Below are 57,671 nucleotides of genomic sequence, written 5' to 3'. Positions count from 1 at the left end.
GTTTTCAGTAAATCCGCTCTTCTTGAGCTCTGCCTTGAGCGGCCCAATGATATAGCGCGAATCTGCCAGGGCAATCAGGTCGTACTGCAGCAGCTGCTCAATCTCGATCGCGTCCGGAATCCCGAAGCTCTTCGACGCCACCAGCACCACCTTTTCGCGACCGATCTTCCTGATTTCAAGATCCTCCGCCACCGGCCGCTCATTCGTCACGCCCATATCACACAAATCATTGCGAACTTCCTTCACAATGTCATCCGTCGTGCTCGAATACAGCTCATACTTATTGTTGGGAAACCGCCGCTTAATCTTATACAGCGCGCAGGGCAGCGAATAATTCACCAGCGACTTGTCCGCGTTGATGCGGATCGTGTGCGTGCGCTTCTCCAAATCCCGCATTTCCCTCTGCATCTTCTCAAAGGACTTGATGATGTTATTCGAGTATTTCAAAACAATCCTGCCCATTTCTGTTGGCTCTACCCCCCGGTTGCTGCGTTCCAGCAGCTTGTAGCCCAGAGAATCCTCCATCTTCTGAATCATCTGACTGAGGGCGGATTGAGAAATATGCGTCTCATTCGCCACCTTCGAGATACTTTTAGCGTCCACCACTTGCTGAAAATGCTGAAGCATTTCAATATGCAAAGCCCATCGTCTCCTTATGACAGCTTGTATTTTATTTGACATCAGACCCGTCTGGCAGTGCCAGTGACAGCTGCCGATGGTCATGCCCACAAAACTTTGACAAACAATACACGATCTTCATCCTCATATTAACATCAGTGTTGCTAATAACGCTATAAGTTTTTTCAATGTAGCATCATTTTTCTATATGCACGGAACCCACGCACACTGTGATACAATTTTGTCAAGGGAGATTGTTAAACACGTCACAAACAACACAGGAGGAATGCTCATGTCTGAAGGGACCAGCATCCGCCGCAGTTCATCCAGGGCAGGCACCACACGCAAGCCCAAGAAGAATCAGCTGCCCATTGCACTCGCAGTCGTGGTACTGATAATAGCGGTCGGAATCTTCGCTTCAACTCGCTCTGCCAACGCCGCGATCTTCTGGATCACCGGCATCGCTTTCGGATTTGTTCTTCAGAAAGCAAGATTTTGTTTCACCGCCTCCATGCGGGATCCATATCTGACAGGCGGCACTTCAATAACGCGCGCTGTACTGATTGCATTTGCACTCACGACCATAGGCTTCACTGCCATTAAATATGGTTATGCCGTCAAAGGCCTTGCCATTCCGGGAATGAGCTACGTTGTCCCTATCAGCGGCGCGACCGCTGTTGGCGCGATCATGTTCGGTACGGGCATGGTTATCGCAGGCGGCTGTGCGTCAGGTACTCTGATGCGCGTCGGCGAAATGTTCCATATGAACATGATTTCACTTGTCTTCTTTATCGTTGGCTCCTTGCTCGGCGCCAATCATTTTGGCTGGTGGAAGCTCAACTTCATCAGCAATGGACCAAAAGTATTCCTTCCGGATTACTTAGGCTGGTTCGGCGCAGTGGCAGCACAGCTGACCCTGATTGCCATCATTTACATCATCGCGGCGGTTTATGAAAAACGGCGCGGCGGTGGCGGCGCAGCGCACTAACGCGGCGCTCTCATTTCGAACCTCATAAACAAAAGCGCAATCATTCACACCGTTAAATCACAAAGTCATTTTAAAATCTTTACTAAAAACGAAATCACAAAAAAACTAAAATAAAATTTCAGGAGGTTATACATATGAAAGAAGTTATTCTCGACTGCATGGGCGAAGCGTGTCCGGTACCTCTCATCAAATGCCAGAACAAAATCGCGGAACTTGAAATTGGCGATGTCATGATCGTCCAGATCGACCACTCATGCGCTATGAAAAACGTTCCGGAATGGGCCAACAAAGAAGGCTACAACTGCGAGCTCGAAGAAGTGGATGACGGCGAGTGGGAAGTCATCATCGAAAAATCGAGATAAAGATAGTTGAATGTTGGCAGGCAGCCAAAAAAGCGCTGCCCGTCATTCCTCCAGGAGGTGTAGTCTTTGGAAGGTTCCAAAAAGTTTTTCGATAAAATTACCCAAACTGAATTTTATCAAATGTGGTTCAAAAATGCCTATTCCTATGTTACCGGCGCAGTCCTGCTGTCCATCCTTCAGATTGCGACGCTGGCATCCACCGGCGAGCCATGGGGTGTCTCAGGCGTCTTTGCTAACTGGGGCGCATGGATCTACGAAGCCTTCGGCGGAAGTGTCGACAAGTGGTACTATTTCAGCAGCCAAGGCGCGCAGAATACGCTTAACAGCGGTATTCTGAATGATCCGGGCTCTTACAGAAATATGGGTATCATCGTGGGTGCATTGCTTGCTACGTTGTTCGCGTCACAATTTAAAATCAAGAAGATCAAGAATAAAAAGCAGATTGTTGCAGCGACCATCGGCGGACTCCTTATGGGCTACGGCGCAAGACTTTCTTTTGGCTGCAACATAGGCGCACTTTACGGCGGGATCGCCTCGTTGTCCCTGTCCGGCTGGGTCTTCGCAGTCTTTATGTTCGTTGGCGCAGTCGCCGGCAGCAAGCTTCTCGTCAAATACTTTATGTAGGGGTGAAACACGTTGGCTAGAGAAAAAGCAGTAGAGCATTATGACGTCGTCATTATAGGTGCAGGTCCTGCGGGTCTGACAGCCGCCATTTACGCGGGCCGCGCACGTTTGAATACACTGTTGATCGAGAAGAGTCTCGTCGGTGGTCTTGCAACTTATACCAACGAAATTGAGAACTACCCAGGTTTCCCTGATAAGCCAAAAGGCGAAGAGATCACCAACCTCATGAAAAAACAGGCGCAGAATCTTGGCGTCAAGTTCAAAGGTGTTCTCGTTCAGAGTGTCGATCTCGAAGGCGAAGAAAAAGTCGTCGAGACTTTCAGAAACAAATTTATCGCGAAATCTGTCATCATCTCAACCGGCGGCCGTCCACGTACGACCGGCGGAAGAGATGAAGAAAAATATCTTTATGACAAAGGCATCTCCTTCTGCGCCACTTGCGACGCGGCTGCCAACGAAAACAAGCACGTGGTCGTCATAGGTTCCGGCGACGCAGCTATTGAAGAAGGCATGTTCCTGACTAAGTTTGCCCGAAAAGTGACGGTCTCCGTCATGCACGACAAGGGCATCATGGACTGTAACGAGATCGCTAAAGAAGCAGCGCTCAAAAACCCTAAGATGGATTTCGTCTGGAATTCAGTTGTCGAAGGTTTTGAAGGCGAAGACCACCTGGAGCGCGTCGTCCTCAAAAACGTCAAGACGAATGAGCTCATTCCGGTAGAATGCGACAACTGCTTCGAGTTTATTGGCTATATTCCAAACACGGAAATTTTCAAAGGTCAGATCAATTTGACCCCGCGTGGTTACATCCCAACAAATGAAATGATGGAGACCAACATTGAAGGTGTCTTCGCCTGCGGCGACGTCAGAGACAAATGGCTCCGTCAAGTCGCGACTTCTGTGGGTGATGGCGCAGTCGCGGCCGTCGCAGCAGAGAAATATATAGCGGAGTCCGAGACGTTTGAAAACTACATCATGCAAAAGGAAAAGCCAAGCCTGATCTACGTTTACAATGCCGTTGACCAGGAATCCAGAGCGCTTCTTCCGGTCGTTGAGCGCGTCGAGCAAGAGCTTGGCGGCGCGATCCAGCTGGTCAAAGTCGACTGCTACAAGTCCCAGGGCATTGCAAAGCGCCTTGGCATTGAGACTTTCCCAAGCGTCGTCTGCACCCAGGATGGCAAGATCGCCAGCGTATTGAACGAAAACTTGAATTACGACGCTATCAGAGCGTTATACTAGAAATACAAGACAAGTCCCCGCTTGTTTAGAGTTCAGAAAACCGTGGAAGCTGGCGTCAAAATCGCCACACTTCCACGGTTTTGTTTTTTTTGCCGATGGTGACCCAATCCCGCCAGTGTCCACCACCCTTCTCCCCCGTCGCATCCATCACACCAGGGAGACGCGCCCGTCCCGCCCCTTGCCAAATTCGTCTGCTTTTGACATACTTATACCAGTGACACCGTGAAATTTACTCAAACCCTCAGGAGGTTCCTCCATGACCTTAAAGAAACCCGTTATCTTCGTCGCCGCCGCTGCCTTTCTTTGGGGTCTGATTGGCCTGTTTGGCACCTTCCTCAACCGAGCCGGCGTCACCGCCCTGGAAATTGTCTCCCTGCGCGCAGTCTTTTCAGGCGTGTTCCTGACCCTTTACTGGCTCATTAAAGACCGGTCTGTCCTGCGCGTCAGATTCAAGGATCTGAAGTACTTCGCCGGCACCGGCCTCCTGAGTTTTCTGGTCTTCAACTATTTCTTCTTCACCACCATGCAGCTCACCAATATTTCCGTCAGCGTGACCCTGCTCTATACCTGCCCCATTTTTGTCGTCCTGCTCTCCAGGCTGTTTTTCAAGGAACCTCTGACAACCTCGAAATGGACTGCGCTGCTCCTGACCCTGTCCGGCTGTGCATTGGTCACCGGCCTGATAGGCCAGCCACTGGACAAAGTCCCCTTCACCGGCATCCTCACAGGACTCTGTTCCGGCCTGACCTTTGCCCTCTACAGTATTTTCAGCAAGCTAGCCCTCGCCAAGTATTCTTCAGCGACGGTTACCACTTACACCTTTATAGTTGCTTCCATAGGCATCCTGTTTATAGTTCCGCCGGTATTCTTCGCAGAGATTTCTGTTCAACCGGCAGTCCTGCTTCCCGGTCTGTCCCTCGCGCTTCTCTGCACGGTGGTCCCGTTTCTCCTCTATACCCGGGCCGTCCAGTCCCTGGAAGCCGGCCGCGCCGCTCTGATCACCACTCTGGAACCGGTTGTCGCAGCACTTCTGGGTTATTTTGTCTTTGGTGAAGCCCTTGGAATTTTGAAAGTCGTCGGCATTCTCCTGGTGGCCACTGGCGTCCTTCTCGTACAGCGCCCGGGCGCATCCGGTACGCTCACCGAAAACGCCTCCTAAATCACAAAAAAGCAGAGCCTCTATCAGCCTGCGCTAATCCATGCGCGTGCGAGCTAAAGAGACCCTGCTATTTATTTTTTTGCCGATGGTTTCATTCCTCAACAAAACACAAAGCTGCAACGTCATCCAAGACCACAGCCACATTGTCCTGTATGACCAAATCCGCCTTGTTGTCCAGCGGAGTCGTACTCTTGTTGACGAGCACCAGCCGTCCGCCTGAGTAGCCCCTGACGAGTCCCGCCGCCGGATAAACTACCAGGGAGGTTCCGCCTACAATCAGCAGATCCGCCTGATCCACCGCCTCTGCGGCTGCCTGGATCACTTCACCCTTTAACGGTTCTTCATACAGCACCACATCCGGCCGAACGGTGCCATGACATTTCAGGCATTTAGGAATGGCGCCCTGAGCTGCAAGGATAAAGCCGAGGTCATACCGCTCTCCACAGCGCACACAGTAGTTCTCGTGCACTGTTCCGTGAAGCTCGATCACGGCTTTGCTGCCTCCAAGCTGATGGAGTCCGTCTATGTTCTGGGTGACGACCGTGACATCCAAACCGCGGCTTTCCAGCTCTGCCAACGCCGTATGGGCCCGGTTAGGCAGGGCGTCCGGGTAGAGAATCTGTTCAAAGTAATATTTAAAGAACACCTCAGGATGCTGTAAAAAAAACGAGCGGCTTAAAATTGTTTCTGGGGGATACCCATAAGCTTCCACCGCTTGATACAGGCCTTTTTCACTTCTGAAGTCCGGCACGCCGCTCTCTGTGGACACCCCCGCGCCTCCAAAAAAGACGATATGGCGGGCTTCTTTAATCCACTGTGCGAGCTTGGCGGCATCCCCGGACAAATGACTGCTGTCCCGAATGATTTTCATGGGCTGATCCTCCAAACTGAAACTGGGTGTCTGACACCAAGTTTCTCATCTTTGAGTCTCGCGAGAAGAAACTCGGTGTCTGCGGCTTTAACCTATCGACTCCGAGTTTCTTCCTTTTTTCGTTCCATTAGAAATTACTTCGTCATATCCCTCAAAACCTTCTGCAAGATTCCGCCGTTGCGATAGTAGTCAATTTCCACCAAACTGTCTATTCTGCTTTGAACCTTGAAGGTCTTAGACGTTCCATCCTTGGCAACCGCTGTCACATCGACCAGCGCCCTAGGCTTAAGATCATTGGAAAGACCCGCAATAGAGAAGGTCTCTTCCCCGGTAAGTCCGAGGCTTTCACGGCTTTCACCCTCAACAAATTGGAGCGGGAGCACACCCATGCCAATCAGATTGCTTCTGTGGATTCTTTCATAGCTTTCAGCAATAACTGCCTTCACACCTAGGAGATAAACCCCTTTTGCCGCCCAGTCACGGGAGCTGCCGGTGCCGTATTCCTTACCAGCAAGAATGATCAGGTTTCTGCCATCCGCTTGGTAAATCATAGCTGCATCGTAGATTGGCATGACTTCATTGTTCATGAAGCAAGTTGTATAGCCGCCCTCTTTCCCATTCGCCAAAACGTTTCGGATTCGAATATTGGCAAGCGTACCGCGCATCATGACTTCATGATTGCCTCGGCGGGCGCCGTAGGAGTTAAAGTCTGCTTTCTCAACACCGTTTGCAATCAGATACTGCCCCGCTGGGCTGTTGACTCCAATATTGCCAGCCGGTGATAAGTGGTCTGTGGTGATGGAGTCGCCAAAGACACCGAGCACTGTAGCATTATCAATAGGCTTGATATCATCCACTTCAGGTTTCATGCCTTCAAAATAAGGCGGCTCCTGAACATAAGTGGATTTTGGATCCCAGCTGTAAAGCGCTTTCTCTTCAACTTCAACCGCATCCCATTGTGGATTCGCGCTGTAAATCTTTTCGTAGCTGGATTTAAACATTTCAGACGTGACAGTTTTCTTAACCAGGTCATGAATCTCAGCATTGGTTGGCCAGAGATCCTTGAAGTAGACCGGTTCATTCTTATCATTATAAGCCACCGGCTCAGTCGCGAAATCCAGATCTACGCGTCCAGCCAGCGCATAAACGACGACCAGCATAGGAGACGCCAGGAAGTTGGCTTTAACTTGAGCATGGACACGGCCTTCAAAGTTTCTGTTGGCACTGACGACCGCAGCGACCGTCATGTCATGCTCGTCGACTGCCTTGGCGACAGGTGCCGGAAGCGGCCCGGAGTTGCCAATACAAGTTCCGCAGCCATAGCCTGTGACGTGGAAGCCAATCTTTTTCAAATCCTCCATGACGCCACCGGCAATCAGATATTCGGTAACGACGCGTGAACCCGGCGTCAGGCTGGTTTTTACATATTTAGGAGGCTTAAGACCCATAGCGACAGCTTTTTTTGCCACAAGTCCGGCACCCAGCATGACACTTGGATTCGATGTATTCGTACAGCTTGTAATGGACGCAATGGCAACAGAGCCCGCACGCAGCGTTTCAACTGTACCATCTTCCCAATTTATGTCCACAGTTTTAGAAGCAGCTGCCTCATCCAGGGCAAAACCCCTCTCTGCAACCGGTGCTGACAACGCCTTTTTGAAAGTCTCTTTCATGGCGCTGAGCGGCACGCGGTCCTGAGGACGCTTTGGTCCTGCAAGAGAAGGCTCCACCTTTGAAAGGTCCAGCTCAAGCTTTGTAGTATAAACTTTCTCAGCCTCGCCGGGAACACTGTACATTCCCTGAGCTTTGTAATAAGCGCGGCACAGTTCCACCAGTTTCTCATCTCTGCCCGTCTGAAGCATATAATTCATGGTTTCATCATCTACAGGGAAATAGCCCATGGTTGCGCCATATTCCGGAGACATGTTGGCCACTGTTGCACGGTCCGGCAAACTCATGCCATGGACGCCTTCGCCATAGAATTCGACGAATTTATCTACAACTTTATGTTTTCTAAGCATCTCTGTCACAGTCAAGGCAAGATCCGTTGCGTTGACGCCTTCAGGAAGTTTCCCGGTCAGTTTGACACCGACCACTTCAGGTGTAACAAAGAAGAGCGGCTGACCGAGCATGCAGGCTTCCGCCTCAATGCCGCCAACACCCCAGCCCACAACCCCAAGGCCGTTGATCTGAGTAGTGTGTGAGTCCGTACCAACCAGAGAGTCAGGATAGACGACCACACCTTCAGCCGTTTCCTTCTTAAACACCCCAGTCGCGAGGTACTCAAGATTGACCTGGTGAATGATACCGGAAGCAGGCGGTACCGCCTTAAAGTTCTTAAATGATTTTTGTGCCCATTTCAAGAACTTGTAGCGCTCGTCATTGCGCTGGAATTCAAGCTCCGTGTTTAAGTCCATGGCCTCATCCGAACCAAAATAGTCTACCATTACAGAGTGGTCAATGACTAAGTCGACCGGAATAAGCGGATTAACCACAGTAGGATCCTGCCCCATTCTTGCGACGAAGGATCTCATAGCCGCAAGATCGACGACAACAGGAACACCTGTAAAATCCTGTAGAACAATTCGAGCCGGCTGGAAAGGAATTTCCTGGCCTTTGCCATAGCCTTCCGCCCATTTCGCTATTTGCATCACATGCTCTTTAGTCGTTGCAAATTCATCATAATTGCGAATCGCTGCTTCGAGAAGTACCTTAATGGAATAGGGGAGCTGGCTGACCTTGCCCATTCCCATGGCTTCCAGTTCGTTGATGTCATAGTATAAAAACTTCTCATCAGCAACTTCTAAGGTTTTTGCCTGAACCATTGGTTGAAATTTGGACACAATATTTCCTCCTTTTCAACTGCAGCTTAAAATTGAACCTCTGCAGTACATTGAATCAGTGCAATAGATGTTATGACTTTGGCGTTATTTGACCATCGGCAGAAAACATCTCTGCCATGCGGTGAAGAAACCAGGTCACAGCGAGAAGATCCGCAGAGCCCCCCGGGCTGATCCTGGCACTTGTGTAATGCCGGTCCAGCGCCTCCGTCATTTGGCGCCCCTCAGGTGTCAGATAGCCGCCTGAGCTGAGAATCTCAGCAGCCTCAGACTGAACGTGCTTTAACGTTTCCAGGTCGTGCCGGTGCAAAATAGTGGTGTCTTCGGTATGGGTCATTAAACCGAGGAGCGCGTGTACCAGCGCATCGTTGTCCGAGGCGCCCTGGTTCAAAGCCTCTCTAAGTCTTGGCAGACCCGCCTCAAAAACCGATGGCAGCCCCGCCTCAATTTCGCCTCTGACCCCGGTAAATCCATGGGCCAAATAATAATGCTCACCGGCAGTCAGCTGCCTGTCCGGCCTTTTGTGATGCAGCACCTCAAGCTCGCGTTCAATCAGTCCCGCACAAATTTCAGCAGCCCGCTGGGCGATCACTTCAGGATTTAATGGACCGTTTTCAACCAGGGCTTTTGCCGATGGTCGCAGGACAACCCCCGCCGCCGCCGTCAAAATCCCCAGCAGGAACAGCAGTCCCTTTTGTGTATTCACACCGAGGGTAGCACTATACATCTCGTGTTCAGCGCGAATGCCAATCCTTCGGATTTTCGACAGAAGCTCCGGCAATGGACCTTCGTGCTCAATCCCCGCCAGGGCCAAGTCGGTCATAGCACTTGACAAAGCGCTGCTGCTTCTTAAAAAGGTCGTGATATCCATGTCATCATGGGCCCCTGAATTGAACCTGTCCACCAAGCCCGGCGCAGGGGTTGCCGCAACCTCCATGAGCATGGCTTCCAGAGACAGCTGGCCAATTTTTCTGGCGATCTCCAACTGGGGTATGTCAGGCTCTTCAGTCACTGAAACACGATCCGAGAATCGCTTCGCAAGCTGCATAGCCGCAGCAATGACTTCTTCTCTGTCATGACGCATGGCCCGCACACACACCGCCGCCACTTCTTCACATACCAGACACTTTCTTGAGGACAGGCCCAACGAAGAACGGTTGATCTGTTCACCGGAAGCACTGAAGACATCCAGGTCGAGAAGGCGTCCCCAAGGTTTTAAATCTTCAAGGGCAACTGCAATGCCTTTTATTTCATTAGGGTCGCCATGCAGTGCCATAAGAAGTGTCGCGCCGGCAGGATCGTGAAGCATCCGCTCTTCAAGGATGACCATGTTGTGACACAGGCAGGTGCGTCTGACTTCTGCCGCCGCGTCATAAAGCATACCAATCCACTCTGGCCTGTACTTGACGGACCCAGGCATATTTAGAGTCATACTGACTACAACAGCACTATATTCCATTCTGAGCTGTTCCTGCACTCCAGCCCGGCGCTCCTTGGCGTTTAAGACCATTTCCAGGGTCAGAGCAGATTGGCTATGATTTGTCATGTCACTATTTCTCCTTTAAGAACCACTAACCTAGGTCAAATTTACATTTCATTTCTAATGAAAGCGTTGTGAATCTGACAGGCGGTTTAGAGCATGCTCTCCAAAGTCCCTCGGATGGCAGCGATCAGTCCGGCTGTTGTCACTTCCTGCTTATCAGGATTTGAAGAAAGCGGGATCAAATCTTTTGTCATGATGCCTTTTTTAAGCGTCTCAATGGAAGCCACTTCAAGCTGCTCCGCGAAATGAACCAGTTCCGGGATCTCATCCAGTTCACCGCGTTTTTTCAATCCGCCTGTCCATGCGAACAGCGTCGCGATTGGATTGGTAGAAGTTTGAACCCCTTTGAGATATTGATAGTAGTGGCGCGTTACAGTGCCGTGGGCTGCTTCGTATTCAAATTCTCCCGTAGGAGAAACGAGTACTGAGGTCATCATGGCAAGACTGCCAAACGCGGCTGCCACCATGTCGGACATAACATCGCCATCATAGTTCTTACAAGCCCAGATCAGGCCGCCTTCAGAGCGCATGATCCTTGCGACAGCATCATCAATTAAGGTGTAGGTGTATTGAATGCCGCCCTCTTCAAACGCTGTTTTGAACTCTGCGTCAAAGATCTCGTTGAAAAGATCTTTGAAGGTGTGGTCATATTTCTTGGAAATGGTATCTTTTGCTGAGAACAGAAGATCCTGCTTCTGATCCAGTGCGAACTGGAAGCAGGCTTTAGCAAAACTGCTGATGGATTCGTTGGTATTGTGAATGCCCTGAACCACACCAGCGCCTTTAAACTTGTGAATCGTTTGAGTTTCCGTTGTGCCATCCGGCTTTTTGATGACCAATTCCGCTTCACATGGACCCTCTACCTTGAATTCGACGCCCTTGTAGAGATCGCCATAGGCGTGACGGGCGATTGTAATAGGCTCTTTCCAGGTCGGCACGAAGGAAGTGAATCCATCCACCAGGATGGGCTTTCTGAAGACAGTCCCATCAAGAATAGCTCTAATTGTTCCATTTGGGCTCTTCCACATTTCTGTCAAATTGTACTCTTTGACACGATCTGCATTTGGTGTGATCGTAGCGCACTTAACGCCGACGCCCAGACGCTTGATGGCGTTGGCCGCATCTACGGTGACTTGGTCTTTCGTGTTTTCGCGATACTCCAGACCAAGATCGAAGTACTCCGTTTTCAAATCAATAAACGGCTCGAGCAGTTCCTCTTTTACCATTTTCCAGATCATTCTGGTCATTTCGTCCCCATCAATTTCAACGAGGGGCGTCTTCATTTGGATCTTTGCCATTCTCTTCACCTCTTCTTCATGATAACTCAGATTTCTATATGGCTTCTGTCAACGTTTCGTGACGCTGTCTTCCACATAGCCTTGAGCGGATTTATCGCCACTTCTCAGTTTTTTTACAACGTCGAAGGCTCGATTCGAAATTAGATACTCGTAGGTTGTGTGTGGTACATGATCCTTAAGGTCCTCAATGCGTCCTTCCGCAATGTAACGTCTGACCCGTGAGGCGCTGATCGCGTGGTCCTCTTCACCACTTTTCAGGCGTTTACGCTCTATGACTTCAAGCTTGACACCCGCAGGGATTAAAATGGATTTCATGGCCTGGTTGTAGGCCTCTGTGACTTCCGAGTATGGTTCTGTGCCGACAAAGCGTTTGGTGATGCCAAGAGCAGGCACTATGTAGTTTAAGAACAGCGCAACGTCCATAGCACTGTGGGCTGCTGCAAATTCGCTGTCCCGAGTGAAATAGGAAGGGAACGTCAGCGAAGAAACCACATAGCGTCCGCCTGCGATCACTGTGACGTTCTTAAGGTGCGCCGTGCCTTTGCGGACCAGCTCTATTCGATCCTCAAACGGGAACACGGACTGGTCTTCCTCAACCACGATCACATAGACCTTACGGCTGCGCGACGCGGCAGTTTCAATCAAATATTGATGTCCTAAAGTAAAGGGATTGCAGTTGACAACGACGGCAGACGCTTCACCGGGATCAGCCTCAGCCAGTTTTTTCAGCTTTTCGACATAATGTTGGATGCCAATTGTCCCCCACTCCATTAAAGCTGCATAGGGTCTGGCTTCTGCAATGATTCTAAAGCCTACTGCCGATAGTTTTTGCGCGCTCTCCGGTTTAGTAAACAAATAAAGTGTGTGGCGCCCTGCGTCGATGGCATGATTAATCAAATGCGTCAGCACTTTGGCAGAAAGATCTTCTCCCTGGGTCTCCGGATCAACCGCCAAACCCTGAATCATGTCACCTTTTAAGGAACCTGTTGCGATGAGTTTTCCCTCTGAAGATGAGAATATGCCTACGGTGTAATCAACGCCGGCCGGAACTTTAAGACCACAGCGCTTCAGCAGCGGTTCAGCCGCATCTATGCTGCGAAGCTTACGTTCTTCAAACATATTCTTACCTCCCAGCTAAGAGCACAATCAGATTAATGACTTGAGGAAAAATTAAGACAACAAATAGCATTCTGATGATCTGAAGGACGACCACATCTGTACCCTCAATCCCTAAATCAGAAGCTATCAAGGCCATGTCCGAGGCACCGGCGGGTGTTGCTGCGAGCATAGATTCCTTCAGCGTCATTCCAAACTTGTTATGTATGAACCAGCCAATCAGCAAACACGCACAAAAATATCCAAAAAGAAGGATTATTGCAGGGATCGCCAAAAATCGAATCTCCAAGACGTCTGCCATAAAGATGCCGCTTCCTATATAAGCCCCGGAAAGAACTTGAGCCAATCGCTTGATCCACTTCGGAAGCCAAGCTTTATGCTTTGTCATTTTCAAAATAATCACACTGATGAGCGCAAACAGCAATGCGCCTGCCGGAATTCCGACTGCTTTTCCAACAAGGCCAGCGACAATTGCCACTGCCATTGTCGTCAAAAATATAAGTGTTGGGTCTTCAGTGACTGCAGATTTTCTAGTGTTGACCTTGACAGGCCTGACGTCCTCATGCCTGCGCTTGGCAATAAATGCTATCATGCCCGGGAACACGCCAATGCCTGCCACTAATCTTATAAACTGCATGACGGCAACCTTTGACGCATCTGCGCCCATGTCAGCGCTTATAATGGGGATATCGCTCATTCCGCCGGGGACGGCGCACATCAAAGAAGTCACTAAATCAAGGGGACTAAATTTGTATATTAAATAACCGGAGATCAGATTCAAAATCATCATGCCGCTCACCAATGTGATCGCAGGTCTCCAGATTTTTTTTAGTCTTATTAAATCTTCCTTTTCTACACTGACGCCAATAAAGGCGCCCGCTATGATTTGCGCAGACAATTTCGCAGCTGCGGGCATCAGAGCATGGCCAGTCAAAATATTGAGTGCCGATACACCAACGATGCTGCCTACCATCATACCGCCTGGTACCTTAAGTTTAAAAAACATATAGCCAATCACTGCACCGATGCAAAGCGTCAGCATAAAATCTATCATATCTGCACCTCGTTTGAATTCTGTCTCGTGAGCAAACAGAATCTTATGTAACATATTAATTGATAATTTTAAAAAATGCCAGTAGAGTTTGTATAAAAAATTAAAAATACTTATAAAGATAGATTTCGGATGGAAAATTTGAACCTAATCTGCTTCAGAATCGAATTGCGCAGCGGTGATTCCCGTTATTTAGAAAATGAGACAGTAGAAATATTCTACTGTCTCAAAAGGCTAAAGGGGATTAAGCCGTTTTCTTCGCAAATAATTTAGATACTATTGGGAACAGCAGCATCGCGCCGCAAAGAACCAGAAGAACTGTTGTGATTGGATGTCCTGATGGAGAGATAACATTCATCAGGCTGCCATTCTCAAGCTGAACCGCTCTGCGAAGATTCGCTTCGATCATTGGTCCAAGTACGAGGCCGAGAATCAGCGCCGCAGAGGAGAACTTGTACTTGTTGAGAATGAAGCCAAAGACACCGGCAATAGCCATGAGCATAACGTCGTTGGTGTTGCCTTTAAGTGCAAAGCTGCCCACTGTAGCGAGGACAATAATTGTCGTTCCGAGGATGCTGTACGGCACTTTCAGGATTTTACTGAAGACTTTTGCAATCCAAATGGAAATGATAACCATGATAACATTGGTGACCATCATGGATGCAAATACGCTGGAGAGGTATTGAGGCTGCGTCTTGATGAGAAGCGGGCCAACCTGGACACCTTTCAGAACGAGGGCAGACATCATGATAGCTGCAGCATTACCACCCGGAATACCAAGTGCAAGCATCGGTACCATCGCGCCGCCTGTAGCAGCGTTGTTCGCTGTCTCAGAAGCCGCTATGCCTTCCGGAGCGCCTGTACCATAAATTTCAGGTGTTTTGGACAACTTAACTTCAGTCGTGTAAGCAAGGAAAGAAGCAATGGTTGCGCCTGCACCTGGAAGAATGCCAACCAATGTACCAAGAATGGCGGAACGGGTAATAACCCCTTTCATTGCCCAGCCTTCTTTAAAGCCCATCAGTTTAGTTTTAACCTTGTCGCCAGAGCCAGTATTCTCAAGTTTGGAAGGCTTATGTGTTTGCTTGAGAACTTCGGTGATTGCAAACATACCGATCATAAGAGGGATCATCTCAATCCCGCTGAGGAGAATTTGTGATCCGAAAGTCAAACGCGGCATTGCAAGAAGCGGGTCCATACCTATGGTAGCGAGGAAGAGACCAATTAAACCAGCAATCATTGTTTTAACGACATTGTCACTGTCAAGGGCTGTCAGAACTGAAAGACCGAGGAATGAGACTGCAAAGAGCTCCGCTGGTCCAAATTTGATGGCTGCGGCCGCAAGCTGTGGCGATAACAAGAACATTGCAATTGCAGCGACAATACCGCCAATAGCAGAGGTGACAAGGGAAATACCAAGCGCTCTGCCGGCTTCACCGCGCTGAGCCATTGGGAATCCGTCAAAAGTCGTAGGTGCGTTGGAAGGTGTTCCAGGGATTTTAAAGAGAATTGCAGTGATACCGCCACCGGTGATAGAAGCGCAATACACGGCTGTCAGAAATGCAATGGCTACAAGCGGCTCCATACCATAAGCGAAAGGAAGCGCGAGGGCGACCGCCATTGAGGCGCTGACGCCCGGCATGGCACCAAAGATGACACCCAGAACTGTACCTGCTACGATAAACGCAAAGGTCACCGGAGCCAGAACAATTTGAAACCCTGAGATTAATAGTTCAAGCATGATTCACACTCCTTATTTACTATAGTGACTCGAGGAACAAAGCGATATCGCGGAGGAATCCAAGACCACGCGGGAGCATGATGCCGAGGCCTCTCTGGAAGACAAAGTAAATGCCTATGGTTATTAAAAGTGCATTAAGTGCAACAACAGACGGTTTTTTCTGGCCGGTAAGAACCGCATAAAAAGCAAACATGACAATTGTTGCGAGAATGAATCCAAAGGGTTCCAGAGCAAAAGCATAGGCGAAGATGATGACAATGCCCCAAAACAGCTTGCTTTTTGTGATTGCAGGAATGCTGATTCCGGTGATGGATTTAAAATGCCTTTTTTCAGCAGGCGTATTCTTATAGATATTGTAGATGTTGACGAATAAAAGAATAATAAGTGCAGTAATCAGCAATTGCGGCCATTGCTCGGCGCCAAGTTCAAGATCAGAAGATTTTGGCATTGTAGCGCCAACGTAGACGTAGGAAATTGCGAAAAACACTATCAACACTATGTTGAATAATAATTCCATTGCCAAGCGAACTCATCTCACTTTCTTATATTGGATAGAATCGGGGCAACTGAACGTTGCCCCGACGATGAATGCTCACTAATTCAATTCAGTGTGCGTATAATTATTTAGCGACGTATTTGTCATAAAGTCCTTGAACTGTTGTGACCTGCTCTGCCCAGATGCCTTGGAACTCATCATATGGTGCGAAAGCTGGACGCTGATCAAGTGCGTTGTTCTTGAGGAAGTCTTGGAATTCTTGGCTGGCAGCAGCTTTTACAGCAGCTTCAGAGAATGCTTTGATTGCTTCTTCAGGAGTACCTTTTTTCGCGAAGATGCCTCTCATTGGGCCGAGGAGGGAATCGATGCCATTTTCAGTTGTGGTTTCAACGTCAGGAAGAATGCTGAGTCTGTTTTCAGCGCCTGCAACAATGCCTTTCATGTCGCCGGACTCAATCAGACCTTTTGTTTCAGCAGGACCTGCAACCGCTAAGCTGATGTGTCCGCCAAGGATAGCAGCATTAAGTTCTGCGCCGTTGTTGAATGCGACAAGTGGAATTTCTACGCCAGCAAGTTCAAACGTTTGAGCGACCATCAGCGCGTCAACACCAGTAATCGTAAGAACGCCTGCTTTAACTGTGCCCGGGTTTGCTTTAGCATACTCGACAAGTTCTTTCAAATTATTGAATGGCGCATCTTTTGCAGCAACAATAATATTTGTATCGTGAACGAGTTTAACAACTGGTACTGTTTCTGCTGCCCAGTCAAAAGACATGAGCTTCTGAAGGTTGACAACGAGGAGGGACTGTGTACCAATCTGGTAGGAATAGCCATCAGCTGGCTGCTTTTGGAGGTACTCAGAACCTTGAACACCGCCGCCGCCTTCAACGTTATTGACGACTACAGGAACACCAATTTCTTTTTCAAGGGCAGAAGCAAATGCTCTAAGCGTCGTATCCGCGCCGCCGCCTGAACCCCAAGGGCACACGAGCTCGATTTTTCTTTCGAAGACAAAGCCTTCAGCTGCAGCAGGTGTTTCTCCGCCTGCGGCAGGTGCTTCTGGCTCAGCAGGTTTGGAACAACCGGTGAATGCGAGGACTGCGACCATTGCGAGGCTAAGTATTAATGCTAATCTTTTTTTCAATTGTATTTCCCCCTTTTAATGATTATATTTAACCGTATGTCTCCGAACAATTACGGGACAGATCGGCCAATACCATGATAAGATGATCCTTTTACCTGGAAACCTGGCGGATGACGTCGATGACACTGCCATCTCTGAAAGTGACAATCCCGACGATTTTGTCGCCATACTCAATTGGATTTGGGTGACCAACAATTTTCTCCGCTTTTGCTTTTAATGCTTCAATCGTCTCAGTTTTTATTCCAGCAGTATTCAATCGCTCGATCAAATCCTGTCTTGCCGGATTAACCGCTATGCCCTGCTCAGTGACGAGAACGTCTACTGTCATTCCCGGCGTACAAATAGTGTTGACGCGATCGAGAATGCTCGGAATTCTGCCTCTTACAAGTGGGGCCACAATAATGGCAAGCTTGGCGCCTGCAGATGTGTCCGGATGACCGCCAACAGCGCCGCGGATAACGCCGTCTGAACCCGTCAGGACGTTAACATTGAAGTTGACGTCAATTTCGAGCGCACTCAGAACGACCATGTCCAGCTGATCCACCGCAGCACCTTCCACACCAGGACCTGCATAGAAGTGAGCGTCCACTATATGATGAAACTCATTTTTCAATGTGCTGTCTACTGCGTCCTGGTCAAAACTCTGGACATCCAGCAGCTTTCTGATGAAACCTTCCTCATGCAGCTTAACGATTTGGCTGGTAATGCCGCCAAGGGCGAAGTTAGCTTTGATTCCTTTTCGGATCATCTTTTCTTTCAGAAAACGTGTTACAGCCAGTGATGATCCACCCGTTCCGGTTTGGAAAGAAAATCCATCTTCGAAATATCCGGAAGCTTCCATAACATCTGCAGCTGCTTTCGCGATCATCAGTTCCTTTGGATTGGTGCTGTAACGCGTAGCGCCTGACATGATGCCCTTTGGATCTCCAATGGCGTCGATCTCAACTATGTAGTCAACATCTGTCTGAGGGATGGCGCAAGGTGTATTAGGATACGGCACGATATTGTTTGAAAGCAGAACAACTTTTTCTGCATATTTGGCATCTACCATAGCATACCCCAATGAACCGCACGCTGAGCTGTTATCACCTTCACGGCTGAAGCCGTTGGCATTTCCGAAAAGATCAGTGGATGGGACCCCCAGGAAAGCGACATCAATTTTAAGCTCACCTGAAGCGATGGAGTAGGCTCTGCCGCCATGAGACCTGAAGACTATTGGGACTTCCATAAGGCCGTGTGAAATCTGATTGGCAAGTTCACCTCTCAGGCCGCTTGTTTCTATACGATACACCACACCATTTTTAATGTGGTCAATCATAGGCCTGTGAATGTCTGTCAAAGAACTGGAGGCTACTGTCAAGTTCTTGATGCCCAATTTTGCAATGGCTTCCAGAACCAGGTTCACGATATAATCGCCATTTCTGAAATGGTGATGAAACGAAATCGTCATGCCATCTTTCAAGCCTGACAGATGAATAGCCGACTCAAGATTATCAACGATTTTACTCATGCGTTGATCCGGATTTTTTATATTAGGCATTTCGTGTGCTGTTCCACTAAAGCGCTTTCCATTAAAAGCCTTCAGCTTGCCGAGGCCGGAGATCGACTCTGGCACATCAACGCCCAGGATATTTTTGTTCAAGTGTAGTCCTCCTCCTCAGCGTTAGATAACCCCAGCAGCTATGGCCATTTTCAACACACGCTGTGCTCTGTCAACCACGGGTTTATCAATCATTTTACCATTCAAACTGATAACGCCAAGTCCCTTTTCCTCTGCTTCTTTTATAGCTTCAACGACACGCTCTGCATGTTCAATTTCTTTTGCAGTTGGCGTAAAAATTTCGACTACCGGTGCAATTTGTCTAGGATTAATGACAGACTTGCCGTCAAATCCAAGTTGTTTAATAGTTTCTACTTCTCTTCTGAAGCCTTCATCATCATTGACGTCTGCGAAAACGGTGTCCAGAACTGCTATACCTGCAGCTCTCGCTGCGAATACCAACATGCTTCTGGCCGTGAAAAGTTCTGAACCTCCAGGTGAGCGTGTGGTTTTTAGGTCTGTAACGAAATCTTCAGCGCCAATGGCGATTCCTATTAATCTAGGGCTGGCTTGTGCAATGCTTAGAACGTTTAAAATTCCAAGACCGCTTTCAATTGCTGCCATCATGCCCACGCTGCCTTGCTCGAGTCCTGCTTTTTTCTCGCACTCTGTAATCCACTCGTCGACCTCAATGACATCTTGAGCAGTCTCTGATTTAGGAAGGCGAATTATATCCGCACCCGCGAAGACCATGGCTTCAATGTCCGCTTTCCCATAAGGTGTGTTCAGCGGATTAACGCGTACGACTTTTTCAATGTCACCGTAATCAATGGTCTTGAGAGCCTGATAAACCAGAAATCTCGCAGAATCCTTTTCAGACAGTTTCACTGAATCTTCAAGGTCAAACATCAGTGCGTCAGGACCGTAGATGTGCGCATCTGCCATTAATCCCGGATTGTTGCCTGGTACAAACATCATGGTTCTTCTTAATCTGTCTCTGATAAAAGCCATTCTAGACACCCCACTTATAATCGGTTGTTTCAACCGCTCTGTGAAGTGCTGTCAAGACTCTGGCTTTGATCGTACAATCCAGAGCGCCGCGATCCGTCGCAATAACCTTTACATTATGTACTCCGGCTTCAAGCAAGGTTTGCTCAATGACCGTCCGAATCTGATCTCCAAATTGATATAGTACTGAGCTCTTCAGTTCGATATCGATGCCATTATCCCCACGATCCAAAAGAATCATGATGTCGCTCGACTCGAGTGTGCCCGCTGTGGATGCTTTCTTAATCTCCACTCGTTCCACCCTTTCAAAAGATAAAAGTTAAGATTTCTTAATTAACGTCATTATATCCCTTTACTCGTCAGTCGACTAATAGTAATATTTTATTAGCATTCATAAAAGAATTTTATAATAATGACTGGGGGGGTGTATGCCGTGAATGATAATGATCTGCATTTTCTTATGACGTTAAACCAGGAACGCAGCCTAACGAAGGCAGCTGAAAAACTGTTCATATCCCAGCCGGCACTCTCCTACCGTATTCGCGCCCTTGAGAAAGAGCTGGGCGTTCCTCTATTTTTGCGGTCTAAATCCGGCATTGAATTGACCCCTCAAGGTGAATTTCTTGTCGAGTTTGCCACAAAGCAATTCAGTCAGATTCAAAGAATGAAAGAAGAAATCCATGCGATCGAATCAGAAGAACTTATGGGTACCATTCATTTGGGAACCTCACTGGTATTTGCGCGTTATGAATTGCCAATGCTTATAAAAGAATTTCTTGACCTCTACCCGAAAGTAAAATTTAATGTCGTGTCGAGCCATAGTTCGAATATCTTTACCATGCTGAACAACCAGGAGGTCAGCGTCGGCATTATTCGCGGAGATTTTAAATGGCACGAAGAGTCGCATATTTTATTCAATGAGCCCATTTGTCTGGCTTCAATGACGGATTATAAGATCGAAGATCTCCCGGATATTTCGAGGATAAAATTCAAGACGGATCCAGTTTTGTATCATCAGATTAATCAATGGTGGAATGAACGCTTCAATGTAGAACCTAGGGTGATCATTGAGACAAGCAATACAGACACCTGTCTTGAAATGCTGAAAGCGGGCATTGGTTACTCAATCGTCCCAAGTTTAGGATTACAGGATTTCAATGGCTTTGTGCAGCCGGTCAAATGGCTAAGCGGTGAACCCTTCAGCCGCCAGACCAATCTCTTTATGCGTTCCCAAGCTAATAATCAGCCTTCCATTCGCGTATTCACGGATTTCGTCCTCAAATACTATGGGGAAAAATTTCGCGATTCCAAGAACTCAGAAGAACAGAGAAAAAATATTATGCGGTTATATTTGGACTTTTTTGAGTAATTTTCACACAACTACACCAGACGCGTCCATCATTAACTGATCATAATAGACAAAAATAAAATCGGTGCAGCTAAAGTCTTTTTCGACTTTTACTGTACCGATTTTATTTTGTCTCAATTGATTTTCTTGTTTCACTATTCTCACTGCTTCGGCGCCGGCGCCTTCACCACAATCAGCTCGAGCACTGCGTCATGTTTGTTTCCAACATTCATTTTGGTTTCGAAAGGAATCTTCAATAGAGTTCCTGCTTCGTAAGTATTGGGCTCCTGGTCATTCAGCTGAATTGTCAGAGTGCCTCTCAGCACCGTCATATACACCACCGAGTTGGCGAAGTGCTCAGGAAGTCCTTCTCCTTTGCCGAACACCATATGAATGTAATGCAGGTTCTCATCCATAACCACTCGCTCGACCATTTTCTCATCTGATAGTGTTAAATTGAATATTTTTTCTACCACTCATGATCCACTCCTGTCTATTTACTCTCCTTAACTTTTATAGCTTTACCATAGTGTATGGCGTCCGTCGGACAAACCGCTTCACAGGCTCTGCACTGGTGACACAGGGATGAAGTGATGACCGCTTTTTTCGACACCGGCTCAACCTTGATAGCCTGGGCTGTACAGGCCTTTTCGCACAGCTTGCATCCTACGCAGGTGCTCTCGTCAACACCCTCGCTGCTGAAAGCAAAGCGGCCTGAAACACTGAGCAGCGCCCCGAAAGGGCAAATACGGTTATGGAACACCGCTGGTTTATAAAACAGTGTTACTACAAACGCGACCCCCAGCAAAATTGCCAAAACCGGTAGCTGGACCTGAAAAATCCGTTTTCCGCCCAGCATCATAGCCAAAGTCAAAAAGATAAATGCCCAGGGGAATAGGCTGCTCATCAGCCATTTTGGCGTGTCCGGCCGCTGCAGTTTCAGTTTTTTGGACAACCACGCCGCAGGTCTCATAACGGCATTCATAGGGCATACATAGCCGCAATAGCCTCGTCCAAAGATAAAAGATGCTAGTAATCCAGCTGCAAATACACCCAGCCATAGAGTCATTTTTCCCTGACTGACCAAAAAGGCGAATGCCGCCAGTGCTGTGTACTGTATGATCATTCTTACTGCTTTCAAGGTTAGCCCTCCTCAAGATGCCTCATCTTATACCATTATATAGAAAGGCGGGCTGACACAGTGTGCCCTATGTCACACTTTCAAAAAAAGATTCAAATCCGCTATTTGCGGATCACAAGACGGCCGCTTTCTCGAATCCGCGCATCTGTGCGCTCCAAAACATCGCCGGATTCACAGATTAAATACACCATAACCAAGAGATCTTCTTCCTCAAAGGACTTGACATAGATCCGCCCATTCAAAGTTGTGGTACCGAAAGCAACTTCACTGCCTAAGTCAGGCGGTGAGCCAAACTGCCAGTAATGCCGCAAAAAGTCCCCTCTTTGATGAGAAATACCCGGGGCTTCAATAAGGCCATCATAGCGCGTCCAATCCGGATATCCCATAAGCTCGCTTTCCTCCCGGATCTCAAATGCATTCACCTTAAAAGTGCCATAGGGGTTCGGATGTCCCAAAGCCTTCAGGATTAAGGCTTCATAATCATGAGCCGCAACGCGTTCCACCCAGTAGGCATCCGGCAGTGGCAAGGTCGATCCTGTGATCAGATAAGCCCCATAAAAGGAGGAATAATAGCCGCTGCCCGGAGTGTAGATTAACGATCGCCCATTTTCATAAGCGCCAAAGGTATAGTAAATGGATAACTCTAAAGGTCTCCCCTCCTGAGTTTTAAGCCCATTCGAATCCTGATAGAACAGCATGCCATCAAACCAGCCTTCCCCCGCAGGCAGCTCAACCCGTATGCCTTGTTCCTTTAAAGGACTTTGATTATACTGCTGCCAGGAAGAGACGGCCATGACCACCCCTGCCCTGGTTCCCGGAATCAACAGTGCCATTACAACCAGGAGGGTCAGGATGCCCATCGAGATCAAAATTAATTGTCGCCAGACATAATGCCTCTTCATGATTCCACCTCCTGGTTTTGCGACCATCGGCAACCCGCTCCTGGCATTTTTAATGCAGGTTTCCGCTTTCGTCTACCTGTCTGCTAATAAAATACTGTATACTATATGGGTGTGTTGCTTGAAATTAGTTCCTTTGACCCGACTGAAACTTCAATTTTTGCGACAGGAGCATCCTCATTATGACGACGCTATTGGTAACCGGCGGTGCCGGGTTTATTGGCAGTCACTTTATTGCCATGATGTTAAAGAAATACCCCAAAATCAGGATCGTCAACGTCGATCTTCTGACCTATGCCGGATCCCAGGATAATCTCACTCAAGTTTCGGGGGAGTCGCGCTACACTTTCATAAAAGAAGACATCCGCGACCGTGAGGCCATGGCCGGGATCTTCTCAGCCCATGACATTGACCAAGTCATTAACTTTGCCGCGGAGTCCCATGTGGACCGGAGCGTCCTGGAGCCGGACGTCTTCATGACGACGAATGTCATAGGCACTCAGGTCCTGCTGGATACCGCCAAAAATCATTGGAAAACCAAGAATTCCGACCCAAACTGCAGAAGCTTTAAGGCCGGCGTCAAATTTCTTCAGATCTCCACAGATGAGGTCTACGGCAGTATTCCGGCCCCGGAAAAATTCAACGAGACTTCCCCTTTACGGCCGAGCAGTCCCTATTCCGCCTCGAAGGCCGGCGCGGATCTCATAGTTCTGGCCTATGCAGAAACTTATGGCCTGCCTGTCAATATTTCCAGATGCAGCAACAATTATGGCCCGGGTCAATACCCGGAAAAGCTGATCCCGCTGATGATTGAAAATGCCCTCAACCTTAAGCCCCTCCCCGTGTACGGTGACGGCCTCCATGTCCGGGACTGGATCCACGTCTCGGATCACTGCCGCGCCCTGGATGCAATTCTGAATCACGGCCGACCTGGGGAACTCTACAACGTGGGCGGCGGTTGCGAAAAAACCAATATGGAAGTTGTCAGGCTGATCCTCAAACTCTTGGGCGAGTCCGACTCCCTGATCCAATACGTTGCCGACCGCCCAGGCCACGACCGGCGGTATGCCGTGGACGCCTCCAAAATTCAAAACGAACTCGGTTGGTCTACGGAGCATGACTTTGAACAGGGGCTCCGGGAAACAATACTCTGGCACGCGAATAAGTTCAAGAGATTCATTCAGCTTATATAAAGAAAGGACCACCCCATATGAACCGACATTTCCCAAATAGTTTTATTCGTCTCACCCTTCTGGTCATCCTGCTCCCCCTTCTCTTTTCTGGATGTGTCGATGGTCGCGTCAGCACCCAGCCCAGCACACCCAAAAAACTCGTCATAGCGGACCAATTCGGGCTGGCTTACGCGCCTATCGAAATCCTGAAGGCTACGGAGATCCTCAGCGAAGAGCTTGCGAAAGCCGGTCTTGAAACAACGGACGTAGAATTCAAGACTCTTGGCAACACTGCCGCCATCCGGGAAGCTATGGTCTCCGGGGACCTGGACATTGGCTTTGTCGCCATCCCGCCTTTTTTAATAGGCAAGGACAACGGTATGGACTGGCGCATTATCTCCGGCGTCTCGGAAAGCCCCATGGCCCTGGTGACCAAGGATCCTGATCTGACCTCACTGAGCCAACTGACATCCGAGCACAGAATCATGCTGCCCCAGCTCGGCAGTGTGCAGCACATTCTGCTGTCTATGGCTGCTGAGAAAGAACTGAAGGACCCAAAGGCCTTTGACAATCAGCTCATTGCCATGGCGCATCCGGATGCCATGACCGCCATGCTGAGCGGTCCTAAGACCCAGCTTCACTTCACGTCTCCGCCTTATCTCGAGCAGGAGCTTGCTCAGGAAGATTTCCACCCGCTGGTGGATGCCGATACTATCATGGGCGGTCCCTTTACTTTTATAGTTGGGATCTGCCCTCAGCGCGTCCATGACGACATACGGCTGTATAATGCCTTCAAGTCCGCCCTCCTGCGCGCAGTGACCTTTATGAATACACATCCGGAGGAAGCGGCTGAGATTATAAGCGCGGCCTATGATTATTCAGCGGCGGAGCTCGATCTTCATCTCTCAAATGGGCAGCTTCGCTTTGACAGTGAGGTGCGGGGACTTGAGACCTTCCATGAGTTTATGTACCGTACGGGCATGATTAAAAATCCACAAAATCTAGAGGATCTCTACTGGAGAAAAAATGAAAACTAATCGTTCACGATACTACAAAATTTTCATTATTGTCTTGTTCTTCCTCGCTTGGGAGGCTGCGGCCAGGTTCGGGCCCTTTTCGGAGATGCTGTTTCCGGGACTGGCGACCATCGGCAGACGCTTTTGGGGGCTATTAATGGAGGAAGCCCTGCTGTTCAAAACCCTGTACAGCGTTGCCGTCGTATGGCTGGCCATGATGATCAGCCTGGCGGCAGTCGTTGTCCTGATTATATTGTCGAAGACATCCGTCTTCGTCAAAACTGCGGTGGACCTGATTCGCGCTTTTGCGGCGCCTATTCCCGGCGTGGCCATTCTGCCGCTGGTGATTCTTTGGTTTGGACTGTCAAGAACTTCCATGCTGCTGATTATGATTCACGCGACCTTATGGCCCCTCTGGACTCAGCTGAGCCTGGCCGTGGAAAGGCTCAGCCGGCGCTTCAGCCGCTTTGAGCGCGCCTACCGGCTTTCACTCTGGAAGCGCTTCTGGCATCTCTACTGCCTGGGCGCGGCCGAAGACCTCAAAAGCGCTCTGGGCGTGGCCTGGAGCCGGGGCTGGCGGGCCCTCATCAGCGTCGAGATGATCTTTGGCATCACCGGCAGTCAGTCGGGCCTTGGATGGCTGCTCTATGAGCGGCGGATGTACATGGATACGGCGGGGCTGTACGCGGGCCTTGCGGCCATTGCCCTCTGCGGGATTCTCTTTGAAACCTGGATCTTCCGGCCTGAGAAAGCGGGTGAACCGGCATGAAGCCCCCTAAAAAAACCTTAATCAAACTTGAACGCCTGAAAAAATCTTTTGGCCGCGAAGTGATCTTTGAAGATTTCAACCTCGACGTCTACGATAATGAGATTCTCGTCATCATGGGACCCAGCGGCGCCGGAAAGAGCACCCTGCTCAACGTGATTGGGCAGCTGGAACCCTGTGACAGCGGTGAGGTCCACTACCATCCCGAGCTCTTTGAAGGAACCAAGGTGCCGCTGCCTTTTGTCTTTCAGGAATTCGACACCCTTCTCCCCTGGAAAACGGTTGAAGGCAACATCCGCCTTGTGGCAAAGGACTTGTCAGAGACCGAGCTTCAAGGGGTTCTGGATACCGTTGCCCTCAGTGAGCACCGCCATAAAAAGCCGGCTGCACTTTCCGGCGGCATGAAGCAGCGGGTCGGCATTGCCCGGGCGCTGGTCTGCCACTCCAAAATCCTCCTTATGGATGAGCCTTTTGGCAGCCTGGACCGCGACATGCGCCTCAAAATGCAGGACTTTCTGCTGGACCTTCAGCACAGGACCGGCCTGACAATTGTGCTGGTCACCCATGACCTGGAAGAGGCCGAGAAGTTGGGAACAAGGATTGTAAGGCTTTGAGGCTTCAACGAATGCCTTTTGGGAATGGCGGGTTGGAAGCCGCTGGCCGCTGTCATCTATTTCCAAAATTATATTACCGTCCGCGTCCCCAACTTCAGGTTGGGGTCGGACGGTAACATTTATGTAACATAAAATGGCCGATAGTTCCAGATCCACACCTATTGAGGGGTGGGGACGAGGGACCATCGGCCACTATTTTTTTGTTTTGAGGTCTGTTAAGCGCTGGCCTCCACCATGGCGCCGGCGAACTGGCTCTGATAGAGATCTGCGTAGAAGCCGCCCCTTCTGAGTAGCTCGTCGTGACTGCCCACTTCGACAATGGTGCCTTTGTTCATGACGAGAATGACTTCGGCTTCGCGGATGGTGGAGAGGCGGTGGGCTATGACGAAGCTGGTGCGGTTCTCCATGAGGCGGTTCATGGCTTTCTGGATCAAATGCTCGGTGCGGGTGTCGACATTGGAGGTCGCCTCGTCGAGGATCATGATCGCCGGATCCGAGAGGATGGCCCGGGCTATGGTGAGGAGCTGCTTCTGGCCCTGGGAGATGTTGCTGGCTTCCTCGTTGAGGACGGTGTCATAGCCTTCCGGCAAGGTTCGGATGAAGTGGTCGGCGTGGGCTGCTTTCGCGGCTTCGACGATCTCTTCGTCAGTTGCGCCTTGTCTGCCGTAGGCAATGTTTTCTTTTATGGTACCGTTGAAGAGCCAGGTGTCCTGTAGGACCATGCCGAACCGGGACCTGAGGGCTTCTCTTGGCATTTTGGCAATATCCAGGCCGTCAATGGTGATCCGCCCGCCCTTCAGCTCGTAAAAGCGCATCAGGAGGTTAACCAGGGTCGTCTTGCCGGCGCCGGTCGGCCCGACTATAGCGACGGTATGGCCCTGGTCGACTTTCAGGGACATGTGCTCGATCAGCGGTTCATGGTCGACATAGCGGAAGGAAATGTCCTCCAGCTCGACGGCGCCGCAAGTCTGCTGAACTGGGGCGAGGGTTGGGGCGCGGTGACCATCGGCTGCAAAAAGCACTGGATTGACTTCTTCCTGCTCGTCCAGAACCTCAAAAACCCGCTCCGCGCAGGCGATGGTGGACTGGACGACATTGGCGATGTTGGCCGTCTGGACAATGGGATGGGTAAAGGAACGGGAGTACTGGATAAAGGCCGTGATGTCACCCAGGTTGAGGATGCTGCGGGTCATGAAGAGCCCGCCAATGACCGCAATGACCACATAGGCCAGATTGCTGATGAATCCCATAACGGGAAACAGGGTGCCTGAGACAAACTGGGCCTTCCAGCCGGCTTCATACAAGGCGTCGTTGACTTCCTTGAATTTCTGGACGGACTCCTCTTCCTGGCCAAAGGCTCTGACGATCCTGTGGCCGGAGTACATCTCCTCCACATGGCCGCTGAGCTGGCCCATGGACTTCTGCTGGGCTTTGAAATATTTCTGGGAGCGCTTGGTGACAAAGAGAGTCGCGAAGATGTAGAGCGGCAGGGAGACCAGGACAATCAAGGTCAGCGGGAGGCTGATGGTCAGCATCATGACAATGAAGCCCACGAGCTGGACCACGGCGGTAATCAGCTGGGTCAAGCTCTGCTGGAGAGTGCCGGAAATGGTGTCGACGTCATTGGTCATCCGGCTCAGGATTTCGCCGTGGGTGCGCTTGTCAAAGTAGCTGAGCGGAAGGCGTTCGAGTTTCTCGTCCACCATTTTTCTGAGGTCGTAGACGGTCTTCTGGGCGACGCCGGACATGACGAGGCCTGTGGCTAAGCTGAACCCGGCGCTGAGGACATACATGGCCAGGAGCAAGATGGCGATGGTGCCGATCGCGGAAAAATCAATGCGGCCGTTGGTCTCCCTGACAGCCCGGAGGGTGTCATCCAGCTGCTCTGGGGTCATGGTGTCGGCAGGGTTGACAGGTGATCCGGCGGGGTCAGACCCCGTGGAGACTTGGGGCAAGGTTTCCGCTATGCCGAACATTTGAGTCAGGATCATGGCTTTGGTTTCGCCGTCTTCTGCTTCGGTGAGCAGCGGGAGATCCAGAAAGTTTTCGAGTTTGGTTTTTGTTTCTGCGTCCATCGGCAGAGCTTCTGAGCTTTGCATGGCTTTTATTTCTTTTGCGGCTGCTTCCTGGACTGGGATCATTTGCTGAACGACATTTTTTGCCACAAAGCCATCTCTCAGCTTGTTCATGGCCTGACCGGCGACCTTTGGCGCGGCTATGGTGAACAGTGTGCTCGCCATGGCGAGGATCAGGACGAGGATGAGTTTCGCCTGATGGGGCTTCAGAAACTGGATCAGGCGCCTTAAGGTGCCTTTGAAGTCCTTCGCTTTTTCAACCGGCGTGCCTATGCCATGTCCTCTTGGACCGGGACCCATGCGCGGGCCGTCTTCACGGGGCATGCTCTTTCGGGAGCTGTCTCGCATTTGTGCACTTGAATCTCTGTTTTGGCTCATGCGATTTCCTCCTCTGAGAGCTGGGATAGAACAATTTCGCGATAGACCGGACAGCTGTCGAGGAGTGCTTTATGGGTGCCAATGCCTGCCACCCGGCCTTCATCCATGACAATGATGCGGTCCGCGTCCATGACTGTACCAACACGCTGAGCGACAATGATGACGGTCGCTTCTTTTGTGACGGCTTTGAGAGCCTCTCTTAGGTTGGCATCCGTCTTGAAATCCAGGGCGGAGAAGCTGTCATCAAAGAGATAGATCTCAGGATTTCTGACGAGAGCTCTGGCAATTGAAAGCCGCTGCTTCTGGCCCCCGGAGAGATTCGTGCCGCCCTGGGAGACGCTGTGGGCGTAACCGTTTTCGAAGTCTTTAATGAAGCTGTCGGCTTGAGCGATCTCTGAGGCTTTGGTGATGTCCTCTTCACGGGCGTCTGTGCGGCCGTAGCGGAGGTTGTCACTGATACTGCCCGAGAACAGAACCGGCTTTTGCGGGACGTAGCCAATTTTATGGCGCAGGGTTTCCAGGGACCATTCGCGGACATCGACACCATTGATTAAAACCTGACCGCTCACTGCGTCGTAGAAGCGCGGGATCAGATTGAGAACGGTGGATTTGCCAGCGCCGGTACTGCCTATAATGGCTGTGACCTCGCCGGGTCCGGCGGCAAAACTGACGTTGGATATGGCTGGCGCCTCTGCGCCGGTATAATGGAAAGTCACGTTTCGGAACTCTACGTTGCCCCGGGTCAGGCTGCTTTGAACGGGATTTTCCGGATCCTTGATCTCCGGGTGTGCATCCAGGACCTCGAGGACCCTGACGGCTGCCGCCTGAGCCCTCGGTACCATGATGAACATCATGGAGAGCATGACCATGGAAAACATGATCTGCATGGAATATTGTGTGAAGGCAACCAAAGAACCCATGGCCATATTGCCGCTGTCGATCCGGATAATGCCAAACCACAGGATGGCCAGGGAAGTCAGGTTCATGACGAGCATCATGGAAGGCATCATAAATGCCATGATCCGGTTGATCTTAATGTAGTTGTCGGTCACGTCCCGGTTGGCTTCGTCGAAGCGCTGCCTCTCGTAGAGGCTCTGGTTGAAGGCTCTGATGACCCGGATGCCCGTCAGCTTCTCTCTCAGCACCAGGTTGACGCGGTCGAGCTTGACCTGGATGATTTTGAAGCGCGGCATCCCTTTGCTGGCTATGAATCCAATGACCAGGGCCAGGATGGGCATGGCGACGACGAAGACCAGGGTCAGGGTTCGGTCTTTTGAATAGGCGAGCATCATGCCGCCCACCGCCATGAACGGCGCGCTGATCATCATGCGCAGCATCATGATGAAGACGCTCTGGATTTGTGTAATGTCATTGGTGGAACGCGTGATCAGGGTCGCGGTCCCGAATCTGTCAATCTCTTTTTCAGAGAAGGTTGAGACATGGGTAAATACCTGGTTTCTGAGGATTTTTCCAAATCCCACCGCTACCTTGGCAGACCAGAAGCTGGATAGAATTGCGCCTATGCCGCCAATACCGGCCACCAGGAGCATTTTTGCCCCGGTGCTCATGATCATGCCGGTATCCCCCTGCATGACGCCTTTATCAATGATGTCGGACATCAAGGTCGGGAGATACAGGTCGGCCATGGTCTGCAGGAAGACCAGCAGGATGACGCCTGTGATCAAAAATTTGTAGGGTTTAGCGAATCTGAAGAGTTTGATCATGCCTGATTGTCCTCCTGGGAATTAAGCACTTTTTTAAGGGTTGTCAGTCCTTTGAGGATGGTGCTCAGCTCGTCCTCATCTGCCCCTTTTAGCAGCTTTTCAAAATTTTGACTGAAGCAGGATTCAAAGCCGTTGTGTTTTTCTTTGAAAGTGTCAGTAATGGTAATATAGACGACGCGGCGATCTTCGGGCGTGCGTTCACGGCGGATGATGTCCTGCTTTTCGAGGCGGTCCAGGATTCCGGAGGTGGTGCTGTTGGTGAAGCCAAGGGCTTCGCTGAGCTCGCTGACCTTCATGGTGCCGCCTTTGATCAGCGTCCCTATAACCATGGACTGGGGCATAGTCACGCCCATGCTCTCGAATTCCTTTCGCATGGTTTGCTTGACGGTCATGCTGAGGTCGTGGAACAGCCTGGCGATGATATATTTCTTCTGGTGATCTGAATCGGACATAAGCGAGCCTCCTTGTTATGGTTTGGTGACAGGCACCGAGGTGGAGTTGGTGTCTGACACCGAGTTTGTGTTGGTGTCTGACACCGGGTTAGTGTTGGTGTCTGACACTGAGTTTGTGTTGGTGTCTGACACCGAGTTTGTGTTGGTGTCTGACACTGAGTTTGTGTTGGTGTCTGACACCGAGTTAGTGTTGGTGTCTGACACTCAGTTGATCTTGGTGTCTGACACTCAGTTGATCTTGGTGCCTGACACTCAGTTGAACTTGGTGTCAGATACGGTAATAATTTTGCAATATTTCTTCTCTGTATTGTTCATTTATAACTTGATTTACGCAGGCGTTCTTCATTAGAGCCAGTTATTCCACTATATTTCGCTTGATAATATTTCGCACACTAAATAATATACACTTGGCACCGACCAATGTAAAGGGTTATAATAGACTTAAAATATTATAATATCTTAAGATTTGAATTGTTTTCGAACTTAAGCAAAGGAGCGCTTGACACCATGGCCGTATCAGATGTCAGAAAGTTTTTTGAACAGCACCATCTCAGCTTTGAAATCATGGAGCTTGAGGGCAGCACCGCCACTGTGGATTTGGCAGCCGCAGCCCACAATGTCGAACCTGACCAGATTGCGAAAAGCATTGCCCTATACGCCGGCGAAGAAAAATTCCTTCTGGTGACCTCCGGCATGTCCCGCCTGGACAACAAAAAATTTAAAACCGCTTTTAAAGCCAAACCCAGAATGATGACCGCAGAAGATGTTCTGGAAGCAACCGGCCACCCAGTGGGCGGAGTTTGTCCCTTTGGACTCAGAACAGACATGAAAATTTGTCTTGATGCTTCACTGAAGCGCTTTGAGACCGTCTTCCCGGCTGCCGGCGCACCTAATGCGTCCATTGAGATCTCACCGGCGCGCCTGCAGGAAATCACCAACGGCACGTGGGTGGATGTTTGCAAGAGCCCTGAGGTGAACGGGGATACCGGGGACGCCCTTTAATACTGTACTGAAGATGGTGGTGTGCCATCGGCAAAAAAAGTTCTTTTTGGATGAAACAATGAAATAGAAGTCCACCATTGACTCAAAACAAAAACACTGCGGATCAGCAGCCTTACGGCGTTTGATGATCCACAGTGTTTTATTTTTTTGCATATTATGAGCGATTCTCAAACGGAACCGTCAGCGTTAAATCAATGCAGCCCTGAGACCGGAAACTACGCCGGCTGGGCATCCTTGCGCTTGCTCGCGCGGAGGCGGTCCTGCTCGTCGAGGATGCGCTTGCGCAAACGAATCGCTTCAGGCGTGATTTCGACCAGCTCATCCATCTCGATAAACTCGAGGGCTTCTTCCAGTGTGAAGAGTCTCGGATCCGGTACGCGCGCCGCGTCATCCGAACCGGACGCACGCATGTTGGTCAGCTTCTTGTTCTTGCAGATATTGACGACCATGTCATCACGACGGCTGTTCATGCCAACAATCATGCCTATATAGACTTCCTGAGCAGGCTCTACGAAAATTTCCGCGCGCTCACTCAAATTTGAAATAGCATAAGCCATAGCCGTTCCGGGCTGCTGGGCAACCAAAACGCCGTTGTTCCGACCTTGAATCTCTCCAAAGTGCGGCTCAAAGCCTTCAAAGGATCTGACCAGCGTGCCCTCACCACGGGTATCGTTGATGAATTCGCTTCTGTATCCCAAAAGCCCGCGTGTCGGCGCTGCATACTCAAGGCGGGTGTAGCCGTCCTCAGAGTGCATCAGCAGCATGGTGCCTTTTCGCTGGTTCAATTTGGAGATGACCACGCCGCTATAAGCATCCGGAACGTTGATCAGCACTTTCTCAACTGGCTCACAAAGGCGGCCGTTTTCCTCATGAAGGAGAACCTCCGGTTTGGAAACGCCTATCTCATAGCCTTCACGGCGCATATTTTCAAGAAGAATGGAAAGATGCAGCTCTCCGCGGCCGGAGACTTTGAAGCCTTCTTTGCTCTCAAGCTCTTCAACGCGAAGTCCCACATTGACCTCCAGCTCGCGATCCAGACGATCCTTCAAGTGACGGGAGGTCAGGAATTTACCGCTGCGTCCGCAGAACGGAGAATCATTGACATAAAAGTTCATGGAAAGCGTTGGCTCCTCGATTTCGATCAACGGAAGCGGCTCTACAAAATCCAGCGCGCAGATCGTCTCACCAATCGAAATATCCGGAATGCCTGCTATAGTAACGATATCTCCGCTCGTACCAAACGGCTTTTCAACCCGGGCAAGCCCTTCGTTGACAAAAACCTTCGCAATTTTGCCGCGAACGATCTCACCATTTTGCTTTGCGACAGCGACCGTTTGGCCCCTGGTAACCACACCGCGCTTGATACGGCCAATCCCCAGACGGCCAATGTACTCGTCATAGGCCAAAGAAGAAACCTGCATTTGAAGGGGCTCCGTATCCAGATTCGGATAAGCGTCCACGTGCTTGATGATCGTCTCGAAGAGTGGCTCCAGGTTGGTACTCTCATCAGACATCTCAATCTTGGCAATCCCCTCTCGAGCGATGCCATAGACGATTGGAAAATCAAGCTGCTCGTTAGTCGCCCCGAGCTCGACGAAGAGGTCAAAAGTCATGTCGACGACTTCTTCAGCGCGCTGGTCGCGCTTGTCGATTTTATTGATGAAAAGAATCGGTCTAATCCCCTGCTCCAGCGCCTTATGGAGAACAAATCGCGTCTGCGGCATAGGCCCTTCACTGGAATCCACCAGCAAAATAGCCGAGTCCACGGTGCGCATGATCCGCTCAACCTCGGAGGAGAAGTCAGCATGGCCAGGCGTATCAACAATGTTGATCTTCACGCCGCTGTGTTCAATCGCACAGTTCTTTGAGTAAATCGTGATGCCGCGCTCACGCTCGAGGTCGTTGCTGTCCATGACGCACTCTACAACTTCTTCATTGGCTCTGAAGACGCCGCTTTGAGACAACAGTGCGTCGACCAGGGTCGATTTGCCGGCATCGACGTGAGCGATGACCGCGAGGTTCAGTATGCCTTGCTTTATGCTTTGATCTGACATAATTCCATCCTTTATTTTTTAAAAAGCCTGCTCGTCCGAAGTCGGGAGCAGGCGAAGTATTTTGTCAACCTTGATATTATATACCGTCACAGTCAGAAGATCAAGAGAAATGTAGTTAAACTCCGGTATTCAGCGCTAAAACCTTGCGCATTAACCCCTTATCCCCTTATACGCTAAAACTTCAGCGTGCACTGGTCTCCGTCCAGCCCGTATGGATTGTCCGGATAACGTCTTATTGAAAAATCCAGCTTTCTGAAATAAGGCGACTGCTCGTGTGGCACTCTGATCCGCAGCACCGCCAGATCCCGCCGGCTCTCCTTCAGCTCCGCGAACACCGCCCGCCCCACTTCGATCTTGTCGACAGACTCCAGCAGCGCAAAATGTTGAATTTCCGCTTCCCCACGCTGAGCCTTGGAAAGACCAATTATGCCGATGGTCCCTTCTTCTCCCTCCCCCACCACAAGATACATCCTGCTCTTGAAGTTGGAATAGAGTGCCTCTGAAATACTTTTAATCTTCCCATAATCAGCACCCGGGACAGCGCGCTGCATCAGCTCAAATAATCTCTGATCCGTATATAAGAGATGCGTTTCCTTCGAATCCAGCGTTATAAGGTTCACGGTCATAAACTCCTTTTAAGGTTAAATAGTCTGCAGCAAACTGCGGTCTATAAGGGACGGACTGATAAATTCAATCCATACTATCACATCCGCACACTGTCTGCAAGGGCGTGAAACAGGGTATGAATCAGAAGGAGTAAGAACGGTAGAAGTGGCGTCCTGGCGTGACGGCGGGATCCATGTAGAAGTGGGGGTCTATGGAAGCAGGGTCGATAGGCCTCTGCCGCAGACACCCACGTCCATCCTTCAATTCGAAAGGAGCATCTCCATGAACCAAGCACTCAATGAGAATCAACAGCTCAAATTGAACGGCAGCGCCCTCCTTTGGCTGGACAAGCTTCAGACCCGGCTTGAACAGTTCGAAACCCTGTCACTGGAGTCACTAGAGCCGGAGGATACGGCGCTGGTCATCATCGATATGACAAATGGTTTTGCGAGGGAAGGCCTCCTGGCCAGTCCAAGAGTCGGTGCGCTGATCCCCGGTATTGCCAGTTTGGCTGAAGCTTGTCTCGGGAGGCACATTCCTGTCATTGCGCCATCGGATACTCACACACCGGACGCCGAGGAGTTCAGCACCTACCCTGCCCACTGCATGGCCGGCAGCCAAGAAAGCGCCCTTGTCAGTGAACTTACATCCCTGGAAAGGATAATAAGACTCGATAAAAACTCAACCCAAATCTGGCATTCGCAGGCTTTTCAGGACTGGTTCCGCGAAAATGAGCGGCGCTCCACCTGGATCCTGACCGGAGACTGTACCGATATCTGCGTGCTCCAATTTGCGCTGGTTTTGAAAACCCTTTTTCAGTCGAAAAATCGACCCTCAAGAGTCATTGTGCCAATAAATGCCGTCAACACCTTCGAGACGCCGGACCACCCAGGTGACCTGTACCATCTGATGGCCCTTGCCCTGATGGATGCCGGCGGTTTAGAGCTGGTAAAGGGTGTGGAGGTGTCGTAAAGAGACACTTAAACCCCCGGCAGCACCAGCGTCATCTCTGTCCATTCCCCGGGGTGGCTTGAAGCTGTCAGTCTCCCGCCATGCTGCTCTGCTATGCCGCGGGCAATAGCGAGTCCCAGGCCATAGCCCCCGGTGGCTTTCGTTCTCGAGGCATCCAGACGCACAAAACGGTCGAAGATCGCTTCAAGCCGGTCCTCCGGTATGCCTTCACCTGTATTGCGAACCCGCAGCCAGGCTTTGTGCTTTTCCCGGCTCACCCTGATCTCGACATGACCGCCTGAAGGCGTGTATTTCAAAGCGTTGTCCAAAAGGATTACAAGCACCCTGCGGATGCCCTCCGGATCCATCCGCGCCATGACCTCTTCTTCAGAGGACACCGACAGTTCTATCCCGCGCTCGAAGAAGATCGCCTCATAGGAGAGAAGGCATTTTTCCAACAATGCTCTCAAGGAAGCCTCGACCCGAACCGGTTCAGCCACGTGATCCAGCTTCGCAAGATCCAGCATGTCTGTGACCAGCCCTGCCATATTGGTCGTTTCAGTTTTGATGCCTTCGATCCACTTGGCTTCCTGGGGATCACCCAGGGAACCCAGCAGAGCCAGCTGCGTCTGAATTACCGTCAGCGGCGTCCTGAGCTCGTGGGAGGCGTCCGCCAAAAACTGCTGCTGCTTTTCGAACGCCGCTTGAATTGGCCTTACAGCACGATTGGCAAAGAACACACTGACCCCAAACAAGACGAGCAGACTGCCAACGCCAACCCAAATAAACACCATCAACAAATCATTTAAGGACGCATGAACAGGTGTCCGGTCAAGCAATACCATTTTATACCCGTCAGGCAACTCACTCACGAGATAATCGTAAGAGGTTTCCCCTATTTTGACTCTGCCAAAATCCCGATCAGCTTCCGCCACTGTCCCAGCCTCGGTTCCAGCTGACGCCTTGCTCAAAATCTTTGTCACGGCCGCCTCCACCGCCTGCTCGTCCACCTCCAGGTAGGACATGAGCAGCAGAATTTTGCCCTGAGAATCCGTCTCAACAATCAAACTCCCAAAAGCATCCCGGCTGTCCGGGACAGGCCTGGGCGGTGCCCGCATGATCTTCTCAAGGGTAAATTGACTTTGCTTGTTCATACTGTTAGCCGTCAGCCCATAGATGGCCCCAAAGATCCCCACAAAGACGAGGATTAACATGCTCATGATCAGGACGACAAAACGCCATTTCAGTTTGCGAAACATGCCTAGTCCCCCATTCCCAGCCGGTAGCCAACACCGCGCAGCGCATTGATGCTCACCTTGGATTCCAGAAAGCTCAGTTTCTTCCTTAAAAAGCTGATATAGACCTCCAGGGTGTTGTGCTCCACCTCAGCGTCGTAGCCCCAGACGCTGATGATCATCTCTTCTTTTGGCATCACCTGCTGTGGGTGGTCCATCATCAGCTTCATAATCTCGAACTCCTTCAGGGTCAGCTGAACCTCTCCTTTTGGGCCCGTCAGAATCAGCGTCCCCAGATCGAGGGTCAAGTCCCCATAGGTGATCCCGGGTTCCAGAACCGGCTCCCCTTTACGCCGAGTGAGGGCTCTGATGCGGGCAAACAGCTCCTCTGTCGCGAAGGGCTTGGGCAAATAGTCATCTGCCCCTTCGTCCAGGCCGCGCACCTTGTCGGTGACCTCGCCTTTTGCCGTCAGGAGGAGGATGGGGGTTGCGATACCATCGGCACGGAGGTTTTTCAGCACTTCCAGGCCATTCATCTTGGGCAGCATGATGTCCAGCAGGATGACATCAAAGCGATCAGTCAGCGCCGCGTCCAAACCGCTCACGCCGTCATAGGCCGCCTCTACCGTCAATTTATTCTTCCTCATCAGACTGCAGAGCGCGTCAGACAGCGCCCGTTCGTCCTCAATCAATAAAACCTTCATTGGATTTCCTCCATCCTGCTTTTGGTCCGCCACACTTGACCGGGCAACCCTCCGCCGCTTCGTTCCTGTCATCATGATAGCAGAGAACCCTTAAAGAAAGTTGAAAATGTCCCTTCAGGTTCATTTAAGCTTTGCGTTGTATCCTAAGGACATGGCAATCATGTACATGCCCCCTTTAGAAGACTGGAGAAGCGGTTTCCCACACTTATTCCCGGTCTATTAACAGAGGCTGTCTCGCAGGTTCAGCACCTACGGAGACAGCCTCTTTTTATTGCTTTAAAAAATTTCTGCCGATGGTCACCCATCCCCCAACCACACAAAGAGACCGCGGCTCTCGCTCTCGCTTTACTCTATCTGCGTCGTAGCTTCCAGATGATCCAGCGCCTCTCTCAAATGGATTTCCACCCACTTGGCGGCGCCTTCCCCGTCCCGGGCCTTAGCGGCTTCAAGTATCTTGTGATGATGCTCTTGAGAAAGGCGGTTGTACGCCTCGTTGGAAAGATAGTATCTCAGATAGCGGTCAATGCTGCGGTGCATCATATTGACCTGCTCCATCAGATAGGGATTGTCACAGTGGCTGATCAGGATCTGGTGAAACTCGTGGTTGAAAGCGCTGATCCCCTTCGCTGTGGTCTGTCTGTCAATTTCATTCAATACTTCTTCAGCGCGCACGAGCTCCTCATCAGTCAGATGAGGCACTGATTTTCGCATAGCCCCAATCTCAAGATAGATCCGCGTTTCAAAGCGCTGTCTGACGCGCTCCGGATCCCACATGCTGACAACAGCGCCTCGGTTGGGAATCATGGTAATCAAGCCTTCCGTCTCCAAAGTCCTGAGCGCTTCTCTGACAGGAATCAGACTGCTGTCAAACCGCTTTGCGATTTCTTCCTGTTTCAGGTGGCCGCCGAGCGGAATTTCACCGTTCAAAATGGCTTCTCGGAGTTCCTCAGAAATGATCAGCGGCAAGTTCAAAAAAGTCTTTGAACGCTTGATGGGCTTGGACTTTGACGCTGACTTGGAAGATCCGCGTTTGGTCGATGTCCTGGCCTTTTTGCCAGATCCTTCGTCAGGGTTTGCTTCGTTTGGCTCCAAAGATTTTTTCGGCATGGTCATTTTCCCCTCAAGAATATAATTTCATTCATTATTTATGCAACATTTTATAAAGACAATTTATTATATCGCATTTTTTGAATCCTTGCCGCAAAATTAAAAAAAATTACGCCGGCACATTGTCGAGAATTTCTTCCCAACTGTACCGGCGCAAACAGGATGATGTGATTCAGAATTACTGCTTTAAATCAATTGCATAATCAAATCCAAAATTAGTACTTGGAATATTGAACCTTCTCAAGCTCCGGATCGTAGAACTCACCGAAGAGCTCTTCATCAGACGGAGAATCTGCCTGATCCAGTTCTTTGGAGACCCAAGTCACGTTCATGTAGTGGTGAAGGTGAACGTTCTCTGAAGTCGCATTGCCAGCCCAAGTGCCGCAGCCTATGGAAGACGTCATAGGCATACCGTTGTTCATGCTGCCTGAATTTGCTTTGGATTGCGGCTGTCTGACCATGATGCGGCCAACGCGGGCTACCATAGCAAGTCTGTGGATATGGTCCTCATCAAATGAGAAGATCCCGACGGAGTGACCAATGCCGCCAACTTCATGGATTGCCATGACAGAATCAATAGCATTTTGGAATTCACCCGTATACTTGTGAACCGCAAGCAGCGTCGTCAACTTCTCACGGCACCAGATCCCTTCTTTAGAAGCGTTAAAGACCCCTGTACCATGGGAAGCGATCAGGAATTTTCTATCCTCAGGAATTTCAAAGCCAGCTGCTTTCGCCATATCTTGCGGAGAAAGTGCGACTGTGTCTGCAAGTCTGTGGATCTCTTCGTCCCACATTGCGTTCTTCATAGCTTCCTGCTCCTGCGCAGACAGCATGTAACCGCCTACAGCGACGAGCTCGTTAAGGGCCGCATCCCAGATGCTCTCATGGATGACAATGTTGCCATCTGCAGAACAGCCTGAACCAAAGTCAGAAGTCTTGGATCGCATGGTGTTGAATGCAGCTTTGTTGAGCTCCTGAGCTGCAGTTTCGTCCCAAACCATAGTCGCGTTGCCTGCGCCAACCGCATAAGCAGGGGTGCCGGAAGTGTAGGCACGGCTCACGACGCCTTGGCCGCCAGTAGCAATGATAAGGTCACATCTGGACATGAGGGCTTCAGAAGTCGCCTTGTTGATTTTAGCTTTTTGACCGAGGATTTGAACGAGATCCTCTGGCGCGCCGACTCTTCTGAGACCTTCACGCATGAGTTCGATCGTTCTGCGGCTCGTATTTTTAGTGCGTGGGTGTGGCGAGAAGATGATGGCATTTCTGGCTTTGATCGCGTAAATGGCATTGCCTGCAGGCGTAAGGTCCGGATTGGTTGCAGGAATAACACACGCAATAATGCCAACCGGCTTAGCGTACTTGACAATTCTCTTCTCTGGAATTTCTTCAATAATACCGACAGATTTCTGTCTGAGGCAGTCGCGGAGGATGCCGCGGATTTTGAAACGCTTAGCTTCGCGGCTGACAGGATCGCCGAAGTTGCTTTCCTCAATACCCATCATGACGAGCTCGTGGAAGTTATGTGAATTGGCAACGATTTGAGCAACGGATTGGATGGTTCTGTCAATTTGCTCCTGACTCCAGGTTTCGAATTCACGCTGTGCTATTTTCGCTTTAGCGTAAGCCTCTTCGATTTCATCAATGGCATCCTGGCCAAGCTTAAGCTCAGCATAGCGTGCTTTCATGTCAACATTCATGCTCATTCTTTTTTTCCTCCTCAGAATACTCTTGGTCATTATATAGTGGTTCCTTGACAACAATTCAATTAACAAGCCTATAACACTTTATGCCATTACTCGCCAAACAGGTCCTTCTTGACGACATCTACAGGCATTTGCTGACCGGTCCAGATTTCAAAGGCTTCAGCACCCTGCCAGATCATCATTGGGATTCCGTTCATAGTTTTGCAGCCCGCTGCTTTTGCCATTTTAATCAACTTCGTCTCAAGGGGAATGTACACAATGTGAGCGACGAATAAGTCAGGTCTGAAAGCTTCCGGCGCATTTACCGTTGACTTTTCAATCAGGTTTTCCTCTTTGCCTTCCGCATTTGTAACGACCTTATCCATTCCAAGCGGGGTACAGTCAATCAGGATATCAGCAGTCTTAACAGCCTCGATCACCGCTGCTTCGGAATAGACTTCACCGCGGGCATTGACGGACTTGATGTTTTCATGAATAGTCTCAAGGAGCTCGTCAACTTTCTCTGCTTCAACATCGAAAACCGTCATATCCGTGATGCCGGAAAGGGCTACCTGAACGCCAACCGCTCTGCCTGCGCCGCCTGCACCAACGAGAACGACACGCTTGCCGCTAAGGTCAAAGCCTTCCTCGCCAAGGCCTTTGACGAAGCCCTTGCCGTCTGTATTGTAGCCGACCAGTCTGCCATTGTCGTTAAACACTGTGTTGACCGCGCCAATCATTCTTGCGGCCGGGTCCACTTCATCCAGGTACTGAAGCACCTTTTGCTTATGGGGCATTGTCACGTTGAAGCCTTGCGCATGCAAGGCCTTCATGGCGTCCAGCGCTTCCGGAAGGTGACCATCCTCAATTTCAAAGGCAAGGTAGGCATATTCAAGCCCAAGTGCCGAGAAGGAAATATTGTGCATACGAGGTGAACGGCTGCTCTTAAGCGGATACCCTAGCAGACCAGTCAATCTGTATCTGCCGTCAATGCATTTCATCATGTTGCATTCTCCTTTTCATGGCTGATTCTCTTAATTAACTAAATACACCCAGAGCGGCTCATGTGAGCAGCTTCACTCTGCGTACATCAGATTCTTTGAATAATACCCCAACTGCCTTGAGATTTGGAGAGACGCATCCAGAACCAGTTTCGCGAAGTAATCCGTATCAGCGGGAAATCTGAACTTAGGCCCTGAAATGGAAATGCAGCCTATGACCTTTTGAGAAGCGTCATAAATTGGTGCAGCAACGCATCCAACCTCGTAATCCTTCTCAGCTACACTCACCGCATAGCCTATAGATCTGATTTTATCCAGCTCTTGAATAAACTCATCCGGATCTGCAATAGTGTATTCTGTAATTCTCTCCAAACGGCCTTTCATGTTGTCCCAGATGTCCCGGTCCATAAAAGCCAGTATCGATTTGCCCGTAGCCCCTGCCCAAATTGGATAGCGCTCGCCTATACGAACCGTTCGCTTAATAGCCAGCGGACTTTCGACCTGGTCAAAACAGATCCTGTCATAGTGGTCCAACAAATAGAGATTGGTCGTCTCTTTAGTGAGCTGTGTAATATTTTCCATAAACGGGCGGCTCACCGTCCTAATGTCGAGACTGTCCTTAGCGATCAGTCCCAGATAGTACAGATTATGCCCCAGCTTGTAATGATTTGTTCTCAAATTCTTTTCTATAAAGCCTTCAGACTCCAAAGCGCCAAGCAATCTTAATGTTGTCGACTTTGCCAGTCCGATTTTTTCCGAAATTTGAGTCAGGGAAAGCTCGCGATCATCCCATGTGAACGTCATTAGAATCGACAACGCTCTTGATAAGGTTCGCACTGTGGTTTCACCTTTGACATTTTTTACTTCTGACATATGAATTCTCCCTCGAATTGTCATGCTTCCATTTATAAGTAACGCGTTTACCTGGATGTTATTACTCCGGTGTTTAAATGGCTGAATTCTTTCTCGTCAAAATGATGATTTTGAAGTACTTTAACCAATTTCAATTTTGACTGCTTAAACACCATAGTAATAGAACGCTATGTCAAAGTATCGCTTGGATGCAAATCGTCTAATGTTTGCCTTCTATTCCTGCCGCAGGTAAATGAACCGCAGCCAGTGCCAAAAGGCCAATACCGGCAACCGTCATAAAACCGGCATTCAGTCCAAAATGACCACTCACCATGCCAATAAGGATTGGGCCGATGGTCATGCCAACCGCATACACAGACTGATAAAATCCCATTGCACTCGATTTATATGCGATATCAACATCCTTGATCGCAATGCCCATCAGAAGCGGAAATGACATCGATGTTCCTATGCCGCTGAGCAGCATGATCGGGAACAACTGAACATAATGATTTAGAAACGGAATCATTATACAACTTAAAGTGACCAGTGCAAATCCGGCAGTCAAAGTCGCCTTTTCTCCAAATCGATCTCGGATGACAGTCCCAGAGAGCGTCGCGAAGAAAATTTGGGGGAGAATGAACAAAATATTGTACAGATTCAGATGAAAGCTCTCAGCACCCAGCTCGGTCGCGAGCAGCGGCGTGAAACTGAAAACCGTAGAGAAGGTGATCAGCTGAGACAACAACCCCAACAAAGAGACCGAAACGAGTCTGCGATTCTTATACAAAAGAAAAATGTCTTTCAAGTTAAATGTTTTTTTTGCTTTGCTTTTTGAGCCGGTTTCCTTGATCCTGAAGCCCGCCACCAAGGCAATTGTACCCATGACAGCGCTCAGGACAAAAGCTGCTCTTACCTCAAAGGCTGCGACGACTATACCGCCAATAATAAAAGCGGATAATTGCCCAAGTCGATTAGTCGAATTGATAATGCCAATAGCTTTAGTCGATTCGGAATTCTTGAAGTACTCCGAGAACATCACTGTGATATTCACCCAGGTCGCGGCAGCGACGCCTGTGAAAAACCTGGCTGCTATTAAAAAGTTTGGATGTGGCGCCAGAAGGACGATCAAGGGGCTTAATACCGTCATGGTGATTCCGATCAGGACAAAGATCTTTCGCCTGCCCAGATAGTCTGAATAAAGACCGAGCGGCACCCTTAGCAGTACCTGGCTAAATCCATATGCCCCTGAGATCAGGCCGATGGTCTGCATAGACGCACCAATCTGACTGGCATATTTGGTTAACTGAGGCATATAGGCGTATTGTGAAAACCAGAAGGCGCCTGTCATAAGGCAAAAGAGCAATACAGACTGCCTGCCTTCAATTTTCTGAGTTGAGTCCGACATAGCTGATAACCTCTTCCTTACGCCTGTATATTTTTGAAAAATCCGGTGGAAGCGCCGTGGCGTTCCACCGGACTGATGTTACACGGCCTAAAGTTCAATAGACCTGGTTTGAAATCTCAGTACGAAGATTACTTCGCTTCTTCTGCAGCCTGAATGATGCCATCAACGAGGTCTTGACCGATCTTTTCAGCGATAGAAGGATATACAGTTGCTGCTGCAGCTGCCATTTCAGCTTTTACTTCGTCTGAAAGCTCAACGATTTGTGTGCCGCTGTCAGTAATGATCTTGACTCTGTCTGCAACACGAGCATCTGCTTGCTCACGGGCATAGGCACTTGCCTCAGCGACGGCTTGCTCTATAATCGCTTGAACTTCTGCAGGAAGGCTTTCAAAGTATGCTTTGTTAGTGACGAGCTGAATAGCGTGGAACATGTGGTTTGTGTTGATAATATAATCTTGTTGCTCGAAGAGCTTAGCGGAAACGATTGTCTCATAAGGGTTTTCTTGAGCGTCAATTGTGCCCTGCTGGAGACCAATGTAAACTTCAGAGAAGGCCATAGGCGTAGGGTTAGCACCGAGAGACTGCCAGTAAGCGAGGTGGTTCGGGTTCTCCATAGTTCTGATTTTTATGCCTTTGAAATCAGCAAAGCTTTCAATCTTCTTGTTGGAAGACATTGTTCTGAAGCCTTGGTCAGCAAAGCCGAGGAGCTTGTAGCCAGCTTTTGCGTAAGCTTCGTCAAGTTTGTCGACAAATGGGCCGTCGAGAACTTTACGAGCGACTTCAGTATTGGCGAAAACGTTCGCCATGTCGAATACTGCGAGTTCCGGAACGAAGTTAACCATTGGAGCTGTAGTTTGAATTACGAATTGAACGTCGCCAAGCTGAACGCTCTCTGCGACTTCACGGTCAGAGCCAAGCTGGCCGTTAGGGAAGACTTGCAGTGCGATTTTGCCGCCGGAAAGCTCAGCAAGTTTGTCAGAGAAGGCTTTAGCATAGATGAAAGTGACTGTGTCTTCAGGGCTGTCAATACCAACAGACCAGGAGTAGCTCTCCATTTCTGCTGCCGGTGTCTCAGTTGCCGGTTGCTCCGCAGGTGCTGCAGGCTCCGTTGTTCCGCCGCATGCTGCGAGCGAAAAGACCATTGCGAGGACAAGTAAAATGCTGACTAACTTCTTCATGTTTTTTCCCCAACCTTTCTTTTTTTTTGTCTCTTTTCTCTATACATCAGCTCTTCAGATTTATTTCCGAAGAGCGGTGTACCACATCAACAACTTATTGCTTTAGTTATTAGAGAAGCGCGAGAGAAATTGCAGGCACAAACGTGATGAAAATCAGAGCGACAATAAACATGAATATGAACGGCATTGCCTGTTTTGCGATGTCTGCGACCGGTACCCCTGTAAAGGAACTGGTGACGAAGAGGTTAATGCCAATAGGCGGTGTAACGAAACCAATCGCGAGGTTGACGACCATGATGACGCCAAAGTGAACTGGATCGACGCCAAATGCAGTGACAATCGGCAGCAAAATCGGTGTCAAAATCAGGATGGCAGGCGTGGTATCCATAACCATACCGACCAGGAGCAGGAAGACGTTGATGATAACCAGAACTGCAACTTTGGAAGTGAAGGTAGCCGTAATTGCCATTGCGATCGCCTGAGGCACTTGCATCAGCGTCAGAACGCGGGCAAAACCAAGGGCTGCGGCGATGATGAAGAGAATAGGCGCATAGGTTGCAACACCTTCAACGAAGATCTTAATGATTTGATTGAACTTCAGTGATTTGTAGATAAACAAACTGACGAAGAAAGCGTAATAAACGGAGATGACCGCAGCTTCTGTAGGAGATGCAACACCTGAATAGATGGAACCCAGGATGATGATTGGAGCGAGCAGCGCCCAGAAGCTTTCCTTAAAGACTGTGACAAAACCTTGAGATCTCAAAGCATTGTAGTTTTCCATGATTTTAACTTTGTCTTCGCCTTTTTTCTTACAGTAATAATAAGCGTAACCCATCAAGCAGGCACCAATCAACAGACCCGGAAGTACACCGGCGATAAAGAGCGCACCGACAGATGCACCGGAAGCCATACCATAGAAGATAAAAGGAATGCTTGGTGGAATGATAACGCCGAGACCGCCAGCAACCGCGACGAGCGCCGTTGAAAAGACTTTATCATAGCCCAGGTTGACGAGGAGCGGAATGGTCATGGAACCGACCGCAGCCGCTGTCGCTGGGCCCGAACCGGAAATTGCGCCGTAGAACAAACAGGTCATGACAACCGCCATTGGAAGTCCAGCGGTTTTGTTGCCTATGAAATAAGTAAACACGTTGAACAGCTTCTTGGAGATCCCGCCTCTTGCCATGATGATCCCTGAAAGGATAAACATAGGTACTGCGAGAATCGGGAAACTGTCAACACCTGCCAACATGGCACGGATGACCATTTCAGGCGATGCAGGAAAAGTTGAATCAAGCAGTTTGGGTAAAATTGCGGTAAGGCCTAATGTAGTTGAAATTGGCAGAGCCAATAGAACCGCTACCATAAAGAATAAAAACAATGCTACTGGTGACAATCGAATCCCTCCTTATTAATTCTTCAATGTGTTCAAATTTCTTCCTCAACGTTTTTTGCTGCTACAATGACAAAACTTTCAAGAATTCTGTAGACAGCCAAGCCAAAACCAACGACCGCCGCATAGTGAACGATATACATTGGCAGCTGTAATGCCGGGGTCAACTGTCCACTGCTGATAGTTGACTGAACAACATTGAAGGAATAACGGAGGACATAAGCAAAGAATCCCAAACTAACAATTTTAGTAAGCAGGAGAATAACTTTTTGAACTACTGGCGGAAGCAAGTGAAGGATCTGATCAATTTTGATCGAGCTGTGATGCTTGATGCAGTATCCAATACTAAGAAAAGCGGACCAAACAAATAAGTAACGCGTCAATTCCTCCGACCATGGCAGGGAATTGTTGAAGAGATAGCGCATTGCGACTTGGTAACCCATAACCAGAACCATGATGATCAGGAAAATTGTCAGCAAAGCTTCTTCGAAGTGCGCATTTAACCATTTAATAATACGCATTTTTTCACCTCATTTTGAGTGTCCGGATTCGCAAATCCGGCAGGCAGTAACAGACTTAAAGTAAGAAGGCAGGGCGGGCCGGGGATTGTTGCCCGCCCCTAATTTTATATGGTCTTACAGAAAAACGCAGTATTATTCGGTTGCGACGTGCTTGGATCTCGCGGCCTGACCGCCGACCAGCTTACCTTCAGAAACATTTTCTTTTGGTGTATAGATGTCATTGATGTTCCAGATGCCATCCGTAGGAACCGGAATGTTTTCCATTGGAACGTCGATCAGATATGGCTCGTTGGATTCGAGGGCTTCTTTGAAGACTGCCTTAAATTCATCCGCGCTGCTGATGCGCTTGCTCTTGACGCCATAACCAACCGCGATTTCAGCCCAGTTAACACTGTAGCTGGAGCCGTCCGGTTTTCTGAAAACCGTGCCGAAAGTGTGGTTGAAGTGGGAAGCCTCAAGACCGGCAATGGTACCAAAAGCATTGTTGTTCATAATGACCCAGACAACAGGAATGTTGTACTCCACTGCAGTGGCAAGGACAGATGGGTTTGCGCCAAAGCCGCCGTCACCAACCAGGGTAATAACTTTCTTATCTGGCGCTGCCAGTTTTGCGCCCAGAACCGCTGCCGGTCCAAAGCCCATTGTGGCGAGTCCGCCCGGATGAAGAATCGTATCCGGCTGCGTAATGTCGAACTGCTGGCTGACGCCATTTTTATTCCAACCCACATCTGTAGCAATGATGCCGTCTTCAGGGAAGACTTCGCGGACATCTTTGAGGATGCGCTGCGGTGTCATTGGGAATCTGCCGTCATTGGAGATCTCTACATTAGAAGCTTTGAATGCAGCTCTGTTCTCAGCGATGGCTTTTTTAAGCTGCAGACGCTGAATGCCTTCAGGCACTATCTCTTTTGCCGCTTCGAGAATGGCTTTCAGCGCCTGTTTTGGATCAGCGACCGCGCCAAGGGCAACCGGATAGTTTCGTCCGATTTCAGCCGGCTCGAGATCAACCTGGATGAACTTCGTTTTTTCAGCGTTGAAAGTGACGTCGTTATACCAAGAGCTGCTGTCTGCTTCAGCAAAACGTGTACCTACACCAAAGATCACATCAGCGTTTCTTGTAATGTCATGAACGAAATCACAGCCCCAGAAGCCTGTAACACCGACGTTCATTGGATGAAGGTCAGAAAGTGCGCCCTGGCCCATGAGTGTTCTTGAAACAGGGATTTCGAGGAATTCAACCAGTGCCTTGAGTTCTTCACTGGCTTGTGAAATAAGTACCTGACCACCCACGTGGATGACCGGATTTTTAGCTTCGATCAGCATCTTGGCGTATTCGTAAGCTGCTTCTCTAGAAAGCGCCGGACGAATCGTCACTGGGCTGTCGTGGTAAGTTCTTTCAAAATGACTTGTGTCGAGTTCTCTGGAAAACATGTCCATAGGCACTGAAATCAATACCGGGCCTGGTCTGCCGGACTCTGCAAGTCTGAACGCCTTGTCGAGAATTTCAGGGAATTGCTCTGGTTTATCAATTCTCCAAGCTCTTTTGACAAACGGTCTGTAGATCTCGTATTGAGCGCCGTCAGCGTGCATATTGACTTCCTGGTGCGGGTGCTTTCCGTAGTAGTAGCTAGGAACGTCACCTGCTATGACCACCATAGGGATGGAATCGAGTGATGCATTGGCGACGCCTGTCGCAGCATTTGTGAGACCAGGTCCAAGGTGACAAAGAACGACGCTGGCTTTTTTCGTAAGTCTTGCATACGCGTCTGCGGCGTGTGCTGCGAGCTGCTCATGTCTGACGGAAATAAACTTGAGTTTTGCATCCTTTAAAGGATCCAGCATTGCGATGACCGTGTGGCCGCAAAGACCGAAGACGTGCTCGACGCCTCTTCTTTCAAGATAATCTACCAATTGCTCAGAAATCAATTTCTTCAACTTTAGATCTCCTTTCCAACCTGTCCTTTATTTATACGATGGATTTACCAGCTTTTAATATGAAGCTTGAAACTTCTCTGCCTACGTAATCCTGTACTTTTCTGGCGAGTACGATCAGTTTGTCGAGGTCATAATCCGTGCGAACACCCATGGCGTTTACCATATGGACCACATCTTCCGTAGCAATATTGCCGGAAGCCCCCGGAGCGAACGGACATCCGCCGAGTCCGCCGAAGCAGGCGTCAAATCTGGTTATACCCGCCTGCATGCCGGCGACAACATTTGCGAGGCCCATGCCCCGTGTATTGTGGAAGTGAAGATTCCAAAGAATTTGTGGATACTTTTCCTTAACTGCTTTCGCGTACTCATAAACTTGCTGTGGGTTGGCCATGCCCGTCGTATCCGAAAGTGAAAGCTCAGTGACGCCAATTTGGAGGTAGCTGTCAATGATAGGGTAAATGTCTTCAATAGGGATAATACCCTCATTTGGATAACCGAAGCCAGTGGAAATGGCACCTGAAATAGTGATGCCTTTCTTTGCCGCGAAATTGGCGACTTCTTCGAACCCTTTAACTGCTTCTTCAGGTGTTTTGTTTAAGTTGCTCAGGGAGTGTGCCTTACTCGCAGAAACTGTGAGCTTCGCTTTCGTAATGCCGTTGGCTTCAGCGCGCTCGACGCCTTTAAGGTTCATGATCAGCGCTCTGTACTCAACGCCATCATAACGCTTGAGTCTTTTTGCGACTTCATCCGTGTCTGCCATCTGCGGGACTGCTTTAGGATGGACAAAAGATCCAATTTCAATAATTTTAGCACCTGCGGCTACGACCTCTTCGATCAACTCGATTTTCTGATCTACAGTCAGCAGCTTTTCTTCATTTTGAAGACCGTCTCTCGGACCGACTTCACAAATTTCAATGTAATCCACTTTGTTGAATTCGGAATTCTGACTCATTTTGCACCTCATTCATATAGGCGGGTCAGCAAGTACAGCTGCCCGGCAGTTATCATAAGAGACTTTACGAAGTTTCACTCAGCGGAACTCGATTCAATACTGCGAAATTTACATTCAGAATAGCATCGATTTTTCACATTGTCAATTCTGTTTTTCCAAATCTAATAAGAATTCTGACGATTCATTTTTTACGCAATTTTTACGCTATGTTATTTAGAAATTAATGGGAGATGCTATTTTCTTGGATTCGCTTCAAAATAGGTCTTCGCGGTAGCCAGGCAGCGGCGTGCATGTTCTGCATAACCAAATTCTCTGACGCGCTGAAGATTAGGGAGCTCAATGGAATAGGGCATTTCAGGCATACTGTGAATATATGACGCCACATCAATGCCGCCTTCGCCTACATAGGCGCGCGCTTCACGCAGAATGCGCGTCATTTCATCCCGATCCTGAGGAATCTCGACCGGCGCATCACAGAGGTGAGCGAAATGGAACCAGGATTCAGGCAGTTTTTTCAACTCTTCAGCGGATTCTCTTGACCGGTGCATATGATGGATATCTACCATAATGCCTGCATTGTCTCTATTGACGGTTTTCAGGACATCCACGGTGCCAATAAGTGTATTGACTGAAGCAATTGGAACAAATTCCAAATCCACAGTCAAACCGTATTGCTTGGCGAGGTCGCAAACTTCCCCGAACTTCTCAAGGTAGTAGTCGCGGTTGGGTGTCCAGATGCTGCTGAGGACATGTTTGCCGCCGAGCTCAGCGGCAACTTCCATAGCTGGCTCGTAGCGTTTTGGATCCATGTCATCAAAAATTCTTGCGAGCTCAATATCCAATAGCTTTACCCCGGTTTCAGCAAGGGCGGTTTTTGTCAGCTTCATCATGTCTTTATTAACGGCCAGATCATAGTTTGGCTCACCAGGCAATCCCATATAAATTGGTCTTAAGCTGACGAAATCATATCCCGCCATTGATGCTATGTAGATCATTTCCGGCGGCGGACAGCCTAATACGGTCAAATGTGCCAAAGAAAATTTGCTGTTCATTATCATTCTCCTCTACCTTTGGGATTGGCGCATAACTTATAACATAAAAAAACACCCAGTACGAATCACGCTTTTATTAAGAAGGATGATGGTCTGTGTGAGTTAATTCCGCGTACGTCATTCCGCCTAGCGGAACGTTGTGTCGTTTTTTATCTTGATTTTAGATTACCACCAGCACTAATCTTTGTCAACGTTTTTTTCCACTTAATAAATTTCAATTCCATCCAGCGAAACGACGTAATATTAAAACGTTTTAAAACCTGTATTTCAGCAAAAAAGCAGAGGTTATTGTGCAGTCTGTTACCGGCTGCACAATAACCTCTGTTAATATGTTGGTTAAATTATAATCTGAATTTGTTGTGATCTCCATGAAGCAAATTCAAGACGTCATCCAGAAGTTCTACTGAAATTTGTCCGGGTGCAGTCGCCTCACCTATTGCGCCATAAGTCATAGATGAACCAAAAATTTCTCCCGCAAGCCTGCTCAGCAAGCCTGCCGGCGACATGGCTGTTGTCACAATTGGTTTATCCCCATACTTGGATGCCGTTTCATAGGTAGCATTCAATAAGGTTAGAAGATCATCCGCGGTATTTGGCATGACAGCAATTTTCGATACATCAGCACCCATCTCCTGCATTTTCATCAAGGTCCGAATAAGTACCGCCTTTTCAGGTGTACTTTCTAAATTGTGATATGAACCCATAACGAGTACGCCGGCATTGTGAATTCGGGAGATATTCTCCGCTGCAACATCAGCACAAGAAATCAGCGCGACATCCACCAGGTCGACCGCACCACTTTCTGCAGCGATTTGGTTTAATTGCGTGTAGGCTTCAGGAGAAATTTCCCTCTCCCCGCCTTCTTTGAGTATTCTGAAGTCAAAGACGAGGATCTTATTCGGAAAAATCTCACGCAGCGACCTTAGCACTGCTATGGTTTTCTGATGATCAGAAACATCCTTAAAGGCATCTGCCCGCCATTCAACGACATCTATAGGAAAATGGACCATGCACTTAGCTTTTTCAATAATTGAAACCTCGTCTTTTTCAATGATGGGAACAATTATTTTAGGCTTGCCCTCGCCAATAATTATACCGCGGATATTGATAGTCTTTCTCATGATGACAGCACCTCAATAAAATTAAAATTGTTCCACATATCAATATGTAGTTCCGCCAAACGGAATGATCATATAGTAACATCACACTTTAAAATTGTCAATAATTATGAAAAAGGATGTACTACCTACCTTGTATCTCCACTCAATTATCGCTATACTGTTAATGACATAAGTTGAATATCCCATAGGCGTCTATGTACAAAGAACTCAGAGGAGGCACTTCAAAATGAAAATTGCGCTACCATCCCGAGACAATAAGATCGACAGCCATTTTGGCCACTGCGAGTACTTCACCGTCTATACTGTGAATGCGGAGAATAGAGAAATCATCGCTGAAGAAACAGTACCTTCTCCAGTTGGCTGCGGCTGCAAATCCAATATTGCACAGACACTTGCGGCTAAAGGTGTCACCGTCATGCTCGCAGGCAATATGGGCCAAGGCGCGGTCAATGTACTCAACAATTCCGGCATAGAGGTCCTCCGCGGCTGCTCGGGTGAAATCAAAACTGTGGCACTCAATTGGCTCAGCGGCACTCTCGCAGACTCAGGTGAAGCTTGCGCGGCCCACGACCACGCTTGTCACGATCATTAGAAAGTAAACCTGACGCTGGCGATAGCCAGAAAACATGCGCCCCCACCGGGCACATCATTCAAAAACAAAAACCCCTGGACGGGGTTTTTGTTTTTGAATCGCAATCCTTACAAAGACTTCAAATCGATCATGCGCATAATATCCAGCCGCATCAGCTGCTCAACGATCTCCATGCTGACCTCTTCCACTGATTTATGATCCGTGTCAATGACAAGATCTGCTGCCCCTTCGTAAAGCGAAAGACGGGAAGCCATCATGGAGTCTATCTTCGATACGGACATGTCGTCTTTCAGAAGCGGCCTTGTGCCTTCTTTGGCAATACGGTCATAAATGACCTCAGGGCTCGCTTTCAGCCATATAAGCACGCCGTTTTTCTTCATGTTTTCGACATTTCGGTCATCCAGCACAATACCGCCGCCACCACAGAACACAATGATGTTGTTGTACTGGGCAAGCTCCTCAACCGTTTTGCGCTCGAGTTCCCTGAAATAGGGCTCGCCATGATCTTTGAAGATTTGACTGATGGTCATTTTGGCACGGTCTTCAATCACTTTATCCACATCAATCTGGTCCATGGCCAGCAGCTTCGAAAGTTCCCTGCCCACCGTGGTTTTGCCGCAGCCCATGAATCCTACCAGGGAAATGTGATAAGGAAACAGTTTTCTGGATTGAATCCTGCGGCAGCTTCTCAGCACGTGGGTGTGTATGCCTTTAATCTCTTCCCTGAATTCAGGATTTTCGACATAATTTCCAATCTTCTGAATAACCTCGCGTTCTCTGTCCTTGCTGAAAATTGGCACGGCTAATTCCTTTTTGACCTTCATGATCTCCAGGATAATCTCCATGCGCTTTTCCAGGGTCTCCGCCAAAAGCTGATCGCATGCGTCCACTTTGGCTCGAAGCTCTTCCAATCTGTTCATCTGTCTCATCTCCCTTCCGCTTGAAAACCGCTGGCTTTAAAATCTACCTGGCCTGCGCCAATGCCTCCTCTGAAAGCACCAGATCTTGAGTTCCTATAATTCCCCAATTAAATCGATCAAGCAGGTCACGCGCTTTGACTGGTGCTGTCTCGTTCGCAAATCCGGCCTGATAGGCCAGAAACCCTATAATGCCTTCAGCTGTCCAGCCTGCAGCAATCAAAGCGCCCAAATCCAAAGATTTTTGTCGCTTGGAAAGGCGGTGACCATAGACATCCACCAAAAGAGGAACGTGACCATATCGCGGGCGCTCGTATCCCAAGAGGTCCATCAAATAAAGCTGGACAGGTGTCGAGATCAGCAAATCCGACCCCCTCACCACCTGGGTGACTTCCATTTCCCCATCATCCGCCACCACGGCAAGCGGGTAGGCATAGACCCCGTCCGAACGCTTCAGGACCACGTGATCCTGAGCCATATCCAACCGGTGCCGGAAATCACCATAATTCATATCTATGAAGCGGATCTCTTCTCCATGATTATGCAGACGCCAGGTATGGCATCTGGTGTCCATGGCAATCTGGCGCTGAAGAGCACTCATCTCAAGACAAGGATCAGAGATAATCCCGGTTTGCTCACCTCTATGGGGCGCACTCGCAGCGTTTCGTTCCTCACGACTGCAGAAGCAGGGATAGGCGTGACCGCTTTCAACGAGCCTGCGGAATGCGACGTCATACCGCCCGAAACGCTCGCTCTGATAATAGGGCGCGAAGATGCCGCCACAGCCAGGCCCTTCATCCCAGTCCAGGCCAAGCCAGTCCAGGTCTTTCATCAACTGCTCAGAATAACTTTTCTTGGATCTCTCCGGATCCAGGTCTTCCACTCTTAGAATCATCACACCATCTTGGGACCTGACTGCGAGCCAGGCCAGGAGTGCAGCCCAGATGTTCCCAAGGTGCATTCTTCCGGTGGGACTTGGCGCGAACCGTCCCACCAGCTTTGAACGTCTCTGCATAGACCGCCCACCTTTTACGCCTCAATATCGTAGACCACCTTGTCTATGGTGCCATTCCAGTATTCAAACTCACCCTCCGGCAGGCTCCATGCCGCCCGAACGACAGATGGGAACCGAATGCCGTCTTTTTCTATGTAATTTTCACAATATGCGGTCCAGGTTTGACGTTCGTTGCCGCCCTTTGGATTGGCGTAGTAACGGTCACGGGATACAAAAGTTGTCACTTCCCCAAGGTCGTTGAAGGTGAAGATGCCTTCCCCGGTCAGACCATGATCCGTTAGCCTCGCCTTGGCAGTCCTCTCGTCTATGGCTTCCCAGGTCACATAAGGTTCAGTCAGGTAACCGGGTACCAAAAAAGCTTCCGCGAGTACCGTCACAACGCCGGACTGTGAAATTTCCTGACGACCGTCGTCGAACACAGGAATCAGGCCTGCGATTTTCCCGAGCATGTGCCCGTGACCATCGGCAAAAAGATCTCTGCCTTCAAAGGGCAGAACACCCAACATTTTGGTTGTCATGTAAGCCATTCTCACCGGTGAGGGTGTCGCATTGAACTGAAGGGTCTTCAGACTCGTCCACGGCTTGTCTGGACCAAACTTGATCCTGCTCTCTTTCCAGATCACCTCGCCCGCCCTGGGCAGTGGTCGGTCAGCGAAGCCAGCCATCTTAAGATACCTCTGAACCGGATCCGGCAGCGACGCTGTTTGTGACCCGGACTCAGTCCGTTGACGCCGTCCGCCCGAATCAACCATTTCCGCCCGTCTGACCATTTCCAGCCATTGCCGCTTCTCATTCAAATAGCGCTGGTACATCTTACTCATGGATTCCACCCTCGGTTAGATGATTTATCCGATTCTTATTATTAGTAGAAATAAGTTTAAAATTTTCACTAATTCCGAATCAGGATATATGCCATGTACCCAAGATACATCAACATAAACGCTGCACCTTCGCCCCGCGTAATTTTTGAATGTGTCAGTGAGAAGATCAGCAGAATCACAGTTGAAATGATCATAATGACAGCGTCAATTAAAATATTGCTGTCCACGACTATAGGGTGAATTACCGATGAAATGCCAAGGATAAAGAAAATATTGAAGATGTTGCTTCCAACAATATTGCCTACCGCAATCTCACTCTTATTCTTGAGCGCTGCCGTGACAGAAGTGATGAGCTCAGGCAATGAAGTTCCCACTGCGACAATTGTAAGGCCAACCAGGGTCTCGCTCATGCCGAGGGCCATGGCAATGACGATCGCATTTTTTACGACCATATCTCCGCCAAATACAATAGCCACCAACCCGCCGATGGTATAAAGCACATACTTTCCAATATTCGTCGGTGATGGATCGATGTCATCCAACTCAAATTGCTCGCGGCTGTTCTTCGCAACCTCCAGGATATAATAAATGAAAACGCTGAAATAAGTCAGCAAAATAAGACCATCCCCACGTGACAGCACAGCATTTTCGTTGACCAGAACACGATCTGCAATTAGAACTAAAAGAACTATACTTCCTAGGAGCGCAAAGGGAATCTCCTTTTTGATAGTCTGCCGCTCAACAACAAGGGGTTGAATGATTGCAGTGATGCCAAGAATAAACAAAATATTGAACAGGTTACTACCCACGACGTTACCCACGGCAATATCACCAGTTCCTTTGAGCGCCGCCGAAATACTGACAGCTGCCTCAGGAGCACTGGTACCAAAAGCGACTATTGTCAGACCGATCAAAAGGGGTGGAATCCTCAAAAATGTCGCGATTTCCGAGGAGCCTTCTACGAAGAAATCAGCGCCTTTCACCAAAATCAGAAAACCTATCAACAGCAATACATATTCCATAATCGTTCTCCATTCATCAATAAATTCGTACTACATCATACCACATTTTTTCTGAGAAAGTATAAACATTTCCATAACAAATAAAGGCAACAGAAGAAGCAAAAAAAGAAGAGGGTGTTTTAGTCACCTTCTTCCACCGGATTGCAGCTTCATTAAAATGGCTCACAGCCTGACCAGCCAACAGAGCACTTTGTCATAAGACCCTCAATACATCTCCAACCTGGAGCTTCCCGCCCGTCACAACGAGGGCGAACGCGGACATGACCGTCAGCGGACATACGCTTTTTTGCTGAAATAAAGCGCATTCAAAGTGACAGGGTTTTCCGACCTCTGTCAGCTCCAGAACCGCGTCTCCGGCCAATAGCCGGTCACCCGGCCGCAAAAGACCGTAGTCCAAGGCTTCAGTGATCAGGTTGGCCGCATATTTTTCCAGGCATAGCCCGGTACCCTCCAAGGGGCTCAGTGCCTCTAAAGCCTCTGATGCCACAAGACTGACTTGGCGGGATCCGCCGCTATGATAATTGTCTTCGAGCCCAGTGTTCTCGATCAGCAGAACGGATTCTCGGCTGACCATCGGCAAGCCCTTCGAGGCTTTTGTCTGGATGCCGGTAACTCTCACAGCAAAGCCCCCTATTCTTCCGCCAGAACAAAGTCGCCGGACTTTCCGCCGGACTTCTGCACCAGCCGGATATCCTCAATCACCATGGTGCGGTCCATTGCCTTCACCATGTCATAAATGGTCAGCGCCGCCGTAGTCACCGCGCTGAGGGCCTCCATCTCCACCCCTGTTCTGCCGATAGTCTTGGCGACCGCCTCAATCTCAATTGCCGACTGTGCTTCATTTGGCGTGAAACTCATGTCGACGCCAGTCAGAAAAATAGGATGGCACATTGGCACCAGATCCGAGGTCCGCTTCGCCCCCATAATCCCCGCCACCTGGGCGACAGCCAGCACATCGCCTTTCTTGACGCCGCCGTTCATAATGCGCTCAAAGGTCTCCGGCAGCATGGTAACTCGGCCGCGTGCCGTGGCGATCCGAAGGGTTTCGTCTTTTTCTCCAACGTCGACCATCTTGGCGCGGCCGCTTTCATTTATATGTGTCAGCATGATCCAGACTCCTCTCAAGCAATTCTATTCAATGACTATGACTTCCCCACAGCCCTCTACGCTATAGCCGCCGAGTGCCAGGACTTTCCGCTTGAACACCTCAGACCTGAGCGCCTCAATGGCGCGCTGCACCGGAAGGGCATCATAATGCGCCGCCGCCACCAGAAAATCATAGGACTCGTCCCCAACCGGGATAAAATCCAGGCCTGAC

At 49.4% G+C, this 57,671-nt stretch carries 55 protein-coding genes (2 of these 55 running past the window's edge); 13 read left to right on the top strand and 42 right to left on the bottom strand.

Going from position 1 to position 57,671, the window contains the following annotated elements:
• A protein-coding gene (locus OEL90_RS02720) for a LysR family transcriptional regulator (RefSeq protein ID WP_291403316.1) crosses the window boundary here: on the bottom strand, positions 1-639 show its 5' portion. Its footprint begins 258 nt before the window's first position; only the first 639 of its 897 coding nucleotides appear in the window; the start codon lies at positions 637-639; its stop codon lies beyond the left edge, outside the window.
• Positions 640-910: 271 nt separating this feature from the next.
• Here OEL90_RS02720 and OEL90_RS02715 point away from each other — a divergent pair, with 271 nt between their 5' ends.
• The 5 genes from OEL90_RS02715 to OEL90_RS02695 all read left to right on the top strand — a co-directional run bounded on the left by OEL90_RS02715 (position 911) and on the right by OEL90_RS02695 (position 4,990).
• Positions 911-1,606: a YeeE/YedE thiosulfate transporter family protein gene (locus OEL90_RS02715; RefSeq protein ID WP_300687056.1), complete on the top strand. Its 696-nt coding sequence runs from the start codon at positions 911-913 to the stop codon at positions 1,604-1,606.
• A 134-nt stretch (positions 1,607-1,740) separates the two neighbouring features.
• Positions 1,741-1,968: a sulfurtransferase TusA family protein gene (locus OEL90_RS02710; RefSeq protein ID WP_291403320.1), complete on the top strand. Its 228-nt coding sequence runs from the start codon at positions 1,741-1,743 to the stop codon at positions 1,966-1,968.
• A gap of 66 nt (positions 1,969-2,034) precedes the next feature.
• Entirely contained in the window at positions 2,035-2,592 is a 558-nt protein-coding gene (locus OEL90_RS02705) for a YeeE/YedE thiosulfate transporter family protein (RefSeq protein ID WP_291403322.1), read from the top strand.
• A 12-nt stretch (positions 2,593-2,604) separates the two neighbouring features.
• Positions 2,605-3,831 carry an FAD-dependent oxidoreductase gene (locus OEL90_RS02700; RefSeq protein WP_291403323.1) on the top strand — a complete coding sequence of 409 codons (1,227 nt, stop codon included), beginning with the start codon at positions 2,605-2,607 and terminating at the stop codon, positions 3,829-3,831.
• Between the two features lie 256 nt (positions 3,832-4,087).
• The gene (locus OEL90_RS02695; protein WP_300687054.1) at positions 4,088-4,990 is read left to right on the top strand and encodes a DMT family transporter; all 903 of its coding nucleotides are present in this window, start codon (positions 4,088-4,090) and stop codon (positions 4,988-4,990) included.
• A gap of 91 nt (positions 4,991-5,081) precedes the next feature.
• On the opposite strand, the gene OEL90_RS02690 is transcribed toward OEL90_RS02695, so the two are convergent.
• The 12 genes from OEL90_RS02690 to citD form a co-directional block, all read right to left on the bottom strand.
• Entirely contained in the window at positions 5,082-5,861 is a 780-nt protein-coding gene (locus OEL90_RS02690; protein WP_291403327.1) for an NAD-dependent protein deacylase, read from the bottom strand.
• Positions 5,862-5,995: 134 nt separating this feature from the next.
• Positions 5,996-8,704, bottom strand: a complete 2,709-nt coding sequence (acnA, locus tag OEL90_RS02685) for an aconitate hydratase AcnA (RefSeq protein WP_300687053.1) — start codon at positions 8,702-8,704, stop codon at positions 5,996-5,998.
• 70 nt (positions 8,705-8,774) lie between these two features.
• On the bottom strand, positions 8,775-10,247 hold the full coding sequence (citG, locus tag OEL90_RS02680; protein ID WP_300687052.1) for a triphosphoribosyl-dephospho-CoA synthase CitG: 1,473 nt from the start codon (positions 10,245-10,247) through the stop codon (positions 8,775-8,777).
• 86 nt (positions 10,248-10,333) lie between these two features.
• On the bottom strand, positions 10,334-11,542 hold the full coding sequence (locus OEL90_RS02675) for an NADP-dependent isocitrate dehydrogenase (RefSeq protein ID WP_291403333.1): 1,209 nt from the start codon (positions 11,540-11,542) through the stop codon (positions 10,334-10,336).
• 48 nt (positions 11,543-11,590) lie between these two features.
• The gene (citC, locus tag OEL90_RS02670; RefSeq protein WP_291403334.1) at positions 11,591-12,661 is read right to left on the bottom strand and encodes a [citrate (pro-3S)-lyase] ligase; all 1,071 of its coding nucleotides are present in this window, start codon (positions 12,659-12,661) and stop codon (positions 11,591-11,593) included.
• Positions 12,662-12,665: 4 nt separating this feature from the next.
• Positions 12,666-13,712: an AbrB family transcriptional regulator gene (locus tag OEL90_RS02665; protein WP_291403336.1), complete on the bottom strand. Its 1,047-nt coding sequence runs from the start codon at positions 13,710-13,712 to the stop codon at positions 12,666-12,668.
• 241 nt (positions 13,713-13,953) lie between these two features.
• Complete coding sequence (locus OEL90_RS02660; RefSeq protein ID WP_300687051.1) at positions 13,954-15,450, bottom strand: tripartite tricarboxylate transporter permease; 1,497 nt, start codon at positions 15,448-15,450, stop codon at positions 13,954-13,956.
• A gap of 19 nt (positions 15,451-15,469) precedes the next feature.
• Positions 15,470-15,967 (bottom strand): tripartite tricarboxylate transporter TctB family protein, encoded by a 498-nt coding sequence (locus OEL90_RS02655; protein ID WP_291403340.1) that lies wholly within the window; start codon positions 15,965-15,967, stop codon positions 15,470-15,472.
• A gap of 103 nt (positions 15,968-16,070) precedes the next feature.
• The gene (locus tag OEL90_RS02650; protein WP_291403342.1) at positions 16,071-17,090 is read right to left on the bottom strand and encodes a Bug family tripartite tricarboxylate transporter substrate binding protein; all 1,020 of its coding nucleotides are present in this window, start codon (positions 17,088-17,090) and stop codon (positions 16,071-16,073) included.
• 91 nt (positions 17,091-17,181) lie between these two features.
• Positions 17,182-18,732 (bottom strand): citrate lyase subunit alpha, encoded by a 1,551-nt coding sequence (gene citF / locus OEL90_RS02645; RefSeq protein WP_291403344.1) that lies wholly within the window; start codon positions 18,730-18,732, stop codon positions 17,182-17,184.
• Positions 18,733-18,753: 21 nt separating this feature from the next.
• Positions 18,754-19,641 (bottom strand): citrate (pro-3S)-lyase subunit beta, encoded by an 888-nt coding sequence (gene citE / locus OEL90_RS02640; protein ID WP_291403346.1) that lies wholly within the window; start codon positions 19,639-19,641, stop codon positions 18,754-18,756.
• A 1-nt stretch (position 19,642) separates the two neighbouring features.
• Positions 19,643-19,930 (bottom strand): citrate lyase acyl carrier protein, encoded by a 288-nt coding sequence (citD, locus tag OEL90_RS02635; RefSeq protein ID WP_300687050.1) that lies wholly within the window; start codon positions 19,928-19,930, stop codon positions 19,643-19,645.
• Positions 19,931-20,071: 141 nt separating this feature from the next.
• Between citD and OEL90_RS02630 the strand changes: the two genes are divergently transcribed.
• Positions 20,072-21,007, top strand: coding sequence for a LysR family transcriptional regulator (locus OEL90_RS02630; protein WP_291403350.1), 936 nt, complete (start codon positions 20,072-20,074; stop codon positions 21,005-21,007).
• Between the two features lie 140 nt (positions 21,008-21,147).
• Here the strand turns inward: OEL90_RS02630 and OEL90_RS02625 are convergent, their stop codons facing one another.
• The 3 genes from OEL90_RS02625 to OEL90_RS02615 form a co-directional block, all read right to left on the bottom strand.
• Positions 21,148-21,462 (bottom strand): cupin domain-containing protein, encoded by a 315-nt coding sequence (locus OEL90_RS02625; protein ID WP_291403352.1) that lies wholly within the window; start codon positions 21,460-21,462, stop codon positions 21,148-21,150.
• A 17-nt stretch (positions 21,463-21,479) separates the two neighbouring features.
• Positions 21,480-22,127, bottom strand: a complete 648-nt coding sequence (locus OEL90_RS02620) for a 4Fe-4S binding protein (RefSeq protein ID WP_300687048.1) — start codon at positions 22,125-22,127, stop codon at positions 21,480-21,482.
• Positions 22,128-22,228: 101 nt separating this feature from the next.
• Positions 22,229-23,029, bottom strand: coding sequence for a hypothetical protein (locus OEL90_RS02615; protein WP_300687047.1), 801 nt, complete (start codon positions 23,027-23,029; stop codon positions 22,229-22,231).
• 179 nt (positions 23,030-23,208) lie between these two features.
• On the opposite strand from OEL90_RS02615, the gene rfbB reads away from it, so the two are divergent.
• Genes rfbB through OEL90_RS02595 form a run of 4 tightly spaced genes read left to right on the top strand, consistent with a single transcriptional unit; the run spans position 23,209 to position 26,594 of the window.
• Positions 23,209-24,219 (top strand): dTDP-glucose 4,6-dehydratase, encoded by a 1,011-nt coding sequence (gene rfbB / locus OEL90_RS02610; protein ID WP_300687045.1) that lies wholly within the window; start codon positions 23,209-23,211, stop codon positions 24,217-24,219.
• Positions 24,220-24,236: 17 nt separating this feature from the next.
• A complete protein-coding gene (locus tag OEL90_RS02605) occupies positions 24,237-25,235 on the top strand; it encodes an ABC transporter substrate-binding protein (protein WP_300687044.1) in 999 nt (332 codons plus the stop codon).
• On the top strand, positions 25,225-25,983 hold the full coding sequence (locus tag OEL90_RS02600; RefSeq protein ID WP_300687042.1) for an ABC transporter permease: 759 nt from the start codon (positions 25,225-25,227) through the stop codon (positions 25,981-25,983). Before OEL90_RS02605 ends, OEL90_RS02600 begins: the two co-directional genes overlap by 11 nt.
• Positions 25,980-26,594, top strand: a complete 615-nt coding sequence (locus OEL90_RS02595; protein ID WP_300687041.1) for an ABC transporter ATP-binding protein — start codon at positions 25,980-25,982, stop codon at positions 26,592-26,594. The genes OEL90_RS02600 and OEL90_RS02595 overlap by 4 nt, the downstream gene beginning before the upstream one ends.
• A gap of 215 nt (positions 26,595-26,809) precedes the next feature.
• Here the strand turns inward: OEL90_RS02595 and OEL90_RS02590 are convergent, their stop codons facing one another.
• Genes OEL90_RS02590 through OEL90_RS02580 form a run of 3 tightly spaced genes read right to left on the bottom strand, consistent with a single transcriptional unit; the run spans position 26,810 to position 31,223 of the window.
• On the bottom strand, positions 26,810-29,047 hold the full coding sequence (locus tag OEL90_RS02590; protein WP_331488097.1) for an ABC transporter ATP-binding protein: 2,238 nt from the start codon (positions 29,045-29,047) through the stop codon (positions 26,810-26,812).
• Positions 29,044-30,771, bottom strand: a complete 1,728-nt coding sequence (locus OEL90_RS02585; RefSeq protein ID WP_300687040.1) for an ABC transporter ATP-binding protein — start codon at positions 30,769-30,771, stop codon at positions 29,044-29,046. Before OEL90_RS02585 ends, OEL90_RS02590 begins: the two co-directional genes overlap by 4 nt.
• Positions 30,768-31,223, bottom strand: coding sequence for a MarR family winged helix-turn-helix transcriptional regulator (locus OEL90_RS02580; protein WP_300687038.1), 456 nt, complete (start codon positions 31,221-31,223; stop codon positions 30,768-30,770). The genes OEL90_RS02585 and OEL90_RS02580 overlap by 4 nt, the downstream gene beginning before the upstream one ends.
• Before the next feature lie 507 nt (positions 31,224-31,730).
• On the opposite strand from OEL90_RS02580, the gene OEL90_RS02575 reads away from it, so the two are divergent.
• Entirely contained in the window at positions 31,731-32,225 is a 495-nt protein-coding gene (locus tag OEL90_RS02575) for a YbaK/EbsC family protein (protein ID WP_300687036.1), read from the top strand.
• 215 nt (positions 32,226-32,440) lie between these two features.
• Here OEL90_RS02575 and typA read toward each other — a convergent pair whose 3' ends face one another.
• Together typA and OEL90_RS02565 are read right to left on the bottom strand one after the other, a co-directional pair.
• Positions 32,441-34,279, bottom strand: a complete 1,839-nt coding sequence (typA, locus tag OEL90_RS02570; RefSeq protein WP_291403370.1) for a translational GTPase TypA — start codon at positions 34,277-34,279, stop codon at positions 32,441-32,443.
• Positions 34,280-34,452: 173 nt separating this feature from the next.
• A complete protein-coding gene (locus OEL90_RS02565; RefSeq protein WP_300687034.1) occupies positions 34,453-34,899 on the bottom strand; it encodes a hypothetical protein in 447 nt (148 codons plus the stop codon).
• Between the two features lie 151 nt (positions 34,900-35,050).
• On the opposite strand from OEL90_RS02565, the gene OEL90_RS02560 reads away from it, so the two are divergent.
• Entirely contained in the window at positions 35,051-35,857 is an 807-nt protein-coding gene (locus tag OEL90_RS02560) for a cysteine hydrolase family protein (protein ID WP_300687033.1), read from the top strand.
• Positions 35,858-35,865: 8 nt separating this feature from the next.
• On the opposite strand, the gene OEL90_RS02555 is transcribed toward OEL90_RS02560, so the two are convergent.
• The 14 genes from OEL90_RS02555 to aroD form a co-directional block, all read right to left on the bottom strand.
• Entirely contained in the window at positions 35,866-37,095 is a 1,230-nt protein-coding gene (locus OEL90_RS02555; RefSeq protein ID WP_291403376.1) for a sensor histidine kinase, read from the bottom strand.
• Positions 37,096-37,097: 2 nt separating this feature from the next.
• A complete protein-coding gene (locus OEL90_RS02550; RefSeq protein WP_300687032.1) occupies positions 37,098-37,775 on the bottom strand; it encodes a response regulator transcription factor in 678 nt (225 codons plus the stop codon).
• Positions 37,776-38,120: 345 nt separating this feature from the next.
• Positions 38,121-38,882, bottom strand: coding sequence for a GntR family transcriptional regulator (locus OEL90_RS02545; protein ID WP_291403380.1), 762 nt, complete (start codon positions 38,880-38,882; stop codon positions 38,121-38,123).
• A 215-nt stretch (positions 38,883-39,097) separates the two neighbouring features.
• Positions 39,098-40,591, bottom strand: coding sequence for an aldehyde dehydrogenase family protein (locus OEL90_RS02540; protein WP_300687030.1), 1,494 nt, complete (start codon positions 40,589-40,591; stop codon positions 39,098-39,100).
• Positions 40,592-40,680: 89 nt separating this feature from the next.
• Positions 40,681-41,574 (bottom strand): shikimate dehydrogenase, encoded by an 894-nt coding sequence (locus OEL90_RS02535; protein WP_300687029.1) that lies wholly within the window; start codon positions 41,572-41,574, stop codon positions 40,681-40,683.
• A 72-nt stretch (positions 41,575-41,646) separates the two neighbouring features.
• Positions 41,647-42,444, bottom strand: a complete 798-nt coding sequence (locus OEL90_RS02530; RefSeq protein ID WP_300687027.1) for an IclR family transcriptional regulator — start codon at positions 42,442-42,444, stop codon at positions 41,647-41,649.
• Positions 42,445-42,643: 199 nt separating this feature from the next.
• Positions 42,644-43,831 carry an MFS transporter gene (locus OEL90_RS02525; protein ID WP_300687026.1) on the bottom strand — a complete coding sequence of 396 codons (1,188 nt, stop codon included), beginning with the start codon at positions 43,829-43,831 and terminating at the stop codon, positions 42,644-42,646.
• Between the two features lie 128 nt (positions 43,832-43,959).
• A complete protein-coding gene (locus tag OEL90_RS02520) occupies positions 43,960-45,009 on the bottom strand; it encodes a TRAP transporter substrate-binding protein (protein ID WP_300687024.1) in 1,050 nt (349 codons plus the stop codon).
• A 109-nt stretch (positions 45,010-45,118) separates the two neighbouring features.
• Positions 45,119-46,408, bottom strand: coding sequence for a TRAP transporter large permease (locus tag OEL90_RS02515; RefSeq protein WP_300687022.1), 1,290 nt, complete (start codon positions 46,406-46,408; stop codon positions 45,119-45,121).
• 32 nt (positions 46,409-46,440) lie between these two features.
• Complete coding sequence (locus tag OEL90_RS02510; RefSeq protein WP_300687020.1) at positions 46,441-46,926, bottom strand: TRAP transporter small permease; 486 nt, start codon at positions 46,924-46,926, stop codon at positions 46,441-46,443.
• Between the two features lie 132 nt (positions 46,927-47,058).
• Positions 47,059-48,861 (bottom strand): thiamine pyrophosphate-binding protein, encoded by a 1,803-nt coding sequence (locus OEL90_RS02505; RefSeq protein WP_300687018.1) that lies wholly within the window; start codon positions 48,859-48,861, stop codon positions 47,059-47,061.
• A gap of 31 nt (positions 48,862-48,892) precedes the next feature.
• Entirely contained in the window at positions 48,893-49,813 is a 921-nt protein-coding gene (locus OEL90_RS02500) for a hydroxymethylglutaryl-CoA lyase (protein WP_291403397.1), read from the bottom strand.
• 233 nt (positions 49,814-50,046) lie between these two features.
• Entirely contained in the window at positions 50,047-50,865 is an 819-nt protein-coding gene (locus OEL90_RS02495; protein WP_300687015.1) for a sugar phosphate isomerase/epimerase family protein, read from the bottom strand.
• A gap of 341 nt (positions 50,866-51,206) precedes the next feature.
• Positions 51,207-51,986, bottom strand: a complete 780-nt coding sequence (gene aroD, locus OEL90_RS02490; RefSeq protein ID WP_300687014.1) for a type I 3-dehydroquinate dehydratase — start codon at positions 51,984-51,986, stop codon at positions 51,207-51,209.
• A gap of 226 nt (positions 51,987-52,212) precedes the next feature.
• Between aroD and OEL90_RS02485 the strand changes: the two genes are divergently transcribed.
• Positions 52,213-52,578 (top strand): NifB/NifX family molybdenum-iron cluster-binding protein, encoded by a 366-nt coding sequence (locus tag OEL90_RS02485; RefSeq protein ID WP_300687013.1) that lies wholly within the window; start codon positions 52,213-52,215, stop codon positions 52,576-52,578.
• Positions 52,579-52,685: 107 nt separating this feature from the next.
• Here OEL90_RS02485 and OEL90_RS02480 read toward each other — a convergent pair whose 3' ends face one another.
• The 7 genes from OEL90_RS02480 to OEL90_RS02450 form a co-directional block, all read right to left on the bottom strand.
• A complete protein-coding gene (locus OEL90_RS02480; protein WP_291403405.1) occupies positions 52,686-53,498 on the bottom strand; it encodes a shikimate kinase in 813 nt (270 codons plus the stop codon).
• Between the two features lie 43 nt (positions 53,499-53,541).
• Positions 53,542-54,510, bottom strand: a complete 969-nt coding sequence (gene gluQRS, locus OEL90_RS02475; RefSeq protein WP_300687011.1) for a tRNA glutamyl-Q(34) synthetase GluQRS — start codon at positions 54,508-54,510, stop codon at positions 53,542-53,544.
• Positions 54,511-54,524: 14 nt separating this feature from the next.
• Complete coding sequence (locus tag OEL90_RS02470) at positions 54,525-55,331, bottom strand: DUF6544 family protein (protein WP_291403409.1); 807 nt, start codon at positions 55,329-55,331, stop codon at positions 54,525-54,527.
• Between the two features lie 68 nt (positions 55,332-55,399).
• The gene (locus OEL90_RS02465; protein WP_300687010.1) at positions 55,400-56,353 is read right to left on the bottom strand and encodes a calcium/sodium antiporter; all 954 of its coding nucleotides are present in this window, start codon (positions 56,351-56,353) and stop codon (positions 55,400-55,402) included.
• A gap of 193 nt (positions 56,354-56,546) precedes the next feature.
• Entirely contained in the window at positions 56,547-56,972 is a 426-nt protein-coding gene (locus OEL90_RS02460; RefSeq protein WP_291403412.1) for an MOSC domain-containing protein, read from the bottom strand.
• 11 nt (positions 56,973-56,983) lie between these two features.
• Complete coding sequence (gene moaC, locus OEL90_RS02455) at positions 56,984-57,460, bottom strand: cyclic pyranopterin monophosphate synthase MoaC (RefSeq protein ID WP_307730810.1); 477 nt, start codon at positions 57,458-57,460, stop codon at positions 56,984-56,986.
• Positions 57,461-57,484: 24 nt separating this feature from the next.
• Positions 57,485-57,671, bottom strand: the final stretch of a protein-coding gene (locus OEL90_RS02450; protein ID WP_300687009.1) for a molybdopterin biosynthesis protein. It continues 1,736 nt past the right edge of the window; only the last 187 of its 1,923 coding nucleotides appear in the window; its start codon lies off the right edge, out of view; the stop codon is at positions 57,485-57,487.

It is taken from the genome of Acidaminobacter sp. (genome assembly GCF_030247605.1).
Lineage (GTDB): Bacteria > Bacillota > Clostridia > Peptostreptococcales > Acidaminobacteraceae > Acidaminobacter.
Note: the sequence above shows the minus strand (reverse complement) of the source record. Positions and strands in the feature narration are given on the sequence as shown.

Coding starts and splice junctions, on each gene's coding strand:
- OEL90_RS02715 (WP_300687056.1), top strand. CDS start 911: ATGTCTGAAGGGACCAGCATCCGCCGCAGTTCATCCAGGGCAGGCACC.
- OEL90_RS02710 (WP_291403320.1), top strand. CDS start 1,741: ATGAAAGAAGTTATTCTCGACTGCATGGGCGAAGCGTGTCCGGTACCT.
- OEL90_RS02695 (WP_300687054.1), top strand. CDS start 4,088: ATGACCTTAAAGAAACCCGTTATCTTCGTCGCCGCCGCTGCCTTTCTT.
- OEL90_RS02690 (WP_291403327.1), bottom strand. CDS start 5,861: ATGAAAATCATTCGGGACAGCAGTCATTTGTCCGGGGATGCCGCCAAG.
- citG (WP_300687052.1), bottom strand. CDS start 10,247: ATGACAAATCATAGCCAATCTGCTCTGACCCTGGAAATGGTCTTAAAC.
- OEL90_RS02675 (WP_291403333.1), bottom strand. CDS start 11,542: ATGGCAAAGATCCAAATGAAGACGCCCCTCGTTGAAATTGATGGGGAC.
- citC (WP_291403334.1), bottom strand. CDS start 12,661: ATGTTTGAAGAACGTAAGCTTCGCAGCATAGATGCGGCTGAACCGCTG.
- OEL90_RS02665 (WP_291403336.1), bottom strand. CDS start 13,712: ATGATAGATTTTATGCTGACGCTTTGCATCGGTGCAGTGATTGGCTAT.
- OEL90_RS02660 (WP_300687051.1), bottom strand. CDS start 15,450: ATGCTTGAACTATTAATCTCAGGGTTTCAAATTGTTCTGGCTCCGGTG.
- OEL90_RS02655 (WP_291403340.1), bottom strand. CDS start 15,967: ATGGAATTATTATTCAACATAGTGTTGATAGTGTTTTTCGCAATTTCC.
- citE (WP_291403346.1), bottom strand. CDS start 19,641: ATGGCTTTTATCAGAGACAGATTAAGAAGAACCATGATGTTTGTACCA.
- OEL90_RS02615 (WP_300687047.1), bottom strand. CDS start 23,029: ATGAAGAGGCATTATGTCTGGCGACAATTAATTTTGATCTCGATGGGC.
- rfbB (WP_300687045.1), top strand. CDS start 23,209: ATGACGACGCTATTGGTAACCGGCGGTGCCGGGTTTATTGGCAGTCAC.
- OEL90_RS02605 (WP_300687044.1), top strand. CDS start 24,237: ATGAACCGACATTTCCCAAATAGTTTTATTCGTCTCACCCTTCTGGTC.
- OEL90_RS02600 (WP_300687042.1), top strand. CDS start 25,225: ATGAAAACTAATCGTTCACGATACTACAAAATTTTCATTATTGTCTTG.
- OEL90_RS02595 (WP_300687041.1), top strand. CDS start 25,980: ATGAAGCCCCCTAAAAAAACCTTAATCAAACTTGAACGCCTGAAAAAA.
- OEL90_RS02590 (WP_331488097.1), bottom strand. CDS start 29,047: ATGAGCCAAAACAGAGATTCAAGTGCACAAATGCGAGACAGCTCCCGA.
- OEL90_RS02585 (WP_300687040.1), bottom strand. CDS start 30,771: ATGATCAAACTCTTCAGATTCGCTAAACCCTACAAATTTTTGATCACA.
- OEL90_RS02580 (WP_300687038.1), bottom strand. CDS start 31,223: ATGTCCGATTCAGATCACCAGAAGAAATATATCATCGCCAGGCTGTTC.
- OEL90_RS02575 (WP_300687036.1), top strand. CDS start 31,731: ATGGCCGTATCAGATGTCAGAAAGTTTTTTGAACAGCACCATCTCAGC.
- typA (WP_291403370.1), bottom strand. CDS start 34,279: ATGTCAGATCAAAGCATAAAGCAAGGCATACTGAACCTCGCGGTCATC.
- OEL90_RS02555 (WP_291403376.1), bottom strand. CDS start 37,095: ATGTTTCGCAAACTGAAATGGCGTTTTGTCGTCCTGATCATGAGCATG.
- OEL90_RS02550 (WP_300687032.1), bottom strand. CDS start 37,775: ATGAAGGTTTTATTGATTGAGGACGAACGGGCGCTGTCTGACGCGCTC.
- OEL90_RS02545 (WP_291403380.1), bottom strand. CDS start 38,882: ATGCCGAAAAAATCTTTGGAGCCAAACGAAGCAAACCCTGACGAAGGA.
- OEL90_RS02540 (WP_300687030.1), bottom strand. CDS start 40,591: ATGAGCATGAATGTTGACATGAAAGCACGCTATGCTGAGCTTAAGCTT.
- OEL90_RS02535 (WP_300687029.1), bottom strand. CDS start 41,574: ATGATGAAATGCATTGACGGCAGATACAGATTGACTGGTCTGCTAGGG.
- OEL90_RS02530 (WP_300687027.1), bottom strand. CDS start 42,444: ATGTCAGAAGTAAAAAATGTCAAAGGTGAAACCACAGTGCGAACCTTA.
- OEL90_RS02525 (WP_300687026.1), bottom strand. CDS start 43,831: ATGTCGGACTCAACTCAGAAAATTGAAGGCAGGCAGTCTGTATTGCTC.
- OEL90_RS02520 (WP_300687024.1), bottom strand. CDS start 45,009: ATGAAGAAGTTAGTCAGCATTTTACTTGTCCTCGCAATGGTCTTTTCG.
- OEL90_RS02510 (WP_300687020.1), bottom strand. CDS start 46,926: ATGCGTATTATTAAATGGTTAAATGCGCACTTCGAAGAAGCTTTGCTG.
- OEL90_RS02500 (WP_291403397.1), bottom strand. CDS start 49,813: ATGAGTCAGAATTCCGAATTCAACAAAGTGGATTACATTGAAATTTGT.
- OEL90_RS02495 (WP_300687015.1), bottom strand. CDS start 50,865: ATGAACAGCAAATTTTCTTTGGCACATTTGACCGTATTAGGCTGTCCG.
- aroD (WP_300687014.1), bottom strand. CDS start 51,986: ATGAGAAAGACTATCAATATCCGCGGTATAATTATTGGCGAGGGCAAG.
- OEL90_RS02485 (WP_300687013.1), top strand. CDS start 52,213: ATGAAAATTGCGCTACCATCCCGAGACAATAAGATCGACAGCCATTTT.
- OEL90_RS02480 (WP_291403405.1), bottom strand. CDS start 53,498: ATGAACAGATTGGAAGAGCTTCGAGCCAAAGTGGACGCATGCGATCAG.
- gluQRS (WP_300687011.1), bottom strand. CDS start 54,510: ATGCAGAGACGTTCAAAGCTGGTGGGACGGTTCGCGCCAAGTCCCACC.
- OEL90_RS02470 (WP_291403409.1), bottom strand. CDS start 55,331: ATGAGTAAGATGTACCAGCGCTATTTGAATGAGAAGCGGCAATGGCTG.
- OEL90_RS02465 (WP_300687010.1), bottom strand. CDS start 56,353: ATGGAATATGTATTGCTGTTGATAGGTTTTCTGATTTTGGTGAAAGGC.
- moaC (WP_307730810.1), bottom strand. CDS start 57,460: ATGCTGACACATATAAATGAAAGCGGCCGCGCCAAGATGGTCGACGTT.